This is a genomic window from Azospirillum sp. A26, assembly GCF_042604635.1.
Taxonomy (GTDB): domain Bacteria; phylum Pseudomonadota; class Alphaproteobacteria; order Azospirillales; family Azospirillaceae; genus Azospirillum; species Azospirillum palustre.
In genome coordinates, this window is record NZ_CP170476.1 from 666,082 (window position 1) to 723,071 (window position 56,990).

Consider the following 56,990-nt stretch of genomic DNA (forward strand, 5'->3'; position numbering starts at 1 on the left):
TAACAGGGCTGATCGGCGCGGTGACGCGAGACCGACTGCCCGGCGAACCGCTCGATGCAGGCCGAGAGGCTCGCCAGGGTGGTCTCCTGGTAGACCCAGGGACCGAGCCCCGCACGCGCGACGGTGATTTCCCGGCGATCCCCAAGGTCGGTGATCGTCGCCGTGAAGCCGCCGACCGCGACACTCTGCTGGGAACAGGTCATTTGGACGTCCTCCTCGACATCATGCCGCAGGGTGGACCGCCGCACTTAACGAGACATGAACATATGGCGGTATGTGTCCGCCTACCCACAAATAGCCCGGTTCGCCGGATCGCGGTCGTTGATCCTGGGGGCATTCGCGGTTTTTTCCGCGGACACCCCCTTGTTTTAGCGCATCGCCCGGCGGACGTCGGGATCGTCCAGGGTCTGGTCGAGCGTCTGCGCCGTCCGCGCCAGGATCGCGTCGATGTCGTCGTCGGTGCAGCAGAGCGGCGGGGCATAGCCCAGCACGCCGTTGGCGAAGGCGCGGATCACCAGCCCGTTGTTCCAGGCGCGGTCGAAAATCCGGCGCGACGGTTCGGCGGCGGCGGGCAGCGGGGTCTTGCGCTCCTTGTCCACCACCAGTTCGATGGCGGCCAGCATGCCGCGCCCGCGCACGTCGCCGACCAGCGGGTGATCGCGCAAGGCTTGCAGCCCGGCCATCAGCCGCGCCCCGGCCCTGGCGCCGTTGGCGAGCAGGCTGTCCTCGTACAGGCGCAAGGCCGCCAGCCCAACGGCGGCACTGACGGGGTGGGCGGAGTAGGTGTAGCCATGGCCGACCGCGCTGCTGCCGGCGGCGTCCGCGATGGTATCGTACACCGCGTCCGACAGGAAGACCGCGCCCATCGGCACATAGCCGGAGGTCAGGCCCTTCGCCGTGGTCATCATGTCGGGGACCACGCCGTCGTCGGTGCAGGCGAACAGCGGGCCGGTGCGGCCGAAGCCGGTGATGACCTCGTCGGCGACGAACAGGATGCCCAGGCTGCGGCAGCGGTCGCACATCGCCTTCATCCAGCCGTCGGGCGGCACCAGCACGCCGCCCGATCCCTGGATCGGCTCGGCATAGAAGGCGGCGACCCGCTCCGGTCCGCCGATCTCGGCGATCTTGGCGTCGAGGGCGGCGAGCGAGGCGGCGATGATCGCATCGGCATCGCCGCCCACCGGGTTGCGGTAGGCGTAGTGCGACGGAATCTTGTGCTGCCAGTCGAAGGGCACGCCGAAGCCGGCATGGAAGGCGGGCAGCGCGGTCAGCCCCGACCCGACGGTGGAGGAGCCGTGATAGCCCTGCTCGATGGAGATGAACTGGTCGCGCTGCGGCTGGCCCTTGGCCAGCCAGTAATAACGGATGAAGCGGACGGTGCTGTCCACCGCGTCCGATCCGCCCAGCGTGAAATAGACATGGTTCAGGTCGCCTGGCGCCCGTTCGGCGAGTGCCGCCGCCAGCCGGATCGCCGGTTCGCTGCCAAGCCCGAAATAGCCGGTGGCATAGGGCAGTTCCTGCATCTGGCGGGTGGCGGCGTCGATGAGGCTTTGCTGGCCGTAGCCGGCGTTGACGCACCACAGGCCGGCGAAACCGTCGACCAGCTGGCGGCCGGCGGCGTCGGTGACCGTCGCCCCGGCGCCGGAGGCGATGACCCGCACCCCGGCCTTCTCATGGCCGCGATATGACGCGACGGGATGGACCAGATGGGCACGGTCGAGTTCGATCAGGGAATTGCTGAGCATGGTCCTCTCCGGATCAGCCGAGTGCCTGGCTGGCGAGCGCGAAAGTCGAAACGGTGGGGGTTGATGCGGGAACTGCCGCTGGCGCCGGGCGGCGCATGGCGATGCCACCGCCGACATGGAGCAGGCCGCAATCGGCCAGCCATGGGGCGAGGCCGGTGTCGACGGTGGTGTCCACCCGCAGGAGCTTTCCCGGATGCGCCGCGACGAGCGGGCCGATCAGGGCCTTGGCGCCGTCCGCGTCGGGGGCGACCACCGGGCCGACGACCTGCCCGCGGCCGAAGTCGCGCAGAGCGGCGAAACCAGTAGGGACGCCGTTCCGGCGCAGCAGTGTGAAGGACCCGACCCCGGCGATGCGCTCCAGCAGCAGGCGGCGGTCGGCACCGAAGGCTTGGCCGTCCAGCGCGGCGATGGCCGCAAGATCCTCCGTGCCGGCCGGGGCGACCTCCTCCGCCGTCACCGGCGGAACCGCACCGGCTTCTCCCTGGTGCCGCAGGACGGTGCCCACCTCGCGGAAGCCCAGCTTTTCGTAGAGCGGCAGCCCCTCGCTGGTGGCGACGAGGCGCAGGGGACGGCCGTCCGCCAGCGCCATCGCCTCATCCATCAGACGGCGGCCGAGACCCTGCCCGCGCCAGTCCTCGTCGACGATGACCATGTTGATGGTGGCGGCATCCTCGCCATAGGGCGTCGTCAGCACGGTGCCGACCAGCCGGCCCGATCCGGCATCCACGGCGACCAGCCCCCGGCTCAGCGACAGGAGCAGCGACCAGTCTTCCAGCCGGTGCGGCCATTGCGCCTGCTGCGACAGGGCGAGCGCATCGCCCAGATGCTTCGGCTCGAAAGCCGCCCAGTCGATCGCTCTCCTGGGAACCGTATTCCTGTTCATGGGCAGTCCTTTCACCCGCTGCCTCCAAGAGTGTGCGCAGCGGCCCCGGACGTTTGCCCGAAGGCGACATCCGCTGCGACATCTTTCACCTTTGCTCCGGCAGCCCGCCGCATCTTATGCCGCGAGGATGGCGCCGTTCCGCTCCCGTTTAAAAAAGACCGGCAGGAGTGAAGCGTTCCCGCCGGACTTTTGCTGTTTGTCGAGCGTCACCCCAACCCGCCGATGTGGAAGGTCTTCATCTCCAGATACTCCTCGATGCCGACCTGCGCGCCTTCGCGGCCCAGGCCGGACTGCTTGACGCCGCCGAACGGGGCGACTTCGGTCGAGATCGCGCCGGTGTTCAGCCCGATCATGCCGGCCTCCAGCGCCTCTCCCACCCGCCAGGACCGCGCGAGGTTCTGCGTGTAGAAATAGGCGGCCAGCCCGAAAGGCGTCGCGTTGGCCAGCGCGATGGCCTCCTCCTCCGTCTCGAAGCGGAACAGCGGGGCCACCGGGCCGAAGGTCTCCTCATGGGCCAGCAGCATGTCGGTGGTGGCGCCGGTCAGCACCACCGGGGCGACATACTGCGCACCCGCCGCCGCGACGGCGGATGAGGCAACGGTTGCCCCCTTGGACACCGCATCGGCGACGTGGCGCTCGATCTTGGCGACGGCGGCGGCGTTGATCATCGGGCCGATGGCGACCCCCGGCTCCAGCCCCGATCCTACCCGCATGGCGTTGACGCGGGCGACCAGCCGGTCGCGGAACGCCTCATAGACGCCCGACTGCACCAGGATGCGGTTGGCGCAGACGCAGGTCTGCCCGCCGTTGCGGAACTTGGAGAGGAGGACCCCCTCCACCGCCTGATCCAGATCGGCGTCGTCGAACACGATGAAGGGAGCGTTGCCGCCCAGCTCCAGGCTCAGCCGCTTGATGCTGTCGGCGGCCCCGCGCATCAGCAGCGAGCCGACGCGGGTGGAGCCGGTGAAGGAGATCTTGCGGACGGTCTCGTTCGCCAGAAGCTCCTCGCCGATGGCCTCCGGCCGGCCGGTCAGGATGTTGACCACGCCGGCCGGGATGCCGGCGCGTTCGGCCAGCACGCCCAGCGCCAGCGCCGAATAGGGGGTGAAGTCCGACGGCTTGATGACCACGGTGCAGCCGGCGGCCAGCGCCGGGGCGACCTTGCGGGTGATCATGGCGTTGGGGAAGTTCCACGGCGTGATGATGCCGCAGACCCCGACCGGCTCCTTCAGCACGACGATGCGGCGGTCGGGGGTGGGGGAGGGGATGGTGGTCCCGCCGATCCGCCGCGCCTCCTCGGCGAACCATTTGACGAAGGAGGCGCCATAGCGGATTTCGCCGCGCGCCTCGTCCAGCGGCTTGCCCTGCTCCAGCGTCAGGATGCGCGCCAAATCCTCCAGGTTCTCGATCATCAGCGCGTGCCAGCGCTCCAGCAGCGCGGCACGGTCGGCATGGGTGCGCCGCCTCCAGGCCGGGTAGGCTTCGGCCGCGGCGGCGATGGCGTCGCGGGCATCCGTTCCGTCCATGTCGGGAACGTTGCCGAGGGTGCTGCCGGTCGCCGGGTTCTGGATGCCGATGGTCCGGCCGGCAGCCCCGTCGCACCAGCGGCCGCCGATCAGCCCCTTTTCGCGGAACAGGGAGGAGTCCGTCAGGTGATGGGTCATGGTCTTTGTGTTTTCCGCTGCTCGGGTTTTCAGGCAACCGGCGTTACGACAGGGCCGACAGCACGGCGGCGGTGATCGCGTCCGTCCTGTCCTTGCCGGGCACCGTGCCGATGCCGCGGCCCGTGGTGTCGCCCAGTGCGGCCATGACGCGGTCGGCGGCGGCCTTTTCCCCCAGATGCTCCAGCATCATGGCACCCGACCAGATGGCGGCGATGGGGTTGGCGATGCCGAGATGGGCGATGTCGGGGGCCGATCCGTGCACCGGCTCGAACATCGACGGCGCCTTGCGGTCGGGGTTCAGGTTGGCCGAGGCGGCGAAGCCCAGCCCGCCCTGGATCGCCGCCCCCAGATCGGTGAGGATGTCGCCGAACAGGTTGGAGGCGACGACGACGTCCAGGCTCTCCGGCGCCGTCACCATGCGCGCCGCCATGGCATCGACGTGATAGCTGGTGACCTCGACGTCCGGATGTTCGGCGGCCAGCTGGCGGGTGATCTCGTCCCAGAACACCATCGAGTATTTCTGCGCGTTCGACTTGGTGACGGAGGCCAGCTTGCCGCGCCGGGCGCGGGCCTGGGCGAAGGCGAAGCGCAGGATCCGCTCCACCCCCATGCGGGTGAAGACACCGGTCTCCACCGCAACCTCCTGCGGCGTCCCCTGATGGATGCGCCCGCCGGCGCCGGCATATTCGCCCTCGGTGTTCTCACGGATGCACAGGATGTCGAAGCCGCCGCGGCGCAGCGGACCCTCCACCCCCGGCAGCAGCCGGTGCGGGCGGACATTGGCATACTGGTCGAACGCCTTGCGGATCGGCAGCAGCAGCCCGTGCAGCGACACCGCGTCCGGCACCTCCGCCGGCCAGCCGACGGCACCCAGCAGGATGGCGTCATACTTGCGCAGGCTGTCGATGCCGTCGGCCGGCATCATCACGCCGGTTTCCTTGTAATGGGCGCAGGACCAGGGCAGTTCGGTGCCGGTCAGCGCGAAGCCCGACGGCTTTGCCACGGCCTGCAACACCTCCCAGGCCGCGTCGACCACGGGATGCCCGATGCCGTCGCCCTTGATGATCGCAATGTTGTGGGTCTTCATCGAACGTTCCCTGTCTTTTTCATTGGATTGCAGGCCGATCGGCCCTGGCGGTTGCGGCAGGTACGATCTTATCCGGCCGTCGCTCCGTTCCGTGCCGAATGCATGGGCGATTTGGTTGATTGTTGTGCCGGCCCGGTGCTTTGCGGTGACTTGTGCGGCTGCGGCTCCGGTATTCTCGGGGAGCGCCGGATGGTTCAGGCGTGCCGGTTGACCCAAGGGAGCACTGCCTCGCGTTATGGAAAATCCGGGGAGGAAAAAGCGTTGAGCGAGAGCGGCATAAAAGACGGGGTTGGGGATGGGGTGGGGGACGGTGCGTTACCGGGCTCCCGGACCGTCGACGCCTTCGACATGCGGATGGCCGACATCGCCGACATCGATCTTGAGCGCCTGCACGCGCTGTCGATCTCGGTCGGCTGGCCGCATCGCGCGGAGGACTGGCAGTTCGTGCGCGAGGTCGGGCACGGCTTCGTCGCGCTGGACGAGATCGACCGCGTTCTGGCATCGGCGATGTGGTTCCCCCACGGCGACGATTTCGCCACCATCGGCATGGTCATGACCTCGCCCCGTCTGCAAGCGCTGGGGGTCGGCGACTGGCTGATGAAACGGGTGCTGTCGGCATCGGCGGGGCGGACCTACCGGCTCAACGCCACCCGTGCGGCGCTGGCGCTGTACCGGTCGCTCGGCTTCATCGGCCACCGGACCGTGTTCCAATGCCAGGGCGAGGCGCGCCGGAGCGAGCACGCCGCGCCCATGCCCGCGCAGGCGGTGCGGCGGCTGGAGGCGGCGGATCTCGCGGCAGTGACGGCGCTGGACGAACGTGCCTTCGGAAATTCACGGGCCGGGCTGATGGCGCGGCTGTTCGGGCAGTCGGTCGGCTATGGCCTGGAACGTGACGGCGCTCTGGTTGCCTTTGCGCTCTGCCGTCCCTTCGGCCGCGGGCATGTCGTCGGTCCGGCGGTCGCCGGGACGGACGAGGATGCGATTGCCGTGGTCCGGCCCCATGTGGACGAGCATGACGGACGCTTCCTGCGCCTGGACACCCATCTGGACGAAGGGACCTTCCCGCTGTTCGTCGCCCGGTCGGGCTTGAGGATTCACGACACGGTGCTGACCATGTCGCTTGGTGCGCCGCTGACCGATCCATCGACGCGGGCGCCGGACCGTCCCGTCACCTATGCACTCGCCACCCAGGCCCTGGGCTGAGCCGCCACCGGCTTTTATAAAAAAGGATGCGCCGATCATGCCGGGACAGACGCCGGAACCCTCCGCCGGCTCTCATGCTAACTCCGTGCCCGAACCCTTCCCCGCCACGTCTTCCCCTCCCTCTTCCAGCAACGGCGCCGGGATCATGCTCCGGCTGGTGTCGGCCGGGCTGTTCGTCGTCATGTCCCTGTTCGTCCGGCTGGCCTCCGTCGAGGCTCCGGTCGGGCAGATCGTCTTCTTCCGCAGCGCCTTCGCGCTGCCGCCGATCATCGCCTACCTGATGTGGCGCCGGCAGTTTCCGTCGGCCCTCCGGACGCGGCAGCCGGTCGGGCACCTGAAGCGCAACTTCTATGGCGGCATGGCGATGGTGCTCTCCTTCGTCTCGCTGGCTTATCTGCCGCTGGCGCTGGCGACCGCGCTGGGCTTCCTGGCTCCGCTGCTGACGGTGCCGGCCGCCATGCTGTTCCTGCGCGAACGGCCGGGCGCGGTGGCCATCGGCGCGGCGCTGGTCGGCTTCGCCGGCGTGGTGCTGATGCTGGTGCCGGCCTTCGAAGGGCCGACGCCGGACCGCGGCACCCTCATCGGGGTTGCGGCCGGGCTGGCGATGGCGTTCGCCACCGCGGCGGGGCGGGTCCAGATCAAGACGCTGACCGCGACCGAAGCACCGGGAACCATCGCCTTCTATTTCGCCCTCCTGTGCGCGCTCGGCGGTCTGGCGAGCTGGCCCTTCGGCTGGATCGTCCCGACCGGGTTCTCCCTGGCCTGCCTGATCGGGGCAGGCGTCTCCGGCGGTCTGGCGCACATCACCATGACCGAGGCGATGGCCCGGGCGACAGTGTCGACCCAGGCGCCCTTCGACTACACCGCCATGCTGTGGGCGCTGATCCTCGACGCGGCGATCTTCGGTCTGCTGCCCTCGCCGGTCAGCCTTGCCGGCGCCTTCGTCATCGCCGCCTCCGCCCTGGCGGTCCCGCTGGCCGGCCGGTTCACGGCCCGGTCCGAAGCACTGCGGCCCGCCCGCTGAGAAGCAGGCGGGTGTGGACCTCCCCCCTCTCGTCAGGGCGGCGGCGGGTGCAGCCGCGTGTCCAGGGCAAACCGTTCCTGGGAGCGCATCCTGTACGCCCCCGCCGCCGCAGACGCGGCGAACAGAAGGTTCCAGCTGTGCGGGGACACCGCGCTCGGGATCAGGACGAACTTGTGCCCATTCAGCAGGGCATCGCCGAACTGCTGCTGGCCGACGCTGGGGATGCCGGGACGGAGCCAGTTGGGATTGGGCAGGTCGGCCGGGGTGACCACATGGACGGCGGCGGGGTCCGTGACGGTCAGCGCCGTCAGCACATGCGGCACCGTGTCCAAGGCCTTGAAGCCCTTGTGCACCGCGACCTCCAGGATCGCGGTCGCCGGGTCGAGAGAGCAGTAGACGGCGCGGACCCCCTTGCTGTTCCAGCGCCCGCCGAAGCGGTAGGCTCCTTCGCCGCTGTCCCAGCTCGTGCGGAAGGGCTCCGGGTCGAGACGCCACGCGACCAGCTCGGTGCCGCCCAGAGCCGCCGGCAAGGGTGTCACGTGTAGACCCCGGAAGCCATCCGCCCCAGGTAATCCTCGACCATCTCGACCCCGGCGGGGGTGTCCAGCAAATCCAGCGGACGGTTGTCGTCCAGCCCGATGGCCGGACGCTCCAGCCACTGCTCGGCCTCCTCCTGCAAGCCGAAGACCTCGGAGGCCTGGGCCAGGATTTCGGCAAGCTTCCAGGTCCGGCCACCCTGCTCGGGGCTGAGCGGCTTGTCCGGCGCCCCCTTGCGGCGCTGGTAGGTGCGCACGCTCATCCCCACGGCAAACTCGATGCTCGCCGGCTTGAGGACCCGCAGGTGGGTCACGAGATGGTAGAGCGCGCCGCCCGGCAAGCCGGTCTTAATGGCGTTGTGGGCATCCAGCTGCGTCACCACCGGGCGCTTGAACACCCGCGGACCGCCGAGCAGGTCGGTGACCCGCTGATAGGCTCCTGTCTCACCCTGTCCCATGCGTGCTCCGGCCGCGGGCATGGCATCCTCCGTCATGTGTCGTTCTCAATGTGACACGTGACGCAAAGGGATTCAAGCGGACCCCCTGGGTGACGGAACCTCGCGGTCCGGATCCGGAAATGGACTTCCCAGCATGGAGCTGTTGTGATCCAAAGCCCTGAAAGGGGCGTCGCGGCGGGCACCGATCCGGTCTGCCCGATGGTCTGTCCCGATGCTCAGGCACGAGCCGAAGAGTGAGGAAAACCGATGTTGGCCGGAGGCGACCGTGAAGCGCAGCGTTGAGAACGCGGAGCATTACAACTGGGGGGACCGCTGCGACGGATGGGTGCTTTCCCCCTCTCCGGACATGATGGTCATTCAGGAGCGGATGCCGGCCGGCACGGCGGAGCGCAGGCATGTCCACGGCAAGGCGCGCCAGTTCTTCTATGTGCTCTCCGGTGAACTGACGATGGAGCTGGAAGGAACCCGCCACCTGATCACGGCGCTGTCCGGGATCGAGATTCCGCCGGGAAGCCGCCATCAGGCCCGGAACGACAGCGGCGCGGACGTGCATTTTCTCGTCGTGTCGTCCCCGACGACACAGGGCGTTGAACCGACCTCGACGGCTGAGCCGCGCTCTCAACGCCGGTAGGCCGGCGCTGGCAGCGGCAGGGGGGCCGGGTTCAACGCCACCCACTCGACGGCGAGCGCACGAAGCCGGACGCTGTCGTCGCCGATCCCGGCCTTCGCCTCGGCGATCGTCAGGTCGGCCTCCGACAGCGCGGATTCGGGCAGGGGGGTGGCGGAGCGGACATGGTGCAGGAAGGCGTCGGCCATCTTGCGATACTCCGCATCCCAGTTGACGCCGCCGTTGCGTTCAAGCTCGTCGTTGATCCTGCCTGCGATGCGGATGACCTCGCCCTGCACGGTGTCCGCGGGACCGGCCGATGGCACCAGCAGGTCCCAAAGCTCCCGGTACCGGTCTTCCCAGCGGGCCGCCGTAGCGACGACAGGCGATCTGCCGTCATGCATCACACGGCGCGGAACAGGCGTCACGCCGAATAGCGCATACAGCCGGTCCAGCGCGGCACCCGTCGCCTCCACGTCGTCCGGGTTGTATCCGGCGCGATGGAATTCGAACTGTTGGCCGATGCGCTCCACCAGGGCGGCGATCTCCGGCGTCGCCACGGTCCCGTCGTCACCGCCCTTGCCGAGGAGGCGGCCGAGCAGGGATTTCGGCTTGGCCGCTGCCGTCCGGCGCTCGGCGGCCACCAGCAGTTGGGCGGCGGCTTCCACCCGCCGGATGTCGCTGTTGGCGCAGCGCCGCAACGCGTAGGCCAACGGCGTCTGGCCGTTGCCGTCGAGCGCATCGACACGCGCGCCATGGGCCAGCAGCAGCTCGACCGCCCGCAGATTGCCGACCGCGGCCGCCTTGTGGAGCGGCGTGCCGCGCGCAGCCTCGCCGCTGTGCACGTCAGCACCGAGATCCAACAGAATGTCGATCCGGCCTTGCCAGTGGCCGGAGCGCGCATGAAGCGGGGTATCGCCGTAACTGTCGGGCGCGGAGACATCCGCGCCATGCTCGACGAGCCAGCGGGCGAGCGCGTCGGGGCATTCGTTGAAGGCGAGGGCGGTCTGCTTGAACACGCCGCCGCGGGCATTCACGTCGCAGCCGTCGAAAACCGTCTTCAGCGCCTCGACGTCGCCCGTCCTCAACAGGCTTTCGAAATCCTTCGGCAGCGTCTTTCGTTTCGCCTTCGCCACAGCAACTCTCTCGGATCTGAAGGAGGCCGGCAGGATGCCGATGCATCGGCATCCTGCCGGCGACCAGCATAAATCGCCTCCGCGCCGCCGCAACACTTTCAAGGCTGACGCTGTCAGAAGCGAATGACTATGGCATGCGATGTGCTGATCGGCAGCTCCGTCTTATAGGTGATCTGCTTCAGCACCAGATTGGACCTGATGGTGGAGACGAACTCTATTTTCGACAGTTTGCTGGCGATCAGATGTTCCAGCTCCTCGACATCCCGGACGATCACGCGCAGAAGGAAATCGCAGTCGCCCGTCATCCAGTTGCATTCCATCACCTCGGGAATCCGCTCGACGGCATCGCGGAAATTCTCAAGCGCCGATTGCGGCTGCTTGTCGAGCTTGACCTGGATATAGGCATTGATTTCCAGCCCCATCACCTTGGGATTCAGAAGGGTGACCCGCCGGTCGATGATGCCGGTCTGCTCCAGCTTCTTCACCCGTGTAAGGCAGGGCGAGGGGGAGAGATTGATTCTGCCGGCAAGCTCGACGTTCGTCAGGTTTGCGTCCTTTTGCAGCTCGTTGAGGATCTTGATGTCCGTTCGGTCGAGCGTCAACGTGTTCATCATGATGACTCCCTGTTGTAGTCTTGACGGCCTGTCCTGGAACCGAAGCGAAGAACGGCAGGAAATTCCGCGGAACAAACCTATTTGAGTGCAGCGCGCATTCCCTTCCGCCATTCGACTGTGCATACGGCAGAGTGTATCCGAGCCCAACCAATGGCAGAATCTACAGGATTGCCATTTTATGTCGCGAAACTGTCAAACTCGGACCGAGGTCCGCTTCGAACAGCACGGAGGCCGCAACATTGCCGAAGAGTGCGCGGATTGGTGCGAAGTGGCCGGAAGCCCCGGTGACCGGCGATGCTCTCCCGATGGCGTGGGATCCAACCGGCCTGCGCATCAGCTTCACCCCTGAGGATCCCGACGAGTTTGCCCGGCCGCTGGTCTCTTTCCTTGTCCGGCGCAATGTGGATGACGACGAGCTGCCGATCCACCGGCACCGGAAAGGCCAGCTGGTGGTGGCGGCGGAAGGCTCGGTCATGTGCCGGACGCTCGACGGGCTTCGGATTGTCCCATCCAATGGAGCGGTGTGGATTCCGGGAGAGATTCCCCACAGCATTTCCATGTCGGACAAGGGCCGGTCATACTGCGTCTTCATCAATCCGGGGATTTCACCCCTGCCGAAATCCTGCGCGACATTTTCGATCAGCCCGATGCTGCGCGAGATGATCTTTCACCTGGCCAACCTGCCACCGCTCTATCCCCTGGAAGGTCCAACCAGCCGTCTGGTCCAGGTCATCCTGGACGAGCTTGCCCAGATGAAGGCGGAGCCGCTCCACTTCCCGGTTTCCAACCATCCCAGGATCCAGCGCATCGCCGCCCAGCTGCTGGAGGCGCCGGACGACCGCAGGACCATCCGGGACTGGGCGGCAACGGTCGCCATGAGCGAGCGCACCCTGGCCCGGCTGATCCAGAAACAGACGGGAATGTCGTTCGGCCGGTGGCGCCAGCAGCTCCACATCGTGATCGCCGTCCAACGGATGTCGATGGGCGCCACCGTGCAGGCGATCTCCCAGGAGCTGGGATACGATTCTCCGAGCGCCTTCACCGCCATGTTCAGGAAACACATGGGGCAGCCTCCGCGCCGGTATTTGCAGGACCGGGCCGAAGGCGGAACGAACTGAGGCGGCATCCCCCTTCTCATGCTGACAGCCCTCGATCCGACTGTCGGGATCGAGGGCCGCCGGTGCGGTCGGGGACCGGGATTGCGGTCCCCGCGGGGATGGCTGCCGTTGTTTACCCTGTCAGCTCACGATGTCCCGCCTGATGGTCTTTCGTGCCGCCATGAAGGCCATCGCCGCCAGGACATAGACGAGCGACGTGCTGATCAGCGCCCAGCGGATGCCGTCGCCGGACCCCATCGACCGCGCGAGAACATCGCTGATCAGGCCGACCGTCAGCGGTCCAAGGCCAAGCCCGATCAGATTGGCGAAGAACAGGAAGATGGCGGTGGCCGTCGCCCGGGTGCGCGGACGCACCAGGCTTTGGACCGCTGCAAAGATGGGGCCGTAATAAATGGATTGCAGCAGCATCGGCAACCCCATCAGGCAAAGCGCCGCCACGGTGTTCGAGGTGAGATACGTCGCGAAAAGCGCAAAGGGCAGGCACAGGGCCGCGGCGGCCGGAATGGTCGCGTAGGCGTTCAGGCTGCCGCGCGCCACCGCGCGATCCGTCGCCCGGCCGCCCAGCCAGGTGCCGGCCGCGCCACAGATGCCGACGATCAGGCCCAGCACCGTGCCGAGGAAACCGGTGGGGCCCAATTGAATCCCGGTGAGATCGTGCAGTCTGGCCGCCAGGATGCCCAATCCTTCGGCGTGATTGCGCAGGAAGTGGGAGCTTTGAAAGGCAAGATTGCTGTAAATCCCGAAGCTCATGGCCACCATCGCGACCGTAAGCCAGATGTAGGTCCGCTTCCCGCCGAGTTCGGACAGCGCCTCCCTCAGGCTGGGCGTGCTTTGCGCTCCGCTGGCCGCGACGGAGAATGTCCGCGGCTCGGGCAGCGTGAAATAGGCCAGCAGCCCGAGGGCGATGCCGGGTACCCCGACCAGCGCGAAGGAGGCGCGCCAGCCGAGGCTGTCCGCGATCAGGCCGCCGACCACCATCCCGACCAGCGAACCGGCCGGAATGCCCATGGAAAAGAAGGCCAGCGCCGAGGCCCGCTTCTCCCGTGTCGTGTAATCGCTGATCAGCGACTGGGACGCCGGCGTGCAGCCCGCCTCGCCGACACCGACGCCGACCCTGGCGAGGAACAGCTGGGTGAAGTTCTGGGCCACGCCGCAGACCGCCGTGAACAGGCTCCAGGTGATCGCCGACAGCGCGACGATCCTGACCCGGTTCGCACGCTCCGCCCACCGCGCGATGGGAAGTGCCAGCGTCGCGTAGAAGATGGCGAAGGACAGTCCGGTCAGGGATCCCAGCTGCCAGTCCATGAGACCGAGTTCGCGCTTGATCGGTTCCGCCAGGATGTTGACGATCTGACGGTCGACGAAGTTCAGCATGTAGATGAGGAACAGCATGGTCAGGGCATAGCGCCGATGGTGGATCGTCATGCCAATCGGCTGCGGCACCGACACCGTGGTCGTTGCGTCGTCGGTCATACGGCAGTCTCCAAAAAGACCGGGCACAGGGGGGCCGGGTCGGTTTCGGTCGGAACGCGCTGTCGGGAGGTGCGGGGAATCGATGCGGCCGGCAGACGGCTCGGCATGCGATCAGAGTTTGACGCCCGTGCTGACGAGAAACACGTCACGGTCGGCGCGCGGGTCGTAGGGGCCGGCGAGGGTCGTCTGGTAGGTCAGGTTGAAGAGATAGCTGTCCTTGACCGTGCCATCGAGGGCGAGCCGGAGGATCTGGCGCCCCTGGTTGAACGCGCCGTCATAGGACGTTCCGTTGACATCGTGGGCGAAGGCGACGGACGGCTTGAGGTTCACCCCCGGCAGAATGTCCCGATAGCTCAGGCTCGCCTGAAGGCGATAGCCCCACGAGAACGGCGTCACGAAGCCCTTGGTGGTGCAGGCCTTGGGATCGGCGCCGGCCGCGCAGACGCCGTTGTTGGGGCCGGTTCCGAAGATGTCGGACCGGCCATAGCGGCGGAAATTGGGGTCCGGCAGATCGTGGACATATTTGGCGCCGACCTCGCCGCCGAGGGTCAGGGTGCCGCCGATCACGCTGCCGATGTCGCCCGATGCGGCGAGCTGCCCCTGGGTGACGTGAAAGCGCTCGTAACCGGCGAACGGCCCGCCCCGGGGCACCAGGGCGAAATCCCGGGCCAGCACACCGGTTCCGCTCACGGCCGCCTGCAACAGATCGGGGGCGTTGAAGGCGAGCGGCTGGTTGAATTTATGGTCGAGTTCACCCGCGACCCGCAATTTCATCGACGGAACGCTGGTGGCGAAGCTGCCGGACAGCATTCTGATGTTCTTCGGGTACTGGAACCGATAGGCCGGATTCAAACCGTCCGGATCTCCCGGCAGGAAGATGGCGCCGGTCCGGCCGGTCCGGTCGGCCTCGACATAGCCGGTCCGCGCGTGGACGTTGGTGAAGTGGAGCGAAAATCTGGTGCCGATGTCCGGCACCAGATAGGAGCCGCCGATACCGAACTGGCCGGCATCGCCCGCCGTCCCGTCGCTGCCGCGCTTCAGGAAGCGGCCGGTCGCCAGCCCCTCGGCGGAGGACAAGGCGTTGGATACCATGACCCTGTCGCAACCCGGCGAGGCGTAATCGGCGGTGGCGGCGAATGTTCCGCAACCGGGCTGCGTCGATGTCGCCGACAGCAGCTGATAGAAGATTTCGAGGCTTGCGGCCGACGAGAGATCGACCTTGCCCGACAGCGCCAGGAACGGCTTGGCTCCCTCCTGCGGCTGCAAGCCCGGCCGGGACAAGGCCGCGAAGTCGCGCGGGTTGATGTCGCGGAGGCCGCCGGGAATGGTGAAGGCCGGTCCCCAATCGACGGTCTGCTGGCCCGCCTTGAACGAGATGGGCAGCCCGCCGGCGGAGAACTGCCCCTTGACGTAGGCATCGGCAAGAGAGATGCCGCGGAACCTGGCGCCCTGCGAAAAGCCGCGGTCGGACAACGGACCGCCGGCATAATCGTTCGGCAGGTTGCCCAGCGCGACATGCCCCTCGGCAAGCGTGTGATCGTACCAGCCCTTCACGCGGGTGAAGACGCCCCAGCCGTCGGCGTTGTTGGCCTCGAACTCGACCAACCCCTTGGCGACGCTGGAAACCGGGTCTCCCCTGCGATAGTTCAGGTTCCCGTCGTCGGAATTGACGCCGCCCGGCGCCGCATGGTCAAGCCGGAGTCGTGCGCCGTCACCGGCGGGAACCAGCGACGGGTCGATGGGACTGGCGCGGATGGCCGTTCCGACGGTGACCACGGCCCGGATGCCCCCCGACCAGTCTCCTTCCTTGAATTCCCAGGCATGCGCCGGCCAGGAGATCGACAAGGCGGCAAGGATCGCCGCTTTCCGGCGAATGCCAAGGCCTGTCCACCACGCGGCACGGGGTGCCGGCAGAATTATGTCTCCCATATTTGCTCCCTGCGAAGATTTATTGGAGTTGAGACAAGGAAGTCCGTCCCCGATCTTTCCGGACGGGCCAGGGTTCGGACTTCCATTTTTCCTTGAAGGAACTCGGCATTGCTCCTGATGCAGGGCAATCGCATCCGAGGGTGGAGCGGCAAGGCTCGACTTCGAATGACCCTCTCCCCTTGCGGAAGACAGGCTTCGTCACCGGACAAAACAAAAGATGCGGTGATGGGAACGCGGAGAATCCGTCCTATTTGGCGGATTCAAAATGTTCGATTCGGCCGAACCTGCCCAACGAGTAAATCAGCGGGACCCTGTCCTGATCGTGACTCTGGGCGACGACGGCACCGATCATGATCGTATGGGTGGCGACTTCCACGCTGTCCTGCAGTCTGCAATCGAAGCTGCAAACGGATTGGCGAAGGACCGGAACCCCGGTAGCCATCTCATCCCAGTCGGCGGGGGAGAAGCGGGAGGCGCCCTTGCTGCCGTCCAGCGCCGCGAAGCGCTCCGCCAGTTGGACCTGATCGGCGGACAGGACGTTCCAGGAAAAGGCGCCGGTCCGGAGAATGACGTCGTGGGCCTCTGCGCTGCGGTTGATGCAGGCAAGAACCATCGGCGGATCGACGCACAGGGACACCGCGGCGGTGACGGTCAGGCCACGCCTGTCGGCACCCTGGCCCGACGCCACAATCGACACCGACCCCACCACAGCCCGCAACGCATTTTTGAAAACGGTCGTCTCCACATGGTCCGCAACGGAAAAATCTTGTCCTGACATGGTGAACCTCACGCAAGGCGGTGGAAGGGCATGCCGCCGGTACGGGCGGGATCGGCCGTCCGGCATCCGTGTGGGAGACGCTGCGCTACGGGGCAGGGGCCACCGGCAGCATCCGGTGCTCCACGATGTTCAGCCCATAGCCCCGCAGTGCCACCGGGACATGCTGCGAGTTCGACAGGAGGATCATGTCGTGAATGCCGAGGTCTGCCAGAACCTGGGCGCCGACGCCGTAGTTGCGCAGTTCCGCCTTGTCGACGAACGGCTCCCCCGCCTTCACCCGCAGAAGCTGGGAGAGCGGCACATCGCGGTTGAACAGCACGATCACGCCCCTCCCTTCGGCGGCGATCTCCTGCATGGAGCGGGCGACGATGTCGCCGCGGTCGCCGGTCTGGCCGAGCACGTCCGACAGGATGTCCAGCGCGTGCATGCGCACCAGGGTCGGCCTGTCGTCGATCACGCCCTTCACCAGCGCAATCGCTTCCGTCTCGATGGCCTTGATGCGGAAGGTGATGGCGCTCCACTCGCCGCCCCATCGGCTGTCGAACTTCGTGGTGACGACACGCTCGACCTCGTGATCGTGGCGGCGGCGGAAGGCGATCAGGTCGCGGATCGTGCCGATCTTGAGCCCGTGACGCCGGGCGAAGGAGACGAGATCGTCGAGGCGGGCCATCGTCCCGTCCTCCTTCATGATCTCGCAGATCACGCCCGACGGGTTGAGCCCGGCAAGGCGCGCGACATCAACCGCCGCCTCGGTATGTCCTGCCCGGACCAGCACGCCGCCGGGCCGGGAAACCAGGGGAAAGACATGCCCCGGCGAGACGATATGCTCCGGTCCCCTGGCCGCGTCGATGGCCACAGCCACCGTCCGCGCGCGGTCCGCCGCGGAGATGCCGGTGGACACCCCCTCGCGCGCCTCGATGGAAACAGTGAAGGCCGTCCGGTGGCGGGTGCCGTTCTCCGCGCTCATCAATCTGAGGCCGAGCTGCTCGATCCGCTCCTTGCCGAGCGCCAGACAGATCAGGCCCCTGCCATGCGACGCCATGAAGTTGATCGCCTCGGGCGTCGCCATCTGCGCCGGGATCACGAGATCGCCCTCGTTCTCCCGATCCTCGTCATCGACGAGGATGAACATTCGGCCGTTGCGGGCCTCTTCGATGATCTCCGCCGTGGAGGACAGAAAGGGATGGCGTGGGGGGCAGGGCAGCATCGTCATGATCTTCCTCCGATCACCGCATCACAGGTTGGACAGCGCCTGACGGATCAGCGAATCCTCGGAGTCGTCGTAGAGCGAATCGATCAGCGCCGCGTACCGCTCGTTCAGCACCTTGCGCCGCTTTTTCCGGGTCGCCGTCATGACGCCGTTTTCCGCCGACAGCTCTTCGGGAAGGATCCGGAACGACTTTATTTGCTCGACGGGCGCCAGCCTCTGGTTCGCCTTGGCGACCTCCCCCTCGATCAGGTGGATCACCGCTTCCGACGAACAGAAATCCGAGTAATCGCTGATCGTTTCGTTCCGCCCCTTCACCCAGTCGGTCATCGCGATGCGGTCGACCTCGATCAGCGCCACGAGGTATTTCCGCCCGTCGCCGCAGACCGCGGCTTCCGAGATGTAGGGGCTCCGCCGCAGCTCATTCTCGATCTGCGCCGGACTGATCGACTTGCCGCCGGAGGTGTTGATGATCTCCTTTTTCCGGTCGATGATCGCCAGCTGGCCATCGGGCCGGACCTCGACGATGTCGCCGGTGTGGAGCCATCCGTCGCGCAGAGCCTCCAGCGTGTCGTCGGGCTTGTTCAGGTAGCCCGTGAACAGGCCGGGGCCCGTCACCAGCATTTCGCCGTCGCCGGCGATCCTCGTCTTCCAGCGCGGATCGGCAATCGGAACGCCGATGGTGCCGGGCTTCGACCAGTCCCGCATCTGCCCGGTGTTCGCTCCGACCAGTTCGGTCTGACCATAGACCTCCTTGAGGTTCACCCCCCAGGTCTGCCACAGCTTCACGACGTCCGGCGGCATCGGCGCGGAGGCGGTGTAGGGGTATCTGAGTTGATCGAGCCCGATCTCCGCCAGGAGCGGCAGGAAGACCTGGTCGCGGCAGGTCGCGAAAAGCGCCTGGAGGAAGGGATCGTCCGGGCCGTCCGCCTGCCGGTCCGCCAGCGCCTTCTGGGCGATGGACATCGCGAAGCGGTAGGATTTCTTGCCGACCGTGGCCGACGCATTGATCCTGCTGACCAGTTCGGCGGCGTAGCGCTGATAGAAGCGCGGCGGCGCCATCCAGTAGGTCGGCCTCACGTCGCGGATCGTCGTCGCGAAGTCCGCTCCGGTCTCGCCGAAATAGGGCGTGACCTCGCCGATGAGGGGAAGAACGATGCCCTGCCCGAGCCCGACGACATGGGAGAGCGGGAGATGGACGACCACCCGCTGGGGTTCGCGGAAAAGCGCCGGGCAAAAGCCTCGGGTGGTCAACAGCCCCTCGATCAGCGACCGGTGGGTGAGGATCGCGCCCTTGGGATTGCCGGTCGTGCCGGAGGTGTAGACGATGCTGGCATTGTCCTCCGCCCGCGCCTTGCCGGCCTGCTCGTCGAGCAGCGACGCACAGTCGGAGGAGGACGAGGCGGAAAACCGCGGCAGCGAGACGATGGTCTTCGATGACGGAGCCGCCGGATCGAAGACCACGATCTTCTTCAAGCTCTCCGCCTGCCGGCTGCGGAGTAGGACGGCGAGTTCCTTCTCTCCGGCGACAAAGGCGAATTTGCTTCCCGAGTCCTCCAGGAAATACTCCACCTCCTCGGTCGAAGAGGTGAAATAGATTCCGACCGCCACGCCGCCGGCACAGACCGTGGCCATGTAGGCGACCACCCAGTCCTGCGAGATGTCGCCCATGATGGCGACGTGGTCCCCCCTCTCCAGACCATGATCGAGGAGGGCACGCGAAAGCGCCGCGGCGTCCCTGGCGAATTCACCCCAGGTGGTGGCGTGCCACGTGCCGGCACGCTTCTGGAAGAACGCCACGGCCTCGCCCCTGCCGTCCCGGCGGTCGCGCAGCAGCGACGGCAGCGTCGCGTCCTCATGCGCGGCCGGTGGAGGGTCGATGGCGGATGAGGCGGTTGAGGGCAAGACGGGCGGGAACAGGGACTGCGGCCCGCCCATCTCAATTGCCGCCTTCTGCAAAGCGCTTGCGCTTCTCGCGGAAGGCGGCGACGGCCTCCTTGCGCTCCGGGCTGTGGAAGGTGAGCATCTCGAGCGCACCGGCGGCGTCGAGATTCAGGTGCACCTGTTCCTTGATCAGCTTGTTGACGGCGTATTTGGTCCAGGCGATGGCGTCGCGGGGGCCGGAGGCGAGCATCTCGGCGTAGCGGACCGCATGCTCGACGACGGTTCCTTCCGGCACGACCCTGTTGATCATGCCGGCCGCCGCCGCCTCCTCCGCCGAAATGAAGTCCCCGGTCATCAGATAATGCTTCGCCCGCACCGGCCCCAGAAGCAGCGGCCAGATCACCGCGCCGCCGTCCCCGGCGACGACGCCGGCCGTCACATGCGTGTCGGCGAAGCGGGCAGAGGGCTCGGCGAAGACGACGTCGCAGAACAGGGCGAGCGTGGCGCCCAGCCCGACGGCGACGCCGTTGACCGCGGCGATCAGCGGGCATTCCAGTTCGAGCATGTTGCGGATGAGATGGCGCCCGGACCGGGTGGGCGAAATCGGCCCCAGATCGCCATCGAGCGCAGTCTGATCGCCGCCGGAGCAGAAGCCGCGACCGGCACCGGTCAGGACGACGGCCTTGACCGCCCGGTCGTTGTCGAGGTCCGCGAACAGCTCTTCCAGCGCGGCATGCATCGGCCAGTCGATGGCGTTGAGGATTTCCGGCCGGTTCAGGGTGACGATGGCCACGCCGCTCGCGCGCTTCTCGACGAGCAGGCCCCTATAGGTCTTGTCGGTCATGGGAGACTCTCTTCAGATCGGTCGAGAGGGGATCAGGCCGAGGCGTTCACCGTCCGCATCCTGCGGATCTGGTCGAGGATCTCGTCGGTCGGACGCACCACATTGTTGCGGTCGTTGAAATGCGGGATGACGTAGCGCCCGACCAGCTCGATGGCCTTCATGATCTCGGCGTGCGAGACAGAGTCGATGTGGAACAGGATTTCTTCGGCGCCGGTTTCGATGAAGCGTTCCAGCTGGCGGATGACGGTATCCGGGCTGCCGCAAACCAGACTGGCGGAGTCGTTGAGCAGATAATCCCAGTCGGTGGCCGCGCGCTGGAGCGCCTCCAGCCCTTCCCCCATGTAGGCGTAGTCGTCGGCGATCTTCGCCAGCCGCGGATAGGCGTCGGTCGAGATGCGGGCATACTGCATCAGCGGCTCGGCATAGATGTCCTTCGCCGCCTGATCGGTTTCGGCGATCCCGAGGAACACCGGCATGCCGAGACGCGGACGGTCGAGCGGGCCGTTCGGATCCCGCTGCCAGTTCGACCGGTAGGCCTCGACCATCTTCGCCTGGGCGTCCCAGCCCTGGTACAGCGTGTGGCTGAGGACGGCGAGCCCCTGGCGGGCCGCCCAGACATGGCTGCGCTCGCTGGTCGCCGCGATGCCCATCAGCGGATAGGGCTTCTGGACCGGCTTCGGCACCAGCATGCGCGGCGGAACCTGATAATGCTTGCCCTCGAAGGTGAAGATGTCCTTGCTGAAGGCTTCGCGGATCAGCGCGATCCCCTCTTCCATCTGCTCGAGGGTTTCCGCCGGCTCCACATTGAAGGCGCGCATGGCGATGGTGGTGTTGGCACGGCCGCAATACAGCTCCATGCGGCCGTTGGACAGGATATCGGTGACGGCGGCCCGTTCCGCCGTGCGCAGCGCGTGGTTGATCTTCTTGGGCATCAGCGAAACCGCCGGCCTCAGCCGGATGCGGGACGTGACCGCCGCGAGGTAGCCATACACGACTTCGGGGGCCGAGCTGGAGATCCCGCCCAAGGCGACATGCTGCTCGGACAGGCTGACGATGTCGAAACCCATCTTCTCGGCAAACACCGCCTCTTCGACAAGCTCATGAAGCCGGCGCGAATAGCTTTGGCCGACCAGAGTTTCCTGCTCGGACCAGAAGCCGAACTTGACTGCCATTTGGATGCCCTCTCGGGTTTGTTTGGGATGCCTCTTCGATGCTTGGAAGCTTGTCATGAAGCCGGCGGCAGAACCTGCCGAAGATCCGCCATACGGACTGCGTGCTCAGAACATTATTTTGTGTAGGAACGACCGGCTGGGTCGTCCTGGGAAAAGCTCTCGACGAGAAGCGAGGCGATGCGCTCGATGCAATGCCTGCCGATGGCCGCCGAGGAACCGGTGGGATCGCCGAGAATGCCGTTGGCGCTGACCGCCGCAAGCCCGTCGCGCCACATCAGCTCCAGATCGCCTTGCGACAGCAGCCCCAGCCTTCCGGCCTCGTAGCGCTCCGTGCGCACCCGCCCCGGGTGGATGTCGAGCATCAGCGAAGTTTCGGCGATATCGGCATGGCCGCCGACCCTGATCGGCTCGCCGCCCGCCTCCTTCACCGCATCGCGCCAGCACTCCAGCCACGCCTTCGCATCGGTGAAGGCAAAGACGCGGCAGGAGGCCGGCACCGCAGCCCGCAAGCGCGGCAGCATTTTGGCCAAGGGCGGGGAATTGCCGACATGGGCGGAGAAGATGAGGATGCGCTCGAACCCGTGCTTCGCGAGGCTGGTGCAGTAGTCCCGGCAGATCATTTCGAAGGTGCTGTCCTGCAACGAGATCGTGCCGGGGAATGCCAGATGGTGGGACGAGCAGCCGACCCTGATGGTCGGCGCCACCAGCGCGTGTCCCACGCCCTTCGCCACCAGGATGCCGAGATGGTCGGCATGGTCGGCATCGACGCTGAGGGTCAGATGCGGTCCGTGCTGCTCCACCGCCCCGCAGGGGATGACGATGGTCCGGGTGCCGCCCGCAATGGCCAGAGCGACCTCGGGCGAGGTCATGAACTCAAGCCGGAGATGATCGCCGTCAGCCATTTTGCTGCCCCGCCTTGCGCTGGAGGAACCGGTCACGCGCCGCGGCCGTCTCGCCGCGATTCAGGTAATCCTGCATGTCGCGGAGCGTGCGCGCCTCAAGCTCCTCGTCGGTCATCCGCGGCGCATCGGCGAAGGTCCGTTTGATCGCCGAGAACAGATGCATGTCCTTCAGGCGAAGGGTCTCGGCGACGGCACGGGTCCGGTCCTGAAGCTCGTGGAAACCGACGACCTCATCGACGAGGCCCATCGCCTGCGCCTCCTGCGCCGAAACGAGATCCCCGGAATAGAGGAGACGCTCGGCAGCCCGGCGCCCGAGGCGGTCCATCGCCTGCCGCATGCCCTTCGCGGCGGGAAGCAGCCCATGATTGATTTCGGGAAAGCCGAACCTGGCCCCTTCGCTCGCCACGACATGGTCCGCGAACAGAAGCAGCTCCAGCGCCCCGCCCACCGCATAGCCGTTGACGGCGCACAGCAGCGGGCAGCGATAGCCTTCGAGCGCGACGAGCAGCCGGTGGAAGGCGCGCATGCGCGGGACCGCGGCGTCCGCCCTGGCGACGATTTCGCGAATGTCGCCGCCGGCACTGAAGAAGCGCTCGCCGGCGCCGGTCAGGATCACGGCCGGCGCGTCGGCCTCCGCCCTGAACCGGGCGAGATCGTCCGCCAGCGCCTGGATCAGGTCGAAGGAGAGCGCATTGGCGGGCGGCCTGTCCATAGTCAGCCGGACCAGCGTCGTGGATAAACGATCCATCCTCAGCATCTTGCATCCTTTCAGATCGTGCAGGAGTGCCGGCCGAGGTTAGCGCGTGCCCCTCGAAGGGTTCTTCCGAAGACACCCCGCGAGCCCGCCCGTGAAAGGATGTTCTGGCGTGACCTGAGTGTTTGACGGCCGAAGATGCCGCGCGCTCCCGCCGTCGGGTGGCGATGGCCCGCGCTCTGATGGGCCTGTCGCCCTTGCATATCGACCGCGTGCTGGAGATGATCCAGGCCATCGACCGGCAGGGCGTCAGCATCTTCATGGTGGAACAGAACGCCGACCTCGCCCGCGACCCGCAGAGTCGCGACGCCTATCCGGGCGGTGCCCAGGCCGCCCGACGCCGCCCGCTTGACGCCGTCCGCCCGACGCAGCATTTCCGACAGGACCCATCTTCCGATGACCAAGGACAACCCCGCCGTGCCTTCCACCGTTGCAGACCCCGGCCCCCGCTCGCTGGAGGAGCTGGAGGCGCGGCTCGCCCGCGATCTCGACCTGCTCACCCTGCCGCCGGCCGACTGGGTGCCGACGCGAGACGGCGTTCTCGACGTTGCCATCGTCGGCGCCGGCATGGCCGGGCTGACCGCCGCCTTCGCCCTGCGCAAGGTCGGCATCTCCAACGTCCGGCTGTTCGACCGGGCGCCTGCCGGCCGCGAGGGGCCGTGGGGGACCTTCGCCCGCATGGAGACCCTGCGGTCGCCCAAGACGCTGACCGGTCCGGCGCTGGGCTTCGCCAACCTGACCTTCCGTGCCTGGTTCGAGGCACAGTTCGGCCGCACCGCCTGGGACGCGCTGTTCCGCATTCCGCGTCTGCAATGGCTGGAGTACCTGACCTGGTACCGCCGCGTCACCGGCGCGCCGGTGCGGAACGACACCGCTTTGACGGCGATTTCCGGCGATGCCGACGGCGTGACCCTCGACCTCGACGGTCCGGAGGGGCGGCAGCGGGTGCGGGCGCGCCGGGTGATCCTGGCGAACGGGCGCGACGGCCTGGGCGGCCCCTTCGTCCCGGCCTTCTGGAAGGCGGTGGACAAGCGGTTCTGGAGCCATGCCCATGAGCCCATCGACTTCGACGGCCTGAAGGGCAGGACGGTGGCGGTGCTCGGTGCCGGCGCCGGTGCGGTGGACAATGCGGCGGAGGCGCTGGAGCGGGGTGCCGCCAAGGTCTACATGCTGATCCGCCGGGCGGAGCTGCCGCGCATCAACAAGAGCCTGGGCGCCGGACATCCCGGCATCGTCCTCGGCTTCCACACCCTGTCGGACGAGCGGCGCTGGGCCTACAACCAGTACATCGCCGACACCGGCGTGCCGGCGCCGCACAATTCCATGCTGCGCTGCTCGCGCCATCCCAACTTCTCGCTGCTGACCGGCTGCGCCGTCGAGGCGGCGGAGGCCGAGGGCGGCCGTCTGGTCCTGCGCACCCGACGCGGCACGGTGACGGTCGACCACGTCATCCTCGCCACCGGCTTCGCGCTGGATTGGCAGCAGCGGCCGGAACTGGCGGAGATCGCCCGCCACACCCTGCTGTGGCGCGACCGCTATGTCCTTCCCGGCCATGAGGCCGGCGAATTTGCCCAGCATCCCTATCTCGGCGCCGATTTCGAGTTCCTTGAGCGCACGCCCGGCGAGGCGCCCTGGCTGAACCGCATCCATGCCTTCAACTATGCCGCGGTGCTGAGCCACGGCAAGGTGACCGGCGACATCCCCGGCATCAGCGCCGGGGCGGAACGCCTGGCCGATAGCATCACCGCGGCGCTGTTCACCGAGGATTACGATGAGCACTGGCAGCGGCTGATCGGGTTCGAGACGCCGGAACTGCTGGGCGACGAATGGACCGAAGCGGAGGATTTCCAATGACCGCCAGCAGCGCCACCGCCGACGGGGCAGCCCCGGTCGCCCCCGACCTGATCGACCGGCTGGCCGGCCTGTCCGACGCCTCCCCGCTGCTGGCCCTGCGCGCCCGCCGGGCGGAGATCCGCAGCCGCACCCAGGCGGCGCACGATGCCCTGCTGGCGCCGCGGCGGCCCGGCCTGTTTCCGGCCGCCGAGCGCGCCGCGGTGGCGCAGCGCATCGCGGCGCTGGCCGGCAACGACGCGCTCGCCGCCCATTACCGCGGGCTCGCCGCCGGCGCCGAGGCCCGCCCGGCCCTGGTCGCCCATGCGGAGCGGGTCACCCGGTCCCCGCGCGAGTCCCGGCCGGAGCATCTGGGCGTGCTGGAGGCGGCGGGGCTGGATGCGCATGGCATCGTCGCGCTGTCGCAACGATCGCACTGGTGAATTATCAGGTCCGCCTGCTGGCCGGACTGCATGCGCTGGCGGGGGATGCGGCGGGGGTGGCGGCGGAAGCGTCGTCCGGCCCGCTGCCCGCCGGGGCGCCGGTGCCGGTCGATGCGGACATCGGCTTCACCACCGACCTGCTGGACTGGAAGCCCTGGCTGCCCCCCGTGGTGCTGGAGGATGCGACGGAGGAGCAGCGGCTCGCTCTGGCGGTGACGCCGTCCAACATCGCCATCGGCGCCTATTCGCTGGTGCTGGCGCATGAGCCGGAATCGCTTCTTCACCGCACGCCGCTGTTCAACGGCATCATGTACGCCCCGCGCGGCCTGCCCCGGGCCGAGCGCGAGTTCGCGACCGCCGTGGAATCGGTGCTGAACGGCTGTGTCTATTGCGCCTCCGTCCACGCCCGCCGCTTCGTCGAGCTGACCGGCGGCAGGGACGCGGTCGATCTGCTGTTCGCGCAGGGGATTGCCGGCCAGGACGATCCGCGCCGGCAGGCCATCGCCCAGGCCGCCGCCCGCCTGACCGCCACGCCGGCCGCCCTGACGGCGCAGGATGTCGCAACGCTTCGCCGGGCCGGAGTGGAGGACGGCGAGATCCTGGATCTGGTCCTGGCGGTCGCGATCTTCGCCTGGGCCAACCGCCTGATGCTGAGCCTGGGCGAGGCCGTACGCTGAACGGAGCCTTGGCCGGACCGAAAGGCCTGTCCGCAGCGGCGGTCGGGCCGCGGTTCGGCCGTCCGGGTCTTCAATGGACCCGGATGCTGGGGCTGGACCGCAGCGTTCCGTCGGCTACAATGCGAGAGTTCGGCACCACTGGCATTTGCCGCCAGTTGCGGCTGGACCTCAGTTTCCCATCGGCTACACTCGGCTTCGCTGCCTTCGGCTAACGAGGATCGTTGCGGCTGGACCTCAGTTTCCCGTCGGCTACACTACGCGGTGGGGTAAGGCCTTGAAAAGAAAGCCTTATCCCACCTTTTCCCTGGCTGGATTCCGCCTCCCGGGCGGTCAGAACAGGACATATTGCTCCGGATTTTTCCGGGAGGGCTGACGGACACGGCCGTCGAAGCAGACGATGGTCTCGTACTGCTTGTCCGTGATGAAGACGATATGAACCTTGCCGGTGGGGGGAACCGCCTTTTCGATCCGGCGGGTCAGCGCCTCCGACTGCTCCTTGCCCACGCAATGGCGCAGGTAAACGGAGAACTGCGACATCTCGAAACCCTGGTCCAGCAGGAACTTGCGGAAGGTCGTCGCGGCCTTGCGTTCGCGTTTGGTCAGGACCGGCAGATCGAACAGCACCATCATCCACATGATCCGGTATCCGCTCAACATGGCCGCCTCCCGTCATGCCGGTTGCGGCGTCTTGGATGGGGCCGGCGGGGTTGGGGCCGGCGGGGGAGCGGGCCATTCCAGCGGCATCGGCGCCCATGCCCGGTTCCCGTCGCCGGCGGGAAGGTCGAGCACCGCCTCTCCCTTCTCATAGGCCTGCGCCAGCGATGTCGCCGCCCGCATCGCCACTGTGGACAGCGGCGTCGTGCCCTCCGCCGTCGGCAGGTCGAGCGACGGCACCAGCGCCAGGAAACGCTTGGCGTCCGGCGTCACCGAATCATGGCCTGCGTCGGCCAGCCGGGTGACGGCGAGGTCCACGAAGGGGCGGAACGGCTCCATCAGATCGTCCACCAGACACAGCGGATTGGACCGGTTGCGGTGGAACAGGCCGAGCGTCGGGTGCAGCCCAGCCCCCATCACCGCCCGCGCCACGGTGGAGCGCAGGATGGCATAGCCGTAGTTCAGCAGGCCGTTCACGCCGCCGGCCTCCGAATCGCGCCGGAACCCGTTGCCGAACAGCAGCGGCCAGTACCGGCGCGCCGCCTGTGCCTCGATGTTGTCGGGGTCGCCGGAGCGCACCTTGCGGGCCAGCGCCTCGAACGCGCCGGCGGCCGCGCCGCGGGCCTCCAGCACCGCGCCCTGCTGGCGGACCTTGGCGCGCACCAGCAGCTGCCACAGCCGCTTGGCCTGCGGCGCCGAAACGTCGAGCTGGGCGCGCATGCGCTGGGCCTGCACATGATGGCCGTCCACCGGCCACAGGAACGCCGCCGGCACATGGTTCGGTCCGCACAGCACAGCACAGCACCGCGACGATGCCGCGCTGCGCCAGTGCCAGCAGGAGATTGTTGCTGTAGGTCAGGCCATGGGCGTTGGCCACCACCGCGCCGATGTCGTCGAGCGGAACGCGCCCGATCTCCCGGCCCTGCGCCTCCACCACTAGGAAGCCGCGCGACAGCGACAGGTGGCGGCCATCCTCGCCGATCTCGACGATGCGGCCGGTCATGGCGGGGGCTCCGCAGCGCCGGACACGGGCAGCGCCGCCCATTTCGGAAAGCCGGGATCGCGCACTGTGCCCAGCGGATCGACGGTCACCCGCCGCGCCTTGCGCGTGCGCAGCTTGTCGAAGGCGACGATCAGCCAGCGGAACGGGTCGTCCGGATCGGCGTGGCGCTTGTCCAGCTCTCCCGCATCGACATGCTCGACCATGCGCGGGCGGTTGTTGGCGGGCTCCAGCCGGGCCACGCGCATGATGCGCTGCCGCCCGTCATGCTCCAGCCTGACCAGATCGCCCTTGTGCAGGCGCATGACGAAGCGCTCGCCGCCGGCCGGCACATAGGGGGCGGCGCGGCCGTCGGGCAGGGCGGTGCGGTGCGCCTCGAACAGGGTGGCGGCGCGGCCGGTCCAGCGGCCGTCGGCAAGGGCCACGATGTCGATGTGGTGCACGTCGCCGGCGATCAGCCCCTTGTAGGGGGTGCCGTCCGGCCCGGCGAGCCAGATCGGATCGGCTTCCTTGGCCAGCAGGCGGACACGGCGGATGCCGGCCCAGGGGGCGGTCGCCGCCAGAGCCTCCGCTGCCTTCGCCACCGCCTGCTTGGCGTCCAGCCGGTCGGGGCCGCCGCGGTGGAAGGCGACGCGCTCCTGCATGGCCTTGCGCAGGTCGAGGTCGCGGATGCGCGCGACCTCCTTCTCCGGCAACCCGTCGAGCGGTTTGCGGTAGACGAGGTTGAAGCCGAGCGCCCGCTCCGCATCCAGGGTCGGGCCATAGGCGGTGTCCTCGTGCAGGCGGCCGCCGGTGCCGTGCTCCGGCTTGTGCGAGACGGTGACGCCGCGCGCCCGCGCCGCCAGCTCGTCGCGGAACCCGTCCCAGGGGTCGCCGATGTCGTCCATCAGGCGGTCGAGCCCCTGATCCTCGGCGCGGGATGCCGCCTGGGCCAGCCTCTGCACCATGCCTTGGTCGATGCAGCCGATCACCGCCGCGTCCAGCGCGTGGTGCAGATGGTTGTCGCGGTTCTTGGCGAAGGTCGCATCGACCGGCGGCTTGCCGCCCTCGCGGTTGTGGTCGCGCAGGATGGAATCGACCCCCCAGCGCCGGCGCAGCATCGCGGTCAGCCGCCCCGGCGAGACCCGCACGCGGTCGGGATGGCAGACATGGCGCAGATAGTCCCGCGCCAGCTGGGCGAGATACTGGGTGTCGGTGATCTGGCGGGCGAGAAACTCCTTCTCCTCACCCCAGCGGTTCATCGCGTCGGCGGAAAAACGCCAGCGCTTGTTGTCCGGCAAATCCTCGACGCAGCCGAGAATGCGCGACCAGCGCGCCTCGTCGCCGTGCCAGCGCTCGTACGGCGTCAGGTTGCGCTTGTCGCGGTTGGCGGCGGTCAGGCAGACGATCTTGTTGGCGGCGCTGTCATCCAGCGTGCGGGAGAAGGGCAGGATGTGGTCGATGTCCACCTTGTCCGACAGCAGCAGCTCCAGCCCGATAGTCTCGCCGGTGTAGGGGCAGCGGCGGTTCACCCCGCCGCCCTGTTCCTCCCACAGGCGGAGCTTCATCAGGGTGCGGCCGTTGACCGGCGCGTTGACGCTGCGCAGAAGCGCCTTGCGCTCCTCGTTCCTGCGCTGGTTTTCCGCCTGTTCCCTTTCCTTCTGGCGGCGCTTCTCCTGGGTCTGCTTCACATCGCGCGCCAGCTCCACCACGATCTCGTGGGGCGGGCCGTAGCGCTCGATCAGCGCGTTGACCAGGATCCGCACCTGATTGAGCCCGATATGGACGGTCGGGTTGGCGAGCCGGCCGAGCCGCTTCTCCTCCGGGTCGCCGGGCTCGCCGGTGCCGAAGGCGACATGGCGGTCCAGAACCTTAGCGTAATAGGGCAGGCGGTCGAGCCGCTCTCCCGGCCGGCGGTCGGAATGGTGAAGGCCGGGGAAGGCGGCGGGCACCGCCTCGTCATAGCGGATGGGCCTTCCGTCGCGCGATTCGGACTCCAGCACCGGCAGCAGGGCGGCCAGCGCCTTGCTGCCGATGCGCAGATGGAAGTCGGGCAGCCGCGCATCGGCGACGCCGGCGGCGGCCTCCGGCTCCAGATCCCAGCGCGCGGTCAGCCAGTCGATCAGCGCCCCGTCGTCGGTTTCCGACAGCAGCCGCTCGACCACCTCATCCTGTTCGGCCAGGGTCAGCCGGGTCCAGCGCGGACCGAAGCGCCTCTTGTCGGCCAGCACCGCCGCGGTCTCGTCGGTCGCCAGTTCCGGCCGGCGGGTGGATTCGTGCGAGAATCCGACATCGGAGCCGAGCTTCAGCGCCTTGCGGATGTCCTTGAAGGTGATGGCCTTGCGGGCCGGCTTCGCGCGGGCCGCGCGCAGGATCAGGTCGCGCTGCTCCATGGTCAGGGGCCGCTCGCTGCGGTCCGGCAGGACGATGCGCAGGTTGGCGAGTTCGGTGTAGAGACGGAAGCGCTGCGCCGAGGGCAGGGCGCGCGGGGCGCGCTCGTCCTCCGGGATCAGCGAGCATTTGCCGACCTGCGGCGGCTTCAGCGGGCGCTGGTGGAAGATGCGCTGGCGCAGCGTGGTCCGCGCCTCCTCCGTCAACAGATCCGGGTGATGGCGTGCCTGCGCCGCCCACAGCGCGTCGAACTCGGCCTCCAGCATCGGGCGGGCGGGGTAGAAGGGATATTCCGCCTTGGCGCCGCGCCCGACCAGCCGGGCGCGCACGCTGCGCCCGTTCGCGCGCAGCCACGCGAAGAAGGCGCCCAGCGTCGGGGTGCCGGCCTCGGCCATCTGGATGTCAAGCCGGTCGATGCCGGAGCGGATCTTGCCGGCCTCCTCCTCGTCGCCGGTGCCGCGCATCGCCTTGAAGCCGCGGCGCTGGTTGATGTGGAACAGCGCTCGGCCGATCTCCTGCGGCTCCAGCCGCCCGGTCAGCCCGCGGGCGCGGAGGTCATAGGGGTCGAGCCTTTCCAGCGCCTTGCGTGCCGCCCGGTCGGCCGGCATCAGGCCGAAGCGGATCAGCGCCGCCATCAGCCGCGCCCGGCGCACCAGCGTCCGGTCGCGGCGCCGCCGCATCTGCCGCGCGATCCGCCGCGCCACCGCCAGCGACGCCTTGTCCTGTGGGTTGCGTCCATCGGGGAAGATGCGCACCCCCATGCGCCGGATGCCCTTCGGCCGGGGTGGGTCGCTGCGGTCCAACTCCAGCACGCACCAGCCAAGCGAAGCAGTGCCGAGGTCGAGGGCAAGGCGGTAGGGCTGCATGGGATGGTCCGCTTATGAATTGACTGTGCATGAGGCCGGGCGGCGTGGATACGCCGAAAACCCGAATCAACCAAGCGTAACACAACTCTTGACCGTCGGAACGGCTCTGCTATTCTCTTTTTCAGTTGGAATCGTTGCCTGTTTTAGCCGATGGGAAACCGAGGTCCAGCCGTTAACAAGTCCGCTTCAGCGGGCACAAGATGCGGGGCGGGCTACGGCTCGCCCCTTCTTGTTTGTGAGGTTCCCCCGGCTATCCGGCCTTCCTGCGGCGTGGGGCGGTAGGCGCGGGCTCCGGAGCGTGGTCCGCTTCTGGCACGGGCTCTTCCAGGGAGCCGGAAAGCGCCGGCTTGCCGCCCGTAAGCGGGAGGAGCAGATGCCCCTGGTCGCGGTCCACCGGCTTTGCTGCCTTTTTCCGGCGCTTGACGGCATCCGCCGCCGGCCTCGCTTGGTTCAGGGCCAGGAGGCGGCGCAAGACCTCCTCGTCGGCGATGTCGGCCGCCCAGCCATAGGCGGCGGCAACCGCGGCGTCGAGGGCCGCATGGGCATTCACAAGGAAGGCCGGGCGCTGGTTGTAGAGGGTGGTCAGGGTGCGGGTCTTCAGGATCGCCGCCGCCGCCTCGTTGCGCGGCAGCAGGCGGTCGGGGAAGCCCTTTACCACCTCCGGCTCCGCCGTCACGAGGTCCGGCGGGTTCAGCCAGTTTTCCCGCAGCTCGTTCAACCGCCGCGCCGCCTCGGCGATGGCCTGCGCGCGGGGATCGTCGGCATAGGAGGAGGCAGGGAGGTCGGGCGTCAGGCCCTCCGGGAAGGGGAAGGTTTCGAATGTGGTCGAGGGGGTGTAGCGGGGCCGGTCCTCCAGGCTCGTTCCCAACCGCAATGCCCAGAGTTCGTGGAAGCGGCTGTGCAGGATGCCGAAGGTCGTGTCGTCGTCGCGGGCGATGGCGATTACTTGGCAATCGGGCAGGGTGCCAGATTCTGTCCAAACAAAGATGCGATGCTTTGCGACACGAGGTGATGCGACGAAACGGGCCAAGGGAGCCAATGCCGCTCGGAGCGTGGGCATCGGCTCGCCCAATCTCCACCAATTCTTCCGGCGACTTTCGCGCCGCACCTGCTCTCTGAAGGGCTTTACGACGCGTTCAAGATGAGAAAATGGCGCCTCATGAAGCGCTGCGCTGCTTATGCTCATCATCGCAAAATCAACGATCCAAGTATCGGACTTTCGCCTTGTCAGGTCCAATCCGTTGATCCAGGGTTTGAGAACCTCCTGGTTTCGAGAGTGATCGGGATTCATTGGAAGCTTCAACCATTCCCGCGCAAGCGCTCCGGAAATGGTGAAAGAGCCATTCTGCTGTGTGCCGATGAAACATACCCCGCCATTCTCCGCCAGCGGCTTCGCCGTCGTCAGATCCACACCGCCCGCCGTCAGGTCGGCGAAGATCTCCGGCACCTTGCGGCCGTTCAACCGGGGCGTCTCGTCCAGGCCCTTGGGGCCGAAGCACACCAGCGACACGCGGACGGCGGCGCCGTCCACGGTCCAGGGCTCGTCGGACCACGCTTCCAGAATGGTGCCGCCGGCGCGGATGCGGTCGAGGACGCTGCGGTTGGCGCCGCCGCGGATGGAGTTGGTGGCGACCAGCCCGACGCGTTCGACCTTGCCCTCCTCCAGCAGAGCGCGCGCCTTCTCGAACCAATAGCAGACGAGGTCGGCCGCACCCGGCACCCGCCCGTCGAACAGGCGGCGCAGGCGCGTGACATACGCCTCTCCCAGTTCGCCCAGCATCGTCTTGTCGCCGAGAAAGGGCGGGTTGCCGACGATGACCAGCCGGTACGGCTCCCCGTCATCGCCACCGCCGCCTTCATCGCCGCCATCCCGGTGCTCCGCGGCCAGGGCCTGCGGATCGGGCCAGCGGCTCTCGCCGCCGATCAGGTCGACCAGCGCGTCCTTCTGCTCGATGGTTTTCAGCGATTGCAAGATCGGGTTGCGCGGCACGTCGTAGCCATGGCGGCGCATCCACTGGATCGCGCCGATCCACACGGAGATGCGGGCCAGCTCGACGCCCAGCGGATTCACGTCGATGCCCAGCACCGCTTCCGGCCCGATGGTCTTCGGTCGTCGGTTTCCTTTCAGGTCGAGTTCCAGCTGGCGGGGAAAGCCGAAACTCTCCCCGTCGATCACCACCTCATGTTCCAGATCCTTCAGTTCGCGCAGGGCGAGATATAGGAAATTGCCGGAGCCGCAGGCCGGATCCAGCACGCGGAGCCGGCGCAGCTGCGCGAGGAAGCGGTCATGGAGCGCCCGCGCCTCGCGCAGCACCCGTTCGCGCCGCCTGGGGGCAGCCTTGGCCTCGGCGAGCAATGCAGCGATCCGCTCCCGCACCGCCGCCCAGTCGCGGCGCAACGGCCGGGTGATGACCGGCTCGACCAGCTTCATGATGGTCGCTTCGGGCGTGTAGTAGACGCCGACCGCCCCTTTGGAACGGCCGTCCCGGTCGCGGCGCACCACCTCGCGCGCCAATGCCCGGCGGCGCTCCGGGCTCAGGCCGCGCTCGAACAGTGTGCCCATGATCGTCGGGTCGATCTCCGACCAGTCGAGCCGGGCCGCCTCGCGGACGATGTCGAACTCGTCGCCGTCCAGCGGCAGGGCGCCGGCATCCTCGAACAGGCCGCCGTTGAACCAGTCGACCTTTTCGAAGCCCAGCCGCCCGCCGGTCTTCATCGACCGGAACAGCTGCTCCGCCAGGGCGGTGAAGTCCGCCGGGTCGCGGGCGGCCTCGTCCAGCAATTGCGTGAACAGGCCCTTGCCGAGCAGGCCGACATCCTCGGCGAACATGCAGAAGACCAGCCGCATCAGGAAATGGGCGACGGTCCAGCGGTCGTGCCCGCGCGCCACCATCCGGGCGGCCAGCGTCGCGAACCGGCCCGCCACCTCCTCGGTCAGCATGGCCCGCGTCTGGCCGGGCCGCAGACGTTCCGGATCGGAAAAGGCCCATTTCAGGATGTCGCGGCGGCCGGGATCGAGCAGATCCGGCAGGCCGATCTCGTGCGTCACCGTGACCGCGTTGGTCCAATTCGTGTAAATCCGGATCCGCGCCATGTCGCTGACGATCAGCAGCGGCGGATTGGCCAGGGCCGGCGCGTAGCGCTGCAACTGGGCATAGGCCGCGTCCAGGTTGCGGCCGGGCCCCTTGTACTCCCAGGCGAAACAGCCACGCTTCCACACATCGGCCCGTCCGGGGCGCCCGTCCGTCTTCGCGACCGCCTTTTCAAAGCAGTATTCGGTTGCCGACGGGTCGGCTTCGGCGGGAGGCCTCTCCGCCAGGACGTGGCAGAGATCGATGAAATGCTCGTGCGAACCCTGGCTCTCGCCCAGCGAGGACCGCCCCCATTTGCGGACGAACTCCTCCACCGTCATGCGAGGCCGCATGGCGTTGTCAAACATCGTGATCCGTTCTCTGGCATGTCTACCCAAACCAGAGTCGAGCCGAAGATTTTAAGGGAAGATTAAATGCAGAATGCAGGCTGTAGATGACTGTATTCTGTGCGATCATGCATATGCATGGTATTTTAAAATGTTCGTTATCATTGGAGATATCTGCAAGTAATAATACATGTGTATTCTTCGATTTTTCGGTTCATACATGTTGGGTTCTTTGCGGGCATGCCGACCCCAGCCTTGGCACGGCCGCGCTTTCCCATCCTTTGTGGTCGCAAGGGCGGCATCCCGTGGCAGGCGTCCGGAGGCGACGGGGCGGGAGAGGGAGCGAACGGCACCCTCTCCCATGCCGCGACATTTTGCCGCATATCTGGGCTGGACTGTGTAGTCGCTACGGCAGCTCCGCCTGGAGAAGGCCGTCGGGCAAGCCGCGGGCCTCATCCGCGCTGCCGGCCCCATTCCCGCCTCCGGCACCGAGCAGCCTGTCGATCCTGTCGCGCAGGGCCAGCAGCGCCGAGCGGTCCTTCTCCGCCAGATCCGGCGCGGTGTCGATCCGGTCCAGCTGGCGGGCGCAGCGCCGCACCGCCGACAAGGCACGTGGAACGGCCGGCAGCGCCTCGCGCCGCATCCGCCGTGCCTGTCGCACGGTGAGCGCTCCGCCCGCCGCCTGCCGCCACAGCTCCGCCTGCGCCGACGCGTCGCGCACCCGCGCGATCTCCACCAGCAGCGAGCGCGACACCAGCCGTCGCGCCTGCGGGTATTCCGCTTTGATCCAGTCCGGCAGCCGGTTCAGGCCTAGCATGTCGCCGATCCAGCTCGTGCTGCGCCCGACCAGCCGGGCCAGCGCTTCGCGTCCCCAGCCCCGCTCCACCAGCCGCTGGAGCGCTTCGGCCAGTTCCAGCGCGTCCAGCCCCTGGCGCTGCATGTTCTCGACCAGCGACAGCACCGCAGCGCCTTCGTTGGTCACCGGCACCGCCGGCACGCCGGCTCGGCCGAGCGCCTGCATCGCGCGCAGCCGCCGTGCGCCGGCCAGCAGCTCGTAACGCCCATTCCCCAGCGGACGGACCATGATGGGCTGCAACAGCCCGACCTCCTCGATGGATCGGGCGAGCGAATCCAGCCCGTCGTCGTCGATGCGGCGGCGGGCATGGCTGTCGGGCACGGCGATGGCGGCGACGGCAATGCACGCGGCGTCGCCCATGGCGGCAAGGCTCATGGCACACGAACTCCTGGGGCGGGCAAGGGAGGGGTCGGGGACTTTGCGGGCGCAGCTGGCCCGCTGACGACACGACACTGCCGTTCCTCAGGCATATTGTCAATATAAAGGAAATAAATCCTGCAAAATGTCGGCCGACGGTCAGGCGCTGCGGGCCCGGTCCGCCTGTTCGCGCAGGCTCGTCACCGTGTGCGTCGGGCTGATCGCCTCCGGGTCGATGACCAGTTCCAGCAGGGCGAGGCGTCCTGCCGCCATGGCGCGCTCGAAGGCCGGCATGAACTCTCCGGTCCGGGTGATGCGTTCGGCATGGGCGCCGAAGCTCTGCGCCAGGGTGACGAAGTCGGGATTCTTGAGCTCTGTGCCGCTGACGCGCCGGGGATATTCGCGCTCCTGGTGCATGCGGATGGTGCCGAACATGCCGTTGTTGACCAGCACCACCACGATTGCCGCCTCGTACTGCGCGGCGGTCGCGAGTTCCTGCACGCTCATCATGAAGCAGCCGTCACCGGCGAAGGCCACCACCGGCCGTTCCGGATGCAGAAGCTTCGCCGCGATTGCCGCCGGGATGCCATAGCCCATCGAGCCGGAGGTCGGCGCCAGCATGGTGCGGAACCGGCGGTAGCGGTGGAAGCGGTTCGGCCAGATGGCGAAATTGCCGGCCCCGTTGGTGACGATGGTGTCCGGCGGCAGGGTCTCGCGCAGCCAGCCCATGATCTCGCCCATCTGCAACGGGCCGGGGATGGACGGCGGATCGGTCCAGGCGAGATAGGCGTCGTGAATGGCCCTGGTGCGTTCCCGGAGCCGTTCCGGGTTCCGGCGGGAGGCCGGCGGCGCCAGCGCGGCGAGCGCCCTGGCGGTCGTGCGCATGCCGGCATTGATGGCGAGCGCCGGCTGGTAGACGCGGCCCAGCTCCTCGACCCCGGCATGGACATGCACCAGGGTCTGGCGCGGGCACGGGATGTCGAGCAGCGTGTAGCCGCCGGTCGTCGCCTCTCCCAGCCGCGGGCCGACGACGAGCAGCAGGTCGGTCTCCTGGACGGTCCTGGCCAGGGCGGGGTTGACGCCGAGGCCGAGATCGCCGGCATAGTTGGGATGGGCGTTGTCGAACAGATCCTGCGAGCGGAAGGACACGCCGACCGGCAGATCCCACGCCTCGGCGAAGCGGCGGATGTCGTCGCAGGCCTCCGCCGTCCAGCCGCCGCCGCCGACCAGCAGGAGCGGCCTCTCGGCCGTGCCCAGCAGCCGTTCCAGCTCCGCCAGATCCTCCGGCCGCAGGCCGGGCTCTACCGCGCGGTACGGTTCGGCCGGGCGGGGGGCCGCCCGTTCGACCAGCATGTCTTCAGGAAGCGCAAGCACCACCGGTCCCGGCCGGCCGGACGTCGCCGTGTAGAAGGCGCGGCCGACCATCTCGGGGATGCGGCCGGCCTCGTCGATCTGCGCCACCCATTTGCTGAGCGGGCCGTACATGCGGCGGTAATCGATCTCCTGGAAGGCCTCGCGCTCCTGCGCGCTCCGCTCGATCTGGCCGATGAAGAGGATCATCGGCGTGGAATCCTGGTGCGCGATGTGGACGCCGTGGCTGGCGTTGGTGGCGCCCGGTCCGCGGGTGACGAAGCAGATGCCGGGGCGGCCGGTGCATTTGCCGTAGGCCTCGGCCATCATCGCCGCTCCGCCCTCGTGCCGGCAGATGGTGACCGCGATCTCCGGGGCATCGACCAGCGCATCGAGCACGGCGAGGTAGCTTTCGCCCGGCACGCAGAAAACCCGGTCGACCCCGTTCAGGCGCAGCATGTCGACCAGAAGGCGCCCACCGGTGGCCGGGGCGGATCCGTTGTTCATCGAGATCTCCTTTTCAGTGCGTCGGCAAGGCGGCGGTCCGTCGCCTTGCCTTGCGGACGCACGACTCCCGTCGCTCCGGCGGTGCCGAAGCATCGCTTCACGTCAGCGATGTGCAGTGGTTCAGAGTCTGTCTGATGCTTATTGAAGCATCAGACAGACTCTAAGCTTTTGGTTTTCGGTGTGATTCACGCTTCAAGCGAGTCCGCTTGAACCGATCACACTCTAAAGCCGGCGCGTTACGACGACGGGCCGGTCTTGGCCTCTCCGGCGACGGCGAAATGCTCGGGCTCGATCTCGTTCACCATGATGCGCACGCTTTCGCGCGGCGCGCCGAGGGTGCGATGGATCGCCTCCGTGACCTCGCGGTACATGGCGGCCTTCTTTTCCTGCGACCGGCCCTTGATCAGGGTGATGTTGACGATAGGCATGATTCCTCTCCCTTCGGATCGATTGTCAGTGTCGAGACGCTCATTTCCCCACGACATGCGCGACGGAGCGGAGGCTGCCGAGCTGGTAGGGCATCAGCTTCGCCACCCGGACCAGCTCCTCGCCGATGCCGGCGATCCTGGCCTCGTCCATGTCGCGGGAATGCCCGGTCACCACCAGACAGCCGACATGGCCGTTGTTCCAGGTGGGGATATTGGCGGCGATGGCGGTCAGGCCGACATGGTGTTCGTCATGCGCCACCACATAGCCCCGCAGGGCGGAGACGCGCAGATCCTCGTCCAGCTCGGCATGGCTGACGATGGTTTGCGGGGTGTAGACCTTGTAGGGCTCCGGCCCGAGGACGGCGGCACGTTGCTCCGGATCGAGGCTGAGCAGCAGCGCCTTGCCGGAGCCGGAGCCGTGCAGCGGCCCCTGGAGCCAGGTGTTGTAGTAGGGCGACAGCGATCCCGGAGCCTGGGCGATGTCGGTCACCATCCGCTCGGTGCTGAGATAGAGGACGAGCACCACGGTTTCCCGCAGGTTGCGCGCCAGCTCGATCAGGACGGAGTGCGATTCCCGCCGAAGCTGGTTGATGGGATGCATCAGCGGCAGCGGCAGCAGGCCCTTGGGCGACGGGGCATAGCGCTTGGAATCGGCTAGACGGACGACGTAGCCGCTGTCCTCCAGCGTGCGCAGCAGGCGCAGCGTCGTGCTCTGGTCCAGGCGGGTCAGCGCCGCGACCTCGCCCAGCATCAGCGGCTGCGGTGCATCGACGATGGCGTCGAGGATCGCCAGCCCGCGGGCGAGCGTGCCGGCCGGTCCTTCGCGCTCGCCGTCGTTGCCGGCCTTGGTCCGTTCCTCGTCCGCGCTTTTCACCATGGCTGTGCCCTGTGTCGTTGTCCTGCCGGGAGAGTGGGCGGCAGGCCGGCCCAGCCGTCGGACCTGTGCTCTCCCGGAAGATGTGTCAAGGTTTTTGCGTGTCATGGGGTCCGGCCGGCTCCGGATCGGCGCCCCAGCCACTGCTTTGCGATCTCCCCGCCGCCTTCATCCTGGGCGGGGGGACGGCCGGGCGGCGGCAGGCCGTCTTCGAACTTCACCGGATAGCCGACGACGCGAATCGGTCCGCCGCTCGCGGTCTCGAAGCTGTGGAGCAGGTTGCGCCCCGCGACCTGATCGGAGGCGAGCGCCTGGACGACGGAGCGCACCGCACCGGCGGGCAGGCTGCGGGCGGCGAGCCGCTCCATCCAGTGGGCGCGGGGCCGCTCGCGGAACCGGGCGGCGAGCCGCTGGCTGAGCAGGACGCGGTTGGCGACGCGGTCGGCATTGGTGCGGAAGGCCGGATCGTCGCGCATCGCGAGGTCCTCGAGCACGGATTCGCACAGGGTGCGGAACTGCCGGTCGTTGCCGATGGCGAGCACGAACGGCCCGTCGGACGTCTCGAACACCTCGTAGGGCACGACGTTGGGATGGGCGTTGCCGTAGCGCCGGGATTCCGCCCCGGTGGCGAGGGCTCCGGCGGCGACATTGGCCATCGCCGCCAGCTGGCAGTCGAACAGCGCGACGTCGAGGAACTGTCCGCGCCCGGTCCGCTGGCGGCCGAGCAGGGCGGCCAGGATCGCCTGCGAGGCATAGAGGCCCGAGAAGAGATCGGAGACGGCGACGCCGACCTTGGTCGGCGGCCCGTCGGGAAATCCGGTCACCGACATCAGGCCGGTCTCGCCCTGGATGACGAAGTCATAGCCGGCGCGGGCCGCTTCCGGCCCCGTCCGGCCATAGCCGGAGACCGAGCAATAGATCAGCGCCGGATTGACCGGCTTCAGGTCGTCATAGCCGAGCCCGAAGCGGTCGAGGGTGCCGAGCTTGAAATTCTCGATCAGGATGTCGGCCTCGGCGGCCAGATCGCGGATGAGGCGCTGGCCCTCGGCGCTCTTGAGGTCGACGGTCAGGCTGTGCTTCGACCGGTTGGCACAGGTGTAGTAGGCGGCCAGATCGCCCATGTAGGGCGGACCCCAGCTCCGCGTCTCGTCGCCGTCGCCGGGGCTCTCGATCTTCAGGACCTGCGCGCCCAGGTCGGCCAGGCACTGGGTGCACCAGGGGCCGGCCAGGACACGGGAGAGGTCGAGGACGCGGATGCCGTGGAGGGGACCCGGGGAACGGGCCAGGGAGCGGGCCGCATCCGGCGCCGCGCCGCCATCGAACACTGTCATTTCTTCGATCCATAATCATCTGTGGCCGCGGCCCAGTTGCGCTGCCCCGGGAGTGCTTTCAGAGCGCGGCGCGCATCGGGTCCAGGCGGTCCCAATCGAAGGTGAAGCCGACGCCGGGGCGATCCGGCACCAGGATGGTGCCGTCCGTCTCGACGGCCATCGCCTCGCGGAACAGCGGCCCGAACCACGGCATGTGCTCGGCATGGATGGCGCCGGCCGACGACGCCACCAGATGCAGGCTGTGTTCGGTGAAGATGTGGGGCGAGAAGGGCACGTCGTGCGCCGCCATCAGCCCGATTGCCTTGCGGAACTCGGTGTAGCCGCCCATGCGTTGCAGGTCGGGCATCAGGATGTCGGCGGCACGGGCCTGGATCTGCCGTTTCAGGCCGTAGCGCGTGTATTCCGTCTCGCCGCTGGCGATCGGGGTGTCGAGCGCCGCGGCCAGGGCGGCGCTGCCCTCGTCGTTCCAGGTCGGGACGGGTTCCTCGAACCACACCAGTTCGAACGCCTCCAGCGCGCGGCCGAGCCGCAGGGCATGGGCCGGGGTGAGGCCCTGGTTGGCGTCCACCATCAGGGCGATGTCCGGCCCGATGGCGTCGCGCACCGCCTCGATGCGGGCGATGTCGTCCTGCCAGCGCGGCGAGCCGAGGCGCAGCTTCATCGCCTTGAAGCCCTGGCCGACGAAGGCCCGCGCTTCCTGCCGGAGTTCGTCCAGCCCGGAGGACAGCCACAGGCCGCCGCTGGCATAGACCGGCACGCGGTCGCGGTGGGCGCCGAACAGCCGGTAGAGCGGCTGGTTCGCCACCTTGCCGATGATGTCCCAGCAGGCGACGTCGATGGGCGTCATGGCATGCAGGGCGAGCCCGGCCTGCCCGCAGAAATTCAGATGGCGGAACAGGTCGGACCACAGGGCTTCGACCTGGAAGGGATCGCGGCCGATCAGCTTCGGCTTCAGGCTGGCCGCCAGTTGGGCGATGGAGCGCAGGCGGTCGATGCCGAAGCAGAAGCCATAGCCTTCGCCCGACACCCCTTCGTCGGTCCTGACGGTCAGCAGCAGGCACGACACCGTGCTGATCTCGTGGATCGCGGTGCGCAGCGGGCGGTCCAGTTGCAGGTCGACCGCGGCCAGTTCGATGTCGGAGATGCGCAAAGCCCTGCCTCCCGCCTGCCGCGGCCCCCGTCTTATGGGAAGGGCGCGGACAGTTCACGATGGTGATTGTTCTTGAGGCGCATCGTCGCGCCGGACCGCGTTTGTTGCAACAGTTTTTTCATTCAGTGCATTGTTCATATCAAAATACGCGGATCACCCCGTTCGTTCCGGTTTGCCCAATCAATGGGAACCGTTCCCCAGACGTTACGTTCGGCCCGTTGGATCGACTTTTCCATGGCTAGGAAAGGCGAGAGTTCGCTCGGATTGCCGTTTGGTCCGCAAAAGGCGACGTTTGAAACCTAGCCACAACCGGGAATGGGTTCCTCGGCCATCTCGACATCTTCCGACAAAAAAATGACGCGGAATGAAAAATGTCTTGCGAAATAATGTTCGGCTCAGAGATGATCAGTCCAAAGCACGATACATAAGAAGGGAGGAACCATGACCACCCACCGGATTCCCGCCAGGATGCATCTCGGCCCCGCAAGCTTGAGCGCCGCGGGCCTGGCCCTGGCGGTCGGCCTGTTCGCCGGCACCGCCGCTGCCGACACGACGCCGGTGAAGATCGGCTGGCTGTCGTCGCTGACCGGCCCGCTGTCGTCGGCGGCCGTCGCCGAGAACCAGGGCGTCAAGTTCGCCGTGGACGAGATCAACAAGGCCGGCGGCATCGACGGGCGGAAGATCGAGCTGATCACCCGCGACACCGCCGGCGATCCGACCAAGGCGGTCAACTTCGCGCAGCAGCTCGTGCTCAGCGAGAAGGTGGACTTCGTCATCGGCCCGGTGAATTCCGGCGAATCGCTCGCCACCGTTCCCATCCTCGCCCGTGCCGGCGTGCCGAACATCATCATCGGCACGGTGGACGAGCTGACCGATCCGCAGAAATACCCGCGCGCCTTCCGGGCCATCGCCACCAACGAGCAGTGGATCGGCAGCGCCAACGACTATGCCATCAAGACGCTGAAGCGCAGCAAGGTGGCGATCATCGGCGACACCACCGGCTACGGCACCTCCAGCGCCAAGAAGGCCGAGGCGATGTTGGCCGATGCCGGGATCAAGCCGGTCTACAGCGTGCTGATCGACGCCAACAAGACCGACCTGACCGACGAGATGACCAAGGCGCGGGCCGCCGGGGCCGACGTCGTCATGCCGTGGTCGGCCGCCACCGGCCTGCTCGCCCGCGTGCTGAACGCGCGGGGCAACATGCAGTGGGACGTGCCGGTCGTCGGCCATCCGGCCATCATGGGGCTCCCGATCAAGGATCTGCTGAACAAGCCGGAATACTGGGAGCAGACCTATGCCGCCGGCTACAGCAGCACGACCTACGGTGCCGACGGCAAGCTGCCCGGCCCGACGACCGCGCTGATGGACAAGATGCGGCCGGAGTTCGGCGGCACCATCAACTTCACCTTCTGGTGGGTCACGCTGGGCTACGACACCGTCAAGATCATCGAGCATGCGGTGAAGACGGCGGGCTCGACCGACAAGGCCGCCGTCCAGAAGGCGCTGGAGAACACCCAGAGCCTCAAGGGCACCTATGCCGATTACAGCTGGGGCACGAAGCAGCGCAACGGCTTCCCCGACTCCGGCATCGTGATCAACAAGGCCAACACCTTCAAGGACGGCAGCTTCGAGGCCGCCCCGCACTGAGCCGGCCCGAGCCGGGCCACCGGCATCGGACCCATGGCTTCACGCACGGCCCCGGCGCGGGCCGACGACCGGCGGTCCGCATCGGGCCGCGCGGTCTGCCTTCGCGCCGTCTTGCAATTCCGCAGCAATTCACAAACGGATGGGCAGCATGCTTACCGTTCTGGTGTCGGGGCTGGCGATCGGCGCGCTCTATGCGGCGACGGGCCTCGCCTACAACATCATGTTCTCGACCTCCAAGGTCCTGAGCGTGACGACCGGCCACATCTGCATGCTTGGCGGTGTCTTCGGCGCCTATTTCATGCTCGACCTCGGGCTTCCGGCGCCGGTGGCGCTGGTCGGCGCGGTGCTGGTCGGGGCGGCCTTCGGCCTGCTGACCGAGGTCATCGCCATCCGCCGCGTCCTCGCCCGCTCCGACGAGCATCTCTGGCTGCTCAGCACGCTGGCGCTGGCGACCATGGTGCAGCAGGCGGTCGGCCTGTGGTGGGGCACCGAGCCCCGCCCGTTCCCGCGGCTGGCCGATCAGGATTTCACGGCCGGCGTGCTGGACCAGAAATACTGGCTGCCGATCGCGGCGGTGGTCGCCATGGCGCTCGGGCTCGAATTCTTCTACCGGCGGACGATGTACGGCAAGGTGTTCCAGGCCGTGTCGGAGGACGCCTTCGCAGCCCGCGCCCGCGGCATCGCCACCGACCGCACCCGCGCCCTGTCCTTCGCCATCGCCGGTGCGCTCGGCGGGCTGGCCGGCTTCGCGGCGGGGCAGCTGACCTTCGCCTTCTTCGCGCTCGGCCTCACCCTCACGCTCTACGGCTTCATCGCGCTGGCGGTCGGCGGGCTGGGCAGCAATGTCGGCGCCCTGGTCGGCGGCGTCGCGCTGGGCCTGTTCCAGACGCTCGCGACCTACCTGTTCGGCGGCGAATACCAGCAGACGATTGCGGTCGGCCTGCTGATGGTCGTGCTCCTAGTCAAACCCGAAGGTCTCTTCGGCTCCAAGAAGGTCCGCCCGGTATGACGACATCCTCCCTTCCGCGCCTGGGGACGCTCGCCGTCGGCGGCATCCTGGCGGTGACCCTGCCATTCTGGGTCGGCGACTTCTACCAGCTCCACCTCGCGGCGCTGATCGGCGTCTACTGGGTGCTGATCGCCGGCCTCAATCTGGTGGTCGGCTACACCGGCCAGCTGTCCATCGGCCATGTCGGGCTGCTGTCCATCGGCTCCTACGCCTTCGCCATCCTCGTCGGGCGCTACGGCGTCGATCCGCTGCTGACGTTGGCGCTGGCCGGGGGGCTGGGCGGGCTCTGCGGCTTCCTGCTGGGCCTGCCGTCGCTGCGCCTTCCCGGCTTCTACTTCGCCATGGCGACGATGGCCTTCGCCCTGATCATGGCGGAGCTGTCGCTGGCCCAGGGCGGCCTGACGGGCGGCGGCGCCGGGCTTCCGGTGCCGGGCTTCGAGGCGCCCTTCGACACGCCGACCGGCTTCTACTGGCTGGTGCTGCTGGTCGCGGCGCTGATCACCTGGATGACGTGGAACGTCGCCCGGCTGATGTGGGGCAGGGGGCTGATCGCGCTGCGCGACAGCGAGGTGGCCGCCGCCGCGGTGGGGGTGCCGATCTTCCGGCTGAAGCTCACCGTCTTCACCTTCAGCGGGGTCACCGCCGGGATCGGCGGCGCGCTGTTCGCCTCGCTGCAGAGCTACATCACGCCGGAAACCTTCGTCTTCGAGCTGGGGCTGTTCTTCTTCGTCTGCATCATCATCGGCGGCCGCGGCAGCATTCTCGGCCCCTTCGTCGGGACGGTGGTCCTGACCGCCCTGCCGGAGATGGTGGCGCCGCTCGCCAAGCTCGGCAACTTCTTCTACGGCCTGCTGCTGCTGGCGGTGGTGCTGGTGGTGCCGGAGGGCATCGGCCACGTCATCAAGTCGGTCCTGGCCCGTTTGCAGAAGAAAGGCCCGGAACCGAAGGGCCTCCAGCCCGACATCGGCCGCCTGGCCGCAGCCGTCCGGCGGGGCATGGAACAGGACATCCAACGGGGACACGCATCATGAGCACGCTGGTTGCCGACACAGTGAGCAAGCGCTTCGGCGGCGTGACGGCGCTCAGCAACGTGTCGCTCGAATTGCGGGAGGGCGAGATCCACGGGCTGATCGGCCCGAACGGCAGCGGCAAGACGACCCTGCTCAACCTGCTGACCGGCTATTATCAGGTCGACGAGGGCGACATCCGGCTGGACGGGGAGTCGCTGGCCCGCTCGCCGGTGCAGCAGCGCCCGCGCGTCGGCATCGCCCGCACCTTCCAGAAGCCTCGCCTGCTCGGCAGCCTCAGCGTGCTCGACAATGCGATGCTGGGCGGCTGGTGCGAGACCCGCGCCGGCTTCCTGGAGACCGCCCTGGCGCTGCCGCGCGCCCGCCGCGAGGATCGCGCTCTGCGCGACCGGGCGGAGGAACTGCTGCACGGCGTCGGGCTCGGCTATGCCATCCATCGCCGGGCGAGCCTGCTCGACCATGCCGAGCAGCGCTTCCTGGAGATCGCCCGCGGGCTGGTCATGCGCGCCCGCTTCATCCTGCTCGACGAGCCGGCCGGCGGCCTGACGGAGGGGGAGATCGAGCATCTCGCCAGCATCGTCACCGCGCTGCGCGACGCCGGGATCGGCGTCCTGCTCGTCGAGCACCACACCGACTTCGTGTTCAGCGTGTGCGACCGCGTCACGACGCTGAATCTGGGGCGCATGATCAAGCACGCCACGCCGGCCGAGGTGCGCAGCGATCCCGAAGTCATCCGCGTCTATCTGGGAGCGTGAGATGCACATGGGCACAGTCAATCGACCCAATCAGATCCTGCTCGACGTGGCGGACCTGCATGTCGCCTACGGCAAGGCCGAGGTGGTGCACGGCGCCTCCTTCCGGGTGCATGGCGGCGAGTTCGTCGTCCTGCTCGGCCGCAACGGCGCCGGCAAGAGCACGATGCTGCACGCCATCTCCGGCCTGATCCCAAAGAAGGCCGGGCGCGTCACCATGGCGGGCGCGGAGATCGGTGCGGCGACGCCGCGCGACATCGTGCGCTCCGGCGTCGTCCAGGTGCTGGAGGGGCACCGGGTGTTCGGCGGCCTGTCGGTGGAGGACAATTTGCTCCTCGGCACCTATGCGCGGGCATCGCGCGGCGACCGTTCCAAGCTCGACCGCATCTACGCCCTGTTCCCGGAGCTGGCGGAGCGCCGGACCCAGCAGGCGTCGCGCCTCAGCGGCGGCCAGCAGCAGATCCTGGCGGTCGGGCAGGGGGTGATCGGCGATCCCAAGCTGCTGATCCTGGACGAGCCGTCGGGCGGGCTGGCGCCCATCGTCATCGACCGCATCCTCGATGTCGCCAGCGACCTCTGCAAGGGCGGCATGGCGATCCTGCTGGTCGAACAGCTGGTGGAGAAGGCGCTGCGCCACGCCGACTACTGCTACCTCACGGAAACCGGGCGGATCGTCGGGGCGGGCACGCCGTCCGAAATCCAGAGCAGCGACCTGTTGCAGCGCGTCTATCTCGGCGGGGCGCACTGATCCGGGGAACGCGGTGGGGCCGGTGCCCCGCGACCGGCACTTCCGCCCCCGACAAACTGATTTTGGCCCCGCGACGCCGCCCCCTTGCCAGCGAGAGACCATCATGAAGATCACCGCCATCGAGGCGATTCCGATTGCCATACCCTACCGGCACAACGGCCCGGTCACCGGCTTCGGCGGCGCGCTGTGGACCACCGCCAACTACCTGATCCTGCGCGTCGAGACCGACGAGGGGCTGACCGGCTACGGCGAGGCCTTCGGCTACAACGTCATCCCGGTGACCAGGACCTTCATCGAACGGACCCTGGCGCCGCTCGCCATCGGCCGCGACGCGACGGACATCGCCGGGCTGATGGAGGATCTGAAGAAGACGCTCCACATCTTCGGACGCGGCGGCGTCACCCAATATGCGTTGAGCGGCCTCGACATCGCGCTGTGGGATCTCGCCGGCAAGCGGGCCGGGCAGCCGGTCTGGAAGCTGGCCGGCGGCCATGCGCGGGGGCAGGTGCCGGTCTATGCCAGCCTGATGCGGCTGACCGAGCCGGACATCGTCGCCGCGTCCTGCACCCAGGCGCTGGAGCGCGGCTATCGCGAGATCAAGCTGCACGAGAAGACGGTCGAGGCGGTCGCCGCCGCCCGCCGCACCGTCGGCGACGGCATCGAGCTGATGCTGGACGTCAACTGCGCCTGGGATGTCGGGACGGCGGTCGAGATGGCGCAGGGGCTGGCCCCCCACCGCCTGAAATGGCTGGAGGAGCCGGTCTGGCCGCCGGAGGATCTGGACGGGCTGGTCAGGACGCGCCGTGCCGCGCCGGTTCCTATCGCCACCGGCGAGAACACGCCGAACGCCTGGGCGTTCAAGCCGCTCGCCGCCTGCGAGGGGATCGACTATCTCCAGCCCAGCGTCACCAAGGTCGGCGGCATCACCGAGTTCCTGCGCGTCGGCATGCTTGCCGAACTGAACGGCCGGACGCTCGCCCCGCACTCGCCCTATTCCGGTCCCGGCTTCCTGGCGACCCTGCACATGACCGCGGTCTTCGGCGGGATCGGGGCCATCGAGCGGCTCTACATCGATCTGGACGCCCCGGTATTCGGCGAGGTCGGCCTTCCGCGCCCCGACGGCACCATCGCCATTCCCGACGGCCCCGGCCTGGGTGCCGATCCGGACCCGGACATCCTCCGCCGCTACCGGCTCGACCTCTGACCTCCGCAGGGCCAGCAACAGGGAGACACATGGTGAGCGACACCAGCCAGATCCTGGTCGATACGGCGACCAGGCTTTTCGAAGAACAGTTCACGGCCAGGCAGCGCGTGGCGGCCGAATCCGGCCAGTGGCTCGACGCGCAGTGGCAGGCGGTCGAGGATATGGGGCTTCCGCTCGCCCTGGTGCCGGAGGAGGCCGGCGGCTTCGGCCTGCCGGTGGTGGAGGCGCTGGATCTGATCCGCCTTGCCGGCGCCTTCGCGGTGCCGCTGCCGCTGGCCGAAACCATGCTGGCGAACCGCATCCTGGCGAATGCCGGGCTGGAGCTTCCCGGCGGACCGCTGACCCTGGCGCCGGTGCGTCCGGACGACCGGCTGACCCTGGCGCGGCGGGACGGCGGCTGGCTGTTGTCGGGAACGGCGCACCGGGTGCCCTGGGGCCGCGTCGCCGCCACCGTCGTGCTGACCCGCTCCCAAGATCCCTGCGACGATGCCGGCCAGGACGGACAGAGCTTCGTGGCGCTGGTGCCCGCCGGGCAGGCCGACACCGTGCCGGACGTCAATCTGGCGAAGGAGCCGCGCGACAGCCTGCGCTTCGACATGCTGCTGCCGGCGGAGAGCGTCGCCCCTGCGTCGGGCATCGGGCCGGCGGAGCTGCACGCGCTGGGCGCCGCGGTCCGCAGCATCGCGATGGCCGGGGCGCTGGGCCGCGTCCTGGCGATGACCACCGCCTATGCCAACGAGCGCAGCCAGTTCGGCCGGCCCATCGGCAAGTTCCAGGCCATCCAGCAGCATCTCGCCGTGCTGGCCGGACAGGCCGCCGCCGCCCGTGCGGCCGGCGACATCGCCGCCGAGGCGGTGGCGCAGGGCGGGGCCCTGCTGCCGATTGCGGCGGCCAAGCTCCGCTGCGGCGAGGCGGCCGGCGTCGCGGCGGCCATCGCGCATCAGGTGCACGGCGCCATGGGCTTCACCCATGAGCACAGCCTGCATTTCTTCACCAAGCGCCTGTGGTCCTGGCGCGACGAGTTCGGCGGGGACGGGGAGTGGGGCCGCCTGATCGGGCGAGAGGTGGCGCGCGCCGGGGCGGACGGGCTCTGGCCGCTCGTCACCGCTGCCTGATCCCACCGGTGTCATCGAGGAATTGACCATGGATCTGATCGCCTTTCCGCCCCCTCCCCACACGGATGTCGAGGATCTGCGCGCCGAGGTCCGCGCCTTCCTGGCGGAGGAGCTGGCCAGCCGCCGCCCGCAGGACCGCTCGCGCTCCTGGAGCGGTTTCGACGCCGACTTCAGCCGCAAGGTCGGGCAGCGCGGCTGGATCGGCATGACATGGCCGACGCGCTATGGCGGGCATGAGCGCAGCGCGCTGGAACGCTATGTCGTGCTGGAGGAGATGCTGGCCGCCGGGGCGCCGGTGGCGGCCCATTGGTTCGCCGACCGCCAGAGCGGCCCGCTGCTGCTGAAGGTCGGCACCGAGGAGCAGCGCCGGTCGATCCTGCCGCGCATCACCGCCGGCGAGTGCTTCTTCTGCATCGGCATGAGCGAGCCGGATTCCGGTTCCGACCTCGCCGCGGTGCGGACGCGCGCGGTGCCGGTCGACGGCGGCTTCGTCGTCAACGGCACCAAGCTGTGGACGACCTATGCCCACCATGCCGACTACATGATCCTGTTCTGCCGGACCGGCGGTGCCGACGACCGGCATGGCGGCACCAGCCAGTTCCTGGTCGATCTGAAGACGCCGGGCATCACCATCCGCCCCATCGCCGATCTGGCCGGCGAGCATCATTTCAACGAGGTGGTGTTCGAGGATGTCTTCCTGCCCGCGACATCCCTTCTCGGCCAGCTCGGAGACGGCTGGAACCAGGTGGTCGGAGAGCTGGCGTTCGAGCGCAGCGGGCCGGAGCGCTTCCTGTCCTCCTTCACGCTGCTGGTCGAACTGGTGCGGGCGCTCGGCCCCAGCCCGTCGGACCATGCGGCGGCGGCGGTCGGCCGCCTGACCGCCCATCTCCTGGTGCTGCGGCGCCTGTCGCGCTCGGTCGCCGGCATGTTGCAGATGGGGGAGAATCCGGCATTGCAGGCCTCCCTGGTCAAGGATCTGGGCGCGATCTTCGAACAGGAGATCCCGGACATCGCCCGCCAGCTGGTCGATGCGGAGCCGTCGCAGCAATCCACGCGGGATTTCTCCGCGGTGCTGGCCCACACGATCCTCAACGTGCCGTCCTTCTCCCTGCGCGGAGGAACCCGCGAGATCCTGCGGGGCATCATCGCCCGCGGCCTCGGCCTCCGCTAACCGGCGGCCGGAACCCGCTCACCGACATCGAAACACGAAAGGAAGGCGCGATGACGAATCTCGTGCTGGTGGACAACGACGACGGAATCGTCACGCTCACCCTGAACCTGCCGGAGCAGCGCAACCCGATCTCCGATCCGGAGATGATCGAGGCGCTGGTGGAGACGCTGAGCGGTCTCGACGCCGACATGGCGACCCGGGTGATCATCATAACGGGGGCCGGCAACGCGTTTTCGTCCGGCGGGAACGTGAAGAAGATGGGGGAAAGCGGCGGCCTCAACGACAAGGTCGCCGCCCAGACCCGCCGGAACTACAAGCTGGGTATCCAGCGCATCCCGCTGCTGCTGGAGGCGATGGAGGTTCCGGTGATCGCGGCGGTGAACGGTCCGGCCATCGGTGCCGGCTGCGACCTCGCCTGCATGTGCGACATCCGCATCGCCGGCGAGAGCGCACGCTTCGCCGAGAGCTTCGTCAAGGTCGGGATCGTCCCCGGCGACGGCGGCGCGTGGCTGCTGCCGCGGGTCGTCGGCTTTTCCAAGGCCTGCGAGATGGCGCTGACCGGCGATGTCATCGATGCGGCGGAGGCGCTCGCCTGCGGTCTGGTGTCGCGCGTCGTTCCCGACGCGGAACTGCTGCCCCAGGCGCGTGCGATGGCCGCGCGGATCGCCGTCAATCCGCCGCATGTGGTGCGCATGACGAGGCGCCTGCTGCGCGAAGGCTGGACGGTCAAGCTCGACACGCTGCTGGAGATGTCCGCCGCCATGCAGGCGCTCGCACATGCGACCGCCGACCACAAGGAAGCCATCGCCGCGATGCTGGGCAAGCGCCCGCCGAACTTCACCGGCGCCTAAGGCGGCCGGACTCTAGGGCTTTTCGATTTTCTGACTGCGTCCTGTCGTCCGTGCCGGCTAGTCCCGCGTGGCGTCGTCGCCGTCGGTGGAGGCACCGAGCCCGAGCTGGCGCATGCGTCGCCACAGCGTCGCGCGGCTGATGCCCAGTTGGCGCGCGGCGTCGGCCCGATTGCCATGGGTGCGGGACAGGGCACTTTCGATGACATCCCGTGCGTCGTTCCCGTCCCCGCCGGCTGCCCCGTGGCTGTCCCGACCGGTCGGCCTGTCCTGTGCGCGCGGTTCGAGAAACAGCTCCGGGCAGTCATGGCGCAGGATCCCGGCGGGAATGTCCTCGACGGTGCCAAATTGCAGCACGAGCATGGTCAAACGCTCGCAGATATTCTCCAGTTCGCGCACGTTGCCCGGCCACCGGTAGGTGGCGAGGCGGGATTTCAAAGGCGCGACGACGACCGACGGCGCCAGCCGGAGGCCGGTGCGCTCCAGGCAGGCGGCGACGAATCCCTCGGCCAGCACCGGCACATCCTCCACCCGGTCGCACAGCGGCGGCAGGCGCAGGCGCAGCGTGTTCAGCCGGTACAGCAGGTCGGCCCGGAACGCGCGCTGCGGCACCAGCTCCTCCAGCGGCTGATGGGTGGCCGCGATCACCCTGAGATCGACCGGCACCGGCAGGACGCTGCCCAGACGCACGATCTCGCGCTCCTGGAGCACGCGCAGCAGCCGGGTCTGCAAGGCCAGCGGCATGTCGCCGATCTCGTCCAGGAACAGCGTGCCGGTGTGCGCCGCCTCGAACAGCCCGACCTTGCCGCCCTTGCGCGCCCCGGTGAAGGCCCCCTCCTCGTGGCCGAACAGCTCCGATTCCAGCAGGGATTCGGGAAAGGCCGAGCAGTTGATCGCCACGAAGGGGCGGCCGGCACGCGGGCCGAGATTGTGGATGGCCTGGGCGAACAGCTCCTTCCCCGTCCCGCTGTCGCCGGAAATCAGCACCGTCAGGTCGCTCGCCGCGAAGCGCCGCGCGGTGGCGCGCGCCTGTTCGATGGCCGGACTGTCGCCACGGATGTCGTCGAGCGTGTAGCGGGTCGTCCGGTTGGAACGGCGCCGGGTCTGGGAGCGCAGGCTGACGTCCGCCTCGCTGATGGCGCGGGCATCATAGACCGTGATCATGGCGCCAGTGACCTGCCCATGCTCGCGGATCGGGATGCGGTTGGCGATCCAGTCGCGGCGGCGGAAGGTCAGGACGCTGCCCTTTTCCGCCTCGCCACTGCCCAGCACCCCGCGCAACGACAGTTCCGGCGCCACCTCCGCCGCGACCCGGCCCAGAATGGCGTTCGGGGGAAAGCCCAGCAGGGCCTCCATCGCCGGATTGACCGCGGTCACCCGGTCGGCCGGATCGACGGCCAGCACTGCCTCCTGGACATTCCGGAGGACGCCGTTCAACTGGCTGTAGCGGGCGTTCTCCAGCCGGGCGATGCGGGCCATTTCCAGCGCGTCGTCCAGCCCCTGCCGCACGCCCGCCACCGAATAGGCCAGGATGCCCTCCATCCCCAGCCGTTCGGTCGCCTCGACCACCACGCTCGACCCGATGATGACGGGAAAGCCGCGCTCCGCCATGCCCTTGACGCAGGCGACGGCCTCGTCCGGCGTCTCGTAGCAGCCCTGCTCCACCTCGGTCCGCAGCAGTCCCTTGATAGCGTCCAGTTCCGGGATGATGCGGCGGTGCATGACGATGCCGACCCGGTTCGACCGCTCCCGCGCCTTCAGCAGCGCCAGCAGGATGTCGTAGCCGCCGACCTTGATGGTGGCGACCGGCGACTTCACGGTGCTGCGCAGGTAGCTGGCATTGGCACCGGCGCTGACGAAGGCGTCCACCGCGCCCGACGCCTCGCGCTCCCGCGCCACCGCCAATGCCGCCTCATAGGCCTGGTCGATCACCTCGATCTCGGCACGCTGGGCGTATTCGTCCAGTACCGCACGCGCCAGCCGGGTGAGGTGGCGGTAGCTGAGAAAGCACAGCCGCAGCCGCCCGGTGTTCGGATAGCCCAGCGCCATCGGCATGGTTCCTTCCTCCCGGCAATCGCCCCTCGAAGGGGCCGGCGGTGTCGCACCGGAACCGCCGCGTTTCATCCGCGTTGCAAACAAACGTTTCATGACACGTTTCATCGCAACATGCCAGCCGCTTCATGAAACGCCCTTTCAGGTCCGGCAATTCGCCAATCCCTTGAAAAAGAAGAAGAAGCCCATCCGTCACCGGACTGGCACGGCACTTGCTGTTTGATAAACGAACAAACATTCCGCAAACGAAGCATCTGGGGCGAGGGGCATGGCACCATTGAACGGCATCCGGCTGATCGACCTGACGCACATGTTGTCCGGTCCCTACGGCACCATGCTGCTGACCGATCTGGGGGCCGAGACGATCAAGGTCGAACCGCCGGGCCGGGGCGAAGGGACGCGGCAGCTGCTGGCCGGCGATCCCGACTATTCCCGCCACGGCATGGGGGCCTATTTCCTCACGCTCAACCGGGGCAAGCGCAGCGTCTGCATCGACCTGAAAAGCGAGGAGGGGCGGGCGGTCTTCCTCGATCTGGTCCGCAAGAGCGACGTGGTGTTCGACAATTTCAGCGCCGGGGTGACGGAGCGGCTGGGCATCGATTTCGCGTCGCTGTCGGCGGTCAACCCGCGCATCGTCACCTGCTCGGTCACCGGCTTCGGCGGCGACGGCCCCGATCCGAACCGGCCCGCCTTCGATCAGGTGGTGCAGGCGATGGGCGGCGGCATGAGCATCACAGGCCTGCCCGACGGGCCGCCGCTGCGCTCCGGCATCCCCATCGGCGACCTGGGCGGCGGGCTGTTCGGCGCGCTGGGCGTGCTCGCCGCGTTGCAGGAGCGGGAGCGGACCGGCGTCGGCCGCCATGTCGACGTGTCGATGCTGGACGTGCAGATCTCGCTGCTGAACTACATGGGCACGATGCACCTGATGTCTGGCCATGTGCCGGAACGGCTCGGCAACGGCCATTTCGTCCATGTCCCCTACAACACCTTCAAGACCGCCGACGGCCACATCATCATCGCCTGCATCGGCGACGCCTTCTTCGAGCGGCTGCTGCCGGTCATTGGGCGGCCGGAGCTGGAGGCGCCGGACTACCGCCTGCAACCCGGCCGCTACGCCGACAAGGAGCGGATCGAGCGGATCGTCGGGGAGGAACTGGTCAAGGACAGCTCCGCCAACTGGCTCGCCCGGCTGCGCGAGGCGCGGGTGCCCTGCGGCCCGGTCAACGACTTCGCCCAGGCGATGTCCGATCCGCAGGTGGTCGCCCGCGACATGGTGGTCGAGGTGCCGCTGTCGCAGGGCGGCACGGTGCGGATGCCGGGCAACCCGATCAAGCTGTCAGGCGGCAAACAGTCCGGCCGCAAGCCCGGCCGCTTCACCGCCCCGCCGGAGCTGGGCCACGACACCGACGAGGTTCTGGAGACGCTGCTGGGCTACGGGCCCGAGCGCATCGGCGAACTGCGCCGCGCCGGCCGGGTGGGGTGAGCCATGGACCGCCTGCTGTTGACCGAGGTCGCCCCGCGCGACGGACTGCAGAACCAGCCGACCTTCGTTCCCACCGCCGGCAAGCTTGAGCTGATCCGGCGGCTGGCCGAGGCCGGGCTGACGCGGATCGAGGCCGCCAGCTTCGCCTCGCCCAAGGCGGTGCCACAGATGGCCGATGCCGAGGAGATCGTCGCCGGAACCCGCTCGCTGCCGGGGGTCGAGGTTTCCGCCCTTGCCATGAACGGCCGCGGGCTGGACCGGGCGCTGGCCTGCGGAACGCCGCAGATCGCCACCGTGGTGGCCGCGACGGAGGAGATGAACCGGCGCAACATCAACATGACGCTGGACCGGGCCGCCGCCGCCGCCGAGGAGGTGATCGGCCGCGCCCTGGAGGCGGGTATCGCCGTGCGCGCCTATGTCGCCGTCGCCTTCGAATGCCCGTTCGAAGGGCCGGTGGAGCCGGCCGCCGTCGTCCGGCTGGCGGAACGCTTCGCCGCCATCGGTGCCGGCGAGGTGGTGATCGCCGACACCATCGGCGCCGCCGCTCCCGGCCAGGTGACCGCCCTGCTGCAAGCGCTGCTTCCCAGCCTGCCGGCGGAGCGGATCGGCATGCATTTCCACGACACGCGCGGCTTCGGCATCGCCAACGCCCATGCCGCCATCGAGGCGGGCATCCGCCGGCTCGACGCCAGTGCCGGCGGGATCGGCGGCTGCCCCTTCGCCCCCGGCGCCGCCGGCAACCTCGCCACCGAGGATGTCGTGCTGCTGGCCGAGAAATCCGGCCTCGCCACCGGCGTCGATCTGCCCACCCTGATCGACGCGGTCGATGTCGCCGGACGCCTGCTGGGCCGGCCGCTGGGCGGACGGGCCATGCCCTGGCTGAGACGCAGCCACGCGCAGCCCGCCGGAGTTCCCGGTTGAGTGCATACCAGAATATTCGACATCATTTTGGCTGCCGATAATTAAGACACAAAAGGGAATAAAGTCCTCAACGATCCAATGAAAAACAGGGAGGAGCTTGGTCATGAGTTTGACAACCGGCATGGACCGACCGGCCGCCGCACTGGTGGCACGGGCCGCCGCCTCCACCGTGGGAAGCCTGTTCCTTTCCACCGCGCGGCTTTATCCGCACCGCATCGCCATCGAGGATGACGGCCAGGACGAGGTCCGCATCCTGACCTTCGCCCAACTGGCCGAACGGGTGAACCGCAGCGCCTCGGCGCTGGCGGCGCTGGGGGTGACGCGCGGCGCCCGTGTCGCCGTGCTGTCGGAGAACCGGCTGGAATACATCGAGACTCAGCTCGCCTGCGCCCTGCTGGGAGCGATCACCGCCTGCCAGAACTGGCGTCTCAGCCCGCGCGAGTTGGAGCACTGCATCGGCCTCGTCGCGCCGATGGCGATCCTGGTCTCGCCCCGCCATACGGGCATCCTGTCGGACACCGCCACCGCCGGGATTCCGGTGATCGAATTCGGCGCGGAGTGGGAGCGCCGCCTTGCCGCCGCCGCCGCCGACACGCCGCCGGACATCGCCGAGCCGGAGGATCCCCTGCTGATCCTCTACACCAGCGGCACCACCGGCCTGCCCAAGGGGGCGGTGCTGACCCATCGCAGCCAGCTGGCCCGCATGACGGCGGCGCCGTTCGATTTGGGGGTGCGGCCGGGCAACACCAACCTGTGCTGGCCGCCGCTCTACCACATGGGCGGCACCGAGCCGGCGCACTATGCCCTGCTGACCGGCGGGCGGGTGATCGTGCTCGACGCCTTCGATCCCGACCGGATCGCCGACAAGATCGAGACCGAGCGGTTCGAATGGGTGTCGATCATGCCGGGCACGCTTGGCCGGATGATCGAGGTGCTGGAACGGCGCAACGTCAGGCCGCTCGGCCTGCGCACCTGCGGGGTGATGGCCGACCTGTCGCCGCCCGCCGAGGTGGCGCGGCTGAGCGAATTGCTGGGCGCCGACTTCCTCAACTGCTTCGGATCGACCGAGACCGGCACCCCGCCGCTGTCCGGCCGCCAGCTTCCCCGCGGCGCCACCGGCGACCTCGGCAAGGCGCCGAGCGTCGGGGCGGAAATCCGGCTGGTCGACCCGGACGACAATGACGTACCCGACGGCGGCATCGGCGAACTCGCCATGCGCGGCCCGACGCTGTTCAGCGGCTATTGGAACAACGAGGCGGCGACCCGGCAGGACTTCCGCAACGGCTGGTTCCACATGGGCGACCTGCTCCGCCGCCGGCCGGACGGGCTCTACGATTTCGTCGACCGCGCCAAGTACCTGATCAAGTCGGGCGGCGAGAACATCTACCCGGCGGAGATCGAGCGCGTGCTGGTCGGCCATCCCGACGTGCGCGATGCCGTGGTGGTGCGTCGGAAGGATGCCCGCTGGGGCGAAATCCCGGTGGCGGTGGTGGTGTCCGCCAACCCCCGCCTGGAGGCCGCCGAGCTGTCCGCCCTGTGCCGGCGGGAGCTGGCCGGATTCAAGCAACCCAAGGCCATCCACTTCGTGCCGCCCGAGCGCATCGTCCGCTCCACCACCGGCAAGGTGCAGCGTGGCGCCATCGAAAGCTGGGTCGAGAGTTGGGCCGATAGCCAGACGGTGGAGCCATCATGAGCGACAGCCTGTCCACCTATGCCGCCGCCGCCACCGACGATGATGCCGCCGAACTCGACGCGCTGGTCCGCACCGTGAGCGGTTTCGTCCACACCTCCCTGCGGCCGCACGAGGAGGCGGTGGACCGCGCCGACGACGTCGATCCCGGCCTGATGCGCGACCTGCGCCGGTCGGCCGCCGATCTCGG

The 56,990-nt window shown here is 68.2% G+C and carries 49 protein-coding genes (2 of these 49 only partly in view); 20 read left to right on the forward strand and 29 right to left on the reverse strand.

Annotation, left to right across the window (positions count from 1 at the left end):
• From ABNQ39_RS33985 to ABNQ39_RS34005, 5 genes are all read right to left on the reverse strand, one after another.
• On the reverse strand, positions 1-203 hold the 5' portion of the coding sequence (locus ABNQ39_RS33985) for a hypothetical protein (RefSeq protein ID WP_376966819.1). It extends 1 nt beyond the left edge of the window; 203 of the gene's 204 nt are visible here — the first part of the coding sequence; the start codon lies at positions 201-203; the stop codon is cut by the window's left edge — 2 of its three bases fall inside, at positions 1-2.
• Between the two features lie 165 nt (positions 204-368).
• Positions 369-1,745 carry an aspartate aminotransferase family protein gene (locus ABNQ39_RS33990; RefSeq protein ID WP_376966821.1) on the reverse strand — a complete coding sequence of 459 codons (1,377 nt, stop codon included), beginning with the start codon at positions 1,743-1,745 and terminating at the stop codon, positions 369-371.
• A gap of 13 nt (positions 1,746-1,758) precedes the next feature.
• A complete protein-coding gene (locus tag ABNQ39_RS33995) occupies positions 1,759-2,628 on the reverse strand; it encodes a GNAT family N-acetyltransferase (RefSeq protein ID WP_376966823.1) in 870 nt (289 codons plus the stop codon).
• 206 nt (positions 2,629-2,834) lie between these two features.
• Entirely contained in the window at positions 2,835-4,292 is a 1,458-nt protein-coding gene (locus tag ABNQ39_RS34000) for an NAD-dependent succinate-semialdehyde dehydrogenase (protein WP_376966825.1), read from the reverse strand.
• 43 nt (positions 4,293-4,335) lie between these two features.
• Positions 4,336-5,379: a tartrate dehydrogenase gene (locus ABNQ39_RS34005; RefSeq protein ID WP_376966827.1), complete on the reverse strand. Its 1,044-nt coding sequence runs from the start codon at positions 5,377-5,379 to the stop codon at positions 4,336-4,338.
• A 261-nt stretch (positions 5,380-5,640) separates the two neighbouring features.
• Here ABNQ39_RS34005 and ABNQ39_RS34010 point away from each other — a divergent pair, with 261 nt between their 5' ends.
• Positions 5,641-6,582, forward strand: a complete 942-nt coding sequence (locus ABNQ39_RS34010; protein WP_376966829.1) for a GNAT family N-acetyltransferase — start codon at positions 5,641-5,643, stop codon at positions 6,580-6,582.
• A gap of 145 nt (positions 6,583-6,727) precedes the next feature.
• Positions 6,728-7,606 (forward strand): DMT family transporter, encoded by an 879-nt coding sequence (locus tag ABNQ39_RS34015; protein ID WP_376966831.1) that lies wholly within the window; start codon positions 6,728-6,730, stop codon positions 7,604-7,606.
• A gap of 32 nt (positions 7,607-7,638) precedes the next feature.
• Here ABNQ39_RS34015 and ABNQ39_RS34020 read toward each other — a convergent pair whose 3' ends face one another.
• Complete coding sequence (locus ABNQ39_RS34020; RefSeq protein ID WP_376966833.1) at positions 7,639-8,145, reverse strand: RES family NAD+ phosphorylase; 507 nt, start codon at positions 8,143-8,145, stop codon at positions 7,639-7,641.
• Positions 8,142-8,600 carry a type II RES/Xre toxin-antitoxin system antitoxin gene (gene parS, locus ABNQ39_RS34025; RefSeq protein ID WP_376966835.1) on the reverse strand — a complete coding sequence of 153 codons (459 nt, stop codon included), beginning with the start codon at positions 8,598-8,600 and terminating at the stop codon, positions 8,142-8,144. The genes ABNQ39_RS34020 and parS overlap by 4 nt, the downstream gene beginning before the upstream one ends.
• Positions 8,601-8,865: 265 nt before the next feature.
• On the opposite strand from parS, the gene ABNQ39_RS34030 reads away from it, so the two are divergent.
• Positions 8,866-9,231 carry a cupin domain-containing protein gene (locus ABNQ39_RS34030; RefSeq protein ID WP_376966837.1) on the forward strand — a complete coding sequence of 122 codons (366 nt, stop codon included), beginning with the start codon at positions 8,866-8,868 and terminating at the stop codon, positions 9,229-9,231.
• Here ABNQ39_RS34030 and ABNQ39_RS34035 read toward each other — a convergent pair.
• Both ABNQ39_RS34035 and ABNQ39_RS34040 read right to left on the reverse strand, forming a co-directional pair.
• Positions 9,219-10,343 carry an ankyrin repeat domain-containing protein gene (locus tag ABNQ39_RS34035; protein ID WP_376966839.1) on the reverse strand — a complete coding sequence of 375 codons (1,125 nt, stop codon included), beginning with the start codon at positions 10,341-10,343 and terminating at the stop codon, positions 9,219-9,221. The two genes, ABNQ39_RS34030 and ABNQ39_RS34035, sit on opposite strands and share 13 nt — an antisense overlap.
• A 113-nt stretch (positions 10,344-10,456) precedes the next feature.
• Entirely contained in the window at positions 10,457-10,957 is a 501-nt protein-coding gene (locus ABNQ39_RS34040; RefSeq protein WP_244592227.1) for an Lrp/AsnC family transcriptional regulator, read from the reverse strand.
• Positions 10,958-11,088: 131 nt separating this feature from the next.
• On the opposite strand from ABNQ39_RS34040, the gene ABNQ39_RS34045 reads away from it, so the two are divergent.
• Entirely contained in the window at positions 11,089-12,075 is a 987-nt protein-coding gene (locus ABNQ39_RS34045) for a helix-turn-helix domain-containing protein (RefSeq protein ID WP_376966842.1), read from the forward strand.
• 120 nt (positions 12,076-12,195) lie between these two features.
• Here ABNQ39_RS34045 and ABNQ39_RS34050 read toward each other — a convergent pair whose 3' ends face one another.
• The 9 genes from ABNQ39_RS34050 to ABNQ39_RS34090 form a co-directional block, all read right to left on the reverse strand.
• A complete protein-coding gene (locus ABNQ39_RS34050) occupies positions 12,196-13,548 on the reverse strand; it encodes a spinster family MFS transporter (RefSeq protein ID WP_376966844.1) in 1,353 nt (450 codons plus the stop codon).
• Positions 13,549-13,659: 111 nt separating this feature from the next.
• Positions 13,660-15,477 (reverse strand): DUF1302 domain-containing protein, encoded by a 1,818-nt coding sequence (locus ABNQ39_RS34055; protein ID WP_376966845.1) that lies wholly within the window; start codon positions 15,475-15,477, stop codon positions 13,660-13,662.
• A gap of 247 nt (positions 15,478-15,724) precedes the next feature.
• The gene (locus ABNQ39_RS34060; protein ID WP_376966846.1) at positions 15,725-16,222 is read right to left on the reverse strand and encodes a flavin reductase family protein; all 498 of its coding nucleotides are present in this window, start codon (positions 16,220-16,222) and stop codon (positions 15,725-15,727) included.
• 118 nt (positions 16,223-16,340) lie between these two features.
• A complete protein-coding gene (gene ribB, locus ABNQ39_RS34065) occupies positions 16,341-17,468 on the reverse strand; it encodes a 3,4-dihydroxy-2-butanone-4-phosphate synthase (RefSeq protein ID WP_376966848.1) in 1,128 nt (375 codons plus the stop codon).
• 21 nt (positions 17,469-17,489) lie between these two features.
• Entirely contained in the window at positions 17,490-19,400 is a 1,911-nt protein-coding gene (locus ABNQ39_RS34070; RefSeq protein WP_376966850.1) for an AMP-dependent synthetase/ligase, read from the reverse strand.
• Position 19,401: 1 nt separating this feature from the next.
• A complete protein-coding gene (locus tag ABNQ39_RS34075; protein WP_376966852.1) occupies positions 19,402-20,190 on the reverse strand; it encodes an enoyl-CoA hydratase/isomerase family protein in 789 nt (262 codons plus the stop codon).
• Positions 20,191-20,222: 32 nt separating this feature from the next.
• Complete coding sequence (locus tag ABNQ39_RS34080; protein ID WP_376966854.1) at positions 20,223-21,362, reverse strand: LLM class flavin-dependent oxidoreductase; 1,140 nt, start codon at positions 21,360-21,362, stop codon at positions 20,223-20,225.
• Between the two features lie 113 nt (positions 21,363-21,475).
• Positions 21,476-22,264, reverse strand: a complete 789-nt coding sequence (locus ABNQ39_RS34085) for a creatininase family protein (RefSeq protein WP_376966856.1) — start codon at positions 22,262-22,264, stop codon at positions 21,476-21,478.
• Positions 22,257-23,021, reverse strand: a complete 765-nt coding sequence (locus tag ABNQ39_RS34090) for an enoyl-CoA hydratase/isomerase family protein (protein ID WP_376966858.1) — start codon at positions 23,019-23,021, stop codon at positions 22,257-22,259. Before ABNQ39_RS34090 ends, ABNQ39_RS34085 begins: the two co-directional genes overlap by 8 nt.
• A 393-nt stretch (positions 23,022-23,414) precedes the next feature.
• Between ABNQ39_RS34090 and ABNQ39_RS34095 the strand changes: the two genes are divergently transcribed.
• Genes ABNQ39_RS34095 through ABNQ39_RS34105 form a run of 3 tightly spaced genes read left to right on the forward strand, consistent with a single transcriptional unit; the run spans position 23,415 to position 25,968 of the window.
• Positions 23,415-24,872, forward strand: coding sequence for an NAD(P)-binding domain-containing protein (locus tag ABNQ39_RS34095; protein WP_376966860.1), 1,458 nt, complete (start codon positions 23,415-23,417; stop codon positions 24,870-24,872).
• Entirely contained in the window at positions 24,869-25,291 is a 423-nt protein-coding gene (locus ABNQ39_RS34100) for a hypothetical protein (protein ID WP_376966862.1), read from the forward strand. Before ABNQ39_RS34095 ends, ABNQ39_RS34100 begins: the two co-directional genes overlap by 4 nt.
• Complete coding sequence (locus tag ABNQ39_RS34105) at positions 25,288-25,968, forward strand: peroxidase-related enzyme (protein WP_376966864.1); 681 nt, start codon at positions 25,288-25,290, stop codon at positions 25,966-25,968. The genes ABNQ39_RS34100 and ABNQ39_RS34105 overlap by 4 nt, the downstream gene beginning before the upstream one ends.
• 330 nt (positions 25,969-26,298) lie before the next feature.
• Here the strand turns inward: ABNQ39_RS34105 and cas2 are convergent, their stop codons facing one another.
• From cas2 to ABNQ39_RS34155, 10 genes are all read right to left on the reverse strand, one after another.
• On the reverse strand, positions 26,299-26,625 hold the full coding sequence (gene cas2, locus ABNQ39_RS34110) for a CRISPR-associated endonuclease Cas2 (RefSeq protein WP_376966866.1): 327 nt from the start codon (positions 26,623-26,625) through the stop codon (positions 26,299-26,301).
• Positions 26,626-26,637: 12 nt separating this feature from the next.
• Positions 26,638-27,396: a type II CRISPR-associated endonuclease Cas1 gene (cas1, locus tag ABNQ39_RS34115; protein WP_376966868.1), complete on the reverse strand. Its 759-nt coding sequence runs from the start codon at positions 27,394-27,396 to the stop codon at positions 26,638-26,640.
• 225 nt (positions 27,397-27,621) lie between these two features.
• On the reverse strand, positions 27,622-30,858 hold the full coding sequence (gene cas9, locus ABNQ39_RS34120; RefSeq protein WP_376966870.1) for a type II CRISPR RNA-guided endonuclease Cas9: 3,237 nt from the start codon (positions 30,856-30,858) through the stop codon (positions 27,622-27,624).
• A 250-nt stretch (positions 30,859-31,108) separates the two neighbouring features.
• Complete coding sequence (locus ABNQ39_RS34125; RefSeq protein WP_376966872.1) at positions 31,109-34,297, reverse strand: class I SAM-dependent DNA methyltransferase; 3,189 nt, start codon at positions 34,295-34,297, stop codon at positions 31,109-31,111.
• Positions 34,298-34,682: 385 nt separating this feature from the next.
• Entirely contained in the window at positions 34,683-35,507 is an 825-nt protein-coding gene (locus ABNQ39_RS34130; RefSeq protein ID WP_376966874.1) for a ParB/RepB/Spo0J family partition protein, read from the reverse strand.
• 141 nt (positions 35,508-35,648) lie between these two features.
• A complete protein-coding gene (locus ABNQ39_RS34135) occupies positions 35,649-37,346 on the reverse strand; it encodes a thiamine pyrophosphate-binding protein (RefSeq protein ID WP_376966876.1) in 1,698 nt (565 codons plus the stop codon).
• 236 nt (positions 37,347-37,582) lie between these two features.
• On the reverse strand, positions 37,583-37,774 hold the full coding sequence (locus ABNQ39_RS34140; protein ID WP_098734949.1) for a 2-hydroxymuconate tautomerase: 192 nt from the start codon (positions 37,772-37,774) through the stop codon (positions 37,583-37,585).
• Between the two features lie 40 nt (positions 37,775-37,814).
• The gene (locus ABNQ39_RS34145; RefSeq protein WP_376966878.1) at positions 37,815-38,651 is read right to left on the reverse strand and encodes an IclR family transcriptional regulator; all 837 of its coding nucleotides are present in this window, start codon (positions 38,649-38,651) and stop codon (positions 37,815-37,817) included.
• Positions 38,652-38,752: 101 nt separating this feature from the next.
• Entirely contained in the window at positions 38,753-39,979 is a 1,227-nt protein-coding gene (locus tag ABNQ39_RS34150) for a CaiB/BaiF CoA transferase family protein (protein ID WP_376966880.1), read from the reverse strand.
• A 58-nt stretch (positions 39,980-40,037) separates the two neighbouring features.
• Complete coding sequence (locus tag ABNQ39_RS34155) at positions 40,038-41,129, reverse strand: mandelate racemase/muconate lactonizing enzyme family protein (protein ID WP_376966882.1); 1,092 nt, start codon at positions 41,127-41,129, stop codon at positions 40,038-40,040.
• A gap of 441 nt (positions 41,130-41,570) precedes the next feature.
• Here ABNQ39_RS34155 and ABNQ39_RS34160 point away from each other — a divergent pair, with 441 nt between their 5' ends.
• The 9 genes from ABNQ39_RS34160 (at position 41,571) to ABNQ39_RS34200 (ending at position 50,657) form a co-directional block, all read left to right on the forward strand.
• Complete coding sequence (locus tag ABNQ39_RS34160; protein WP_376966886.1) at positions 41,571-42,779, forward strand: ABC transporter substrate-binding protein; 1,209 nt, start codon at positions 41,571-41,573, stop codon at positions 42,777-42,779.
• A 148-nt stretch (positions 42,780-42,927) separates the two neighbouring features.
• Positions 42,928-43,788: a branched-chain amino acid ABC transporter permease gene (locus tag ABNQ39_RS34165; RefSeq protein ID WP_098735126.1), complete on the forward strand. Its 861-nt coding sequence runs from the start codon at positions 42,928-42,930 to the stop codon at positions 43,786-43,788.
• Complete coding sequence (locus ABNQ39_RS34170) at positions 43,785-44,819, forward strand: branched-chain amino acid ABC transporter permease (RefSeq protein ID WP_376966888.1); 1,035 nt, start codon at positions 43,785-43,787, stop codon at positions 44,817-44,819. The genes ABNQ39_RS34165 and ABNQ39_RS34170 overlap by 4 nt, the downstream gene beginning before the upstream one ends.
• Complete coding sequence (locus ABNQ39_RS34175) at positions 44,816-45,571, forward strand: ABC transporter ATP-binding protein (RefSeq protein ID WP_376966890.1); 756 nt, start codon at positions 44,816-44,818, stop codon at positions 45,569-45,571. The genes ABNQ39_RS34170 and ABNQ39_RS34175 overlap by 4 nt, the downstream gene beginning before the upstream one ends.
• Position 45,572: 1 nt before the next feature.
• Entirely contained in the window at positions 45,573-46,316 is a 744-nt protein-coding gene (locus tag ABNQ39_RS34180) for an ABC transporter ATP-binding protein (protein ID WP_376966892.1), read from the forward strand.
• 103 nt (positions 46,317-46,419) lie between these two features.
• Positions 46,420-47,520: a mandelate racemase/muconate lactonizing enzyme family protein gene (locus tag ABNQ39_RS34185; protein WP_376966894.1), complete on the forward strand. Its 1,101-nt coding sequence runs from the start codon at positions 46,420-46,422 to the stop codon at positions 47,518-47,520.
• A 29-nt stretch (positions 47,521-47,549) separates the two neighbouring features.
• Positions 47,550-48,635, forward strand: a complete 1,086-nt coding sequence (locus ABNQ39_RS34190; protein ID WP_376966896.1) for an acyl-CoA dehydrogenase family protein — start codon at positions 47,550-47,552, stop codon at positions 48,633-48,635.
• Positions 48,636-48,663: 28 nt separating this feature from the next.
• Positions 48,664-49,806: an acyl-CoA dehydrogenase family protein gene (locus ABNQ39_RS34195; protein WP_376966898.1), complete on the forward strand. Its 1,143-nt coding sequence runs from the start codon at positions 48,664-48,666 to the stop codon at positions 49,804-49,806.
• A 50-nt stretch (positions 49,807-49,856) separates the two neighbouring features.
• Positions 49,857-50,657, forward strand: coding sequence for a crotonase/enoyl-CoA hydratase family protein (locus ABNQ39_RS34200; RefSeq protein WP_376966900.1), 801 nt, complete (start codon positions 49,857-49,859; stop codon positions 50,655-50,657).
• 57 nt (positions 50,658-50,714) lie between these two features.
• Here the strand turns inward: ABNQ39_RS34200 and prpR are convergent, their stop codons facing one another.
• Positions 50,715-52,709: a propionate catabolism operon regulatory protein PrpR gene (prpR, locus tag ABNQ39_RS34205; protein ID WP_376966902.1), complete on the reverse strand. Its 1,995-nt coding sequence runs from the start codon at positions 52,707-52,709 to the stop codon at positions 50,715-50,717.
• 265 nt (positions 52,710-52,974) lie between these two features.
• Here prpR and ABNQ39_RS34210 point away from each other — a divergent pair, with 265 nt between their 5' ends.
• The 4 genes from ABNQ39_RS34210 to ABNQ39_RS34225 all read left to right on the forward strand — a co-directional run.
• Positions 52,975-54,189: a CaiB/BaiF CoA transferase family protein gene (locus tag ABNQ39_RS34210; protein WP_376966904.1), complete on the forward strand. Its 1,215-nt coding sequence runs from the start codon at positions 52,975-52,977 to the stop codon at positions 54,187-54,189.
• 3 nt (positions 54,190-54,192) lie between these two features.
• A complete protein-coding gene (locus ABNQ39_RS34215) occupies positions 54,193-55,110 on the forward strand; it encodes a hydroxymethylglutaryl-CoA lyase (RefSeq protein ID WP_376966906.1) in 918 nt (305 codons plus the stop codon).
• A gap of 103 nt (positions 55,111-55,213) precedes the next feature.
• The gene (locus tag ABNQ39_RS34220; protein WP_376966908.1) at positions 55,214-56,803 is read left to right on the forward strand and encodes a class I adenylate-forming enzyme family protein; all 1,590 of its coding nucleotides are present in this window, start codon (positions 55,214-55,216) and stop codon (positions 56,801-56,803) included.
• On the forward strand, positions 56,800-56,990 hold the 5' portion of the coding sequence (locus ABNQ39_RS34225; RefSeq protein WP_376966910.1) for an acyl-CoA dehydrogenase family protein. Its footprint extends 991 nt past the window's final position; 191 of the gene's 1,182 nt are visible here — the first part of the coding sequence; it begins with the start codon at positions 56,800-56,802; its stop codon lies off the right edge, out of view. Before ABNQ39_RS34220 ends, ABNQ39_RS34225 begins: the two co-directional genes overlap by 4 nt.

Coding starts and splice junctions, on each gene's coding strand:
- ABNQ39_RS33990 (WP_376966821.1), bottom strand. CDS start 1,745: ATGCTCAGCAATTCCCTGATCGAACTCGACCGTGCCCATCTGGTCCAT.
- ABNQ39_RS33995 (WP_376966823.1), bottom strand. CDS start 2,628: ATGAACAGGAATACGGTTCCCAGGAGAGCGATCGACTGGGCGGCTTTC.
- ABNQ39_RS34000 (WP_376966825.1), bottom strand. CDS start 4,292: ATGACCCATCACCTGACGGACTCCTCCCTGTTCCGCGAAAAGGGGCTG.
- ABNQ39_RS34005 (WP_376966827.1), bottom strand. CDS start 5,379: ATGAAGACCCACAACATTGCGATCATCAAGGGCGACGGCATCGGGCAT.
- ABNQ39_RS34015 (WP_376966831.1), top strand. CDS start 6,728: ATGCTCCGGCTGGTGTCGGCCGGGCTGTTCGTCGTCATGTCCCTGTTC.
- parS (WP_376966835.1), bottom strand. CDS start 8,600: ATGGGACAGGGTGAGACAGGAGCCTATCAGCGGGTCACCGACCTGCTC.
- ABNQ39_RS34040 (WP_244592227.1), bottom strand. CDS start 10,957: ATGATGAACACGTTGACGCTCGACCGAACGGACATCAAGATCCTCAAC.
- ABNQ39_RS34050 (WP_376966844.1), bottom strand. CDS start 13,548: ATGACCGACGACGCAACGACCACGGTGTCGGTGCCGCAGCCGATTGGC.
- ABNQ39_RS34055 (WP_376966845.1), bottom strand. CDS start 15,477: ATGGGAGACATAATTCTGCCGGCACCCCGTGCCGCGTGGTGGACAGGC.
- ribB (WP_376966848.1), bottom strand. CDS start 17,468: ATGACGATGCTGCCCTGCCCCCCACGCCATCCCTTTCTGTCCTCCACG.
- ABNQ39_RS34070 (WP_376966850.1), bottom strand. CDS start 19,400: ATGGGCGGGCCGCAGTCCCTGTTCCCGCCCGTCTTGCCCTCAACCGCC.
- ABNQ39_RS34075 (WP_376966852.1), bottom strand. CDS start 20,190: ATGACCGACAAGACCTATAGGGGCCTGCTCGTCGAGAAGCGCGCGAGC.
- ABNQ39_RS34080 (WP_376966854.1), bottom strand. CDS start 21,362: ATGGCAGTCAAGTTCGGCTTCTGGTCCGAGCAGGAAACTCTGGTCGGC.
- ABNQ39_RS34085 (WP_376966856.1), bottom strand. CDS start 22,264: ATGGCTGACGGCGATCATCTCCGGCTTGAGTTCATGACCTCGCCCGAG.
- ABNQ39_RS34090 (WP_376966858.1), bottom strand. CDS start 23,021: ATGCTGAGGATGGATCGTTTATCCACGACGCTGGTCCGGCTGACTATG.
- ABNQ39_RS34095 (WP_376966860.1), top strand. CDS start 23,415: ATGACCAAGGACAACCCCGCCGTGCCTTCCACCGTTGCAGACCCCGGC.
- ABNQ39_RS34100 (WP_376966862.1), top strand. CDS start 24,869: ATGACCGCCAGCAGCGCCACCGCCGACGGGGCAGCCCCGGTCGCCCCC.
- cas2 (WP_376966866.1), bottom strand. CDS start 26,625: ATGTTGAGCGGATACCGGATCATGTGGATGATGGTGCTGTTCGATCTG.
- cas9 (WP_376966870.1), bottom strand. CDS start 30,858: ATGCAGCCCTACCGCCTTGCCCTCGACCTCGGCACTGCTTCGCTTGGC.
- ABNQ39_RS34125 (WP_376966872.1), bottom strand. CDS start 34,297: ATGTTTGACAACGCCATGCGGCCTCGCATGACGGTGGAGGAGTTCGTC.
- ABNQ39_RS34130 (WP_376966874.1), bottom strand. CDS start 35,507: ATGAGCCTTGCCGCCATGGGCGACGCCGCGTGCATTGCCGTCGCCGCC.
- ABNQ39_RS34135 (WP_376966876.1), bottom strand. CDS start 37,346: ATGAACAACGGATCCGCCCCGGCCACCGGTGGGCGCCTTCTGGTCGAC.
- ABNQ39_RS34140 (WP_098734949.1), bottom strand. CDS start 37,774: ATGCCTATCGTCAACATCACCCTGATCAAGGGCCGGTCGCAGGAAAAG.
- ABNQ39_RS34145 (WP_376966878.1), bottom strand. CDS start 38,651: ATGGTGAAAAGCGCGGACGAGGAACGGACCAAGGCCGGCAACGACGGC.
- ABNQ39_RS34150 (WP_376966880.1), bottom strand. CDS start 39,979: ATGACAGTGTTCGATGGCGGCGCGGCGCCGGATGCGGCCCGCTCCCTG.
- ABNQ39_RS34160 (WP_376966886.1), top strand. CDS start 41,571: ATGACCACCCACCGGATTCCCGCCAGGATGCATCTCGGCCCCGCAAGC.
- ABNQ39_RS34165 (WP_098735126.1), top strand. CDS start 42,928: ATGCTTACCGTTCTGGTGTCGGGGCTGGCGATCGGCGCGCTCTATGCG.
- ABNQ39_RS34170 (WP_376966888.1), top strand. CDS start 43,785: ATGACGACATCCTCCCTTCCGCGCCTGGGGACGCTCGCCGTCGGCGGC.
- ABNQ39_RS34175 (WP_376966890.1), top strand. CDS start 44,816: ATGAGCACGCTGGTTGCCGACACAGTGAGCAAGCGCTTCGGCGGCGTG.
- ABNQ39_RS34180 (WP_376966892.1), top strand. CDS start 45,573: ATGCACATGGGCACAGTCAATCGACCCAATCAGATCCTGCTCGACGTG.
- ABNQ39_RS34185 (WP_376966894.1), top strand. CDS start 46,420: ATGAAGATCACCGCCATCGAGGCGATTCCGATTGCCATACCCTACCGG.
- ABNQ39_RS34190 (WP_376966896.1), top strand. CDS start 47,550: ATGGTGAGCGACACCAGCCAGATCCTGGTCGATACGGCGACCAGGCTT.
- ABNQ39_RS34195 (WP_376966898.1), top strand. CDS start 48,664: ATGGATCTGATCGCCTTTCCGCCCCCTCCCCACACGGATGTCGAGGAT.
- ABNQ39_RS34200 (WP_376966900.1), top strand. CDS start 49,857: ATGACGAATCTCGTGCTGGTGGACAACGACGACGGAATCGTCACGCTC.
- prpR (WP_376966902.1), bottom strand. CDS start 52,709: ATGCCGATGGCGCTGGGCTATCCGAACACCGGGCGGCTGCGGCTGTGC.
- ABNQ39_RS34210 (WP_376966904.1), top strand. CDS start 52,975: ATGGCACCATTGAACGGCATCCGGCTGATCGACCTGACGCACATGTTG.
- ABNQ39_RS34215 (WP_376966906.1), top strand. CDS start 54,193: ATGGACCGCCTGCTGTTGACCGAGGTCGCCCCGCGCGACGGACTGCAG.
- ABNQ39_RS34220 (WP_376966908.1), top strand. CDS start 55,214: ATGAGTTTGACAACCGGCATGGACCGACCGGCCGCCGCACTGGTGGCA.